Genomic DNA, 57,671 nt, shown 5'->3' on the forward strand with positions numbered 1-57,671 from the left:
GGGAATATCTTTTGCTTGAACGCTTTTTAAGGAATGAAATTGTGTTTATGGATTTTAATTTTCAAAAAGAAGGAGAAATATGTTAAAAAAGGTTTTTAGTATCCTAGCTTTAGCTTCTTTATCTCTAAACTTTGCATTAGCACAAGAAGATATTTTAGCTCTAGTTAGTAAAGGGAGAGTTACAAGTAATAGTGTAGGTGTTACCAAACTAAACATTGAAGAGAAAAAACAGGTGAAGGGGGGGATGTTTGCCAGTCCATATAGCTACTATTCTATAATAGATAATTCGGGTAATAGAATATTTGATTATGGCTACTATGAGTATGTTCTAACTCCTTATGAACAAAATAGAGGTATGATTGCTTTAAATGATAGAGAAAGCACTTACCAAAAAGTTCAAAACTATTTAGACTTTAAAAGGCTAACTGTCGTTGATCCAAGATATGAAAGAGCAATGATGTTTGTGCGAATTGACTATAAAGCAAGACAAATTATGACTGAAATTGTGGCTTATGATACACGATACAATACTCAAAGAAAGATTTATCAAGGGAGTCCTTTTGTAGAGCAGTTAAGCAAAGCTTCTCGTGAACTAATTATCGGGCATTTTTCTAAATTCAAATAAGGAGGATTTATGCTAAATACAATCTCAAATACTCCTAGCACTTCTTTTATCCAAAGAGGTGCTAAAGCCTCTTCTATACAAGAACAAGAAAACAAAGAGATTCAAGAAAAGAATAGGGAGATGATAAGACATTGGTTAAAAGAACCAAAAGATTATCTAAGTATAACTTCTGGGATAGACTTTTTTCGACATATAGAGACAATAAAGGCACGAGAAGCTACTGCTAGAATAAAAATAACTGCCATAGAAGAATATTCTCAAAAATTCACCAATGTAAGCGAAGAAAGCTACCAAAGTGCCAAAGCTTATATTTATAAACAAATGGAAGATATTGCTCTTGCTGTTTATGAAGAAGAGGGAAAATCGGATCTCTTTTCAATGCTAATGTGGGACGGGGGAAGTATGAAATTCATTGATATGGCAGGAGACATTAAGGAAAATGAGTTAGAGTCTAGTGCTAGAGAATTTGTTGCGTCATTAAAGACAACAAATAAAGAAAGGATTGTAGAAGCACAAGGGAAATTGGAAGACAATTTAGTAATGCTACGCGCTGCTCATATGATTGCTTTCGCTAGTGTATTACGATTCTTCACACTCGCAGATACTAAAATACCAGCAGAAAATTTTCAAAAGATTAAAGATTCTTTAGGGATAATGGAAAGTTATATGAGAGATAACTTTCTACCTAATGAACAAGGAATCATTAAAACCAAAAATGGTCTTATTATTGAAAGTAGTGAAGAAAAAGGAATAAGAACTTTAAAGATTACACTTCCCTTTGATAAAGTAGAGAATTTAATCTTAAACTATAAAGATAAAAATCATCAAACTCTTTTAGAAATGTTTGAATATAAAGAAAAACTCTCTAAAGATTCTTCTATAAATTCTAAAGATTCTTTAATACAAACTTTACTTAAAGAAAGCAAAGAAGAGAGAAAAGAATATTGATAAAGATAAATAAATTCTATAAATATCTAGGGAATATCTTTTGCTTGAATATTATGGATTTTTAAACCTAAGAATCCCCGCTGATGGGATTATTTTTCAACTCTTTGGCGAATTTTAAATTTAGGTATGAAGTTTGAAGGAAGCAGTAAATAAATAGAAGCCTGTATGGCATAAAAATTGGGATAAATACTTAAGCTTTGTAAAATCTTTTTGAACGCTTTTTTTCTGTCTCCTCCTTGATGATAAAGCAAAGCGGCAGTTGTGCAGAGTTTTGCTAGATGTTTAGGACAACAGGCTTTACGCTCTTTATAAAAAAGTAAAATATCTTGTTCGTAGTTTTTAACCATTTCTAGGGGTTGGTATTTTAGATTTTGCGTAAGGGATTCGGCGTGGATTCTGTAGAATTTCAAGGGACGATGTAGGTAATAGCAGAGGCTTCCTTTGTGTAATCTAAGCCATAAAAGTCCCATATTACCGCGCTTTAAATCTTCATTAAAACGTCTTGTGCCAAGTAGTTTGCGTTCAAAGAGTGTGATAAACTCCCCTTGTAATTGACCGCATAAAATCTCTTGAAAGCTTACCTCTCTTGTCTCATCAATGCCTTTGCCAGAGAGATAACCATCATCACTTCTTGTGCAATTTGCGATAATGATTCCATATTTTTTTTGGAATCGCAGATAAATCTCTACCATTTGCGAGATGGATTCTTTAAAGAGTAAATCATCATCATCTAAGAGCAAAACTAAATCTCCATTAGCGTAATCCAAGCCATTATTACGATTTCCAGCAGAACCCTTAGTATGTGCGTTGGAAATAACTTTTATGGAGGGATTATCTTTGGCATACTCACAAGCAAAGGCAAAAGTATTATCACTAGAGTTATCATCGCTAATGATAATCTCTAAATTAGGATAATCTTGCTCTAAGATGCTCTCAATAGCTTCTGTAAAAAAGTATTCCCGATTAAAAGTTGTGAGAACAACACTAACCTTGGGGAGAATCCCATAAGCACTTAAATCCATTTTCTTACTCCTTGTGCCTTATTAGCTTTGCAGTGATTTTTATCATTTGTATTCCCTATGCTTTATTTCTTGCAATTCTTCATCGGGTTGCCTCTTTTGTGGCATTATTAAAAGATGTTTATAAGGATTATCCCACCATCCTTAATCTTTTAGGGGAGAAATAGAAAAGACAAGCTAGGGGGTATTATAAGATAAAATCAATATGAGTTTTTTTAAGTTGTGTTAGAATCTTTTTTAAATAGTAGTAAATTTAAAATTTATGAGGATGTTATAATGAAAACTTTGGCAATTATTGGACTTGGGTATGTGGGACTGCCTTTGGCAGTAGAGTTTGGCAAAAAATATCCTGTGATAGGCTTTGATATTAATAAGGTTAGGATTGATGAGTTAAGCAAGGGATATGATAGAACCTTAGAGGTAGAAAAGGAATCTTTAATCTCTGCAAAAAAGCTTAAGTTTGTAAGCTCTTTAGAGGAGTTAAAAGCAGCACAAATTTATATTATCACCGTCCCTACGCCTATTGATAAGTTTAATAAACCTGATTTAATCCCTTTAAAAAAGGCTTCAGAATGTGTTGGAGCGGTGCTTAAAAAGGGGGATATTGTCATTTATGAAAGCACTGTTTATCCGGGTTGCACAGAGGAGGATTGTGTGCCTATCTTAGAGCAGAAAAGTGGATTGCGGTTTAATAAAGATTTTTTTTGCGGATATTCTCCTGAACGAATAAATCCGGGTGATAAAGAGCATCGTTTGCCAAATATTAAAAAAGTAACAAGTGGTTCTACACCTGAAGTTGCCGATGAAATTAATGCTTTATATGCAAGTATTATTACCGCTGGAACCCATAAAGTAACAAGCATTAAAGTAGCAGAAGCGGCTAAAGTGATAGAAAATTCTCAAAGGGATATTAACATTGCTTTTGTCAATGAACTAGCCTTAATTTTTGATAGATTAGGCATTGATACTCTAGAGGTTTTAGAGGCTGCTAATACAAAATGGAATTTTTTACCCTTTAAGCCCGGTCTTGTAGGGGGGCATTGTATCAGTATAGATCCTTATTATTTAACTTATAAGGCAGAATCTTTAGGCTATCATTCTCAAGTTATCCTTTCAGGTAGGCGCATAAATGACAATATGGGGATTGTCGTTGCTAATAAGCTTATTAAACTTATGATTAAGCAAGGGTATAAGATTATTGATTCTAAAGTAGCGATTTTAGGGATTACTTTTAAAGAAGATTGTCCAGATATTCGTAATTCGCGCGTTGTGGATATTATTAGGGAATTACAAGATTTTGGTTGTTGTGTTGATGTCTTTGACCCTCTTGCAGATAGGGCGGAAGTCAAAGAAGAGTATGCTTTAGCCCTAAAGCATCCTAAAGATTTTGTCTTACAAGACTATTTAGCTGTGGTAATAGCTGTAGCCCATAGTGCTTTTAAGGATTTGGATTTTAGTGCCAAAGGGAATAGGGTTGTTTATGATTTAAAAGGGGTTTTGCCAAAGGAGCAGGTTAGTGCGAGATTATAGTTAATTTAAAGCAAAAATGCTAAAATTCCTTTAATTTAGCTTTAAGGAATTTTTATGAGTGCTTTTGAAACGATTATTGGGCTTGAAGTGCATGTTCAGCTTAATACAAAAACAAAGATTTTTTGTTCTTGTCCGACAAGTTTTGGTGAAGAGCCAAACAAAAATGTTTGTCCTGTTTGCTTAGGATTGCCCGGTGCTTTGCCGGTGTTAAATAAAGAGGTTGTGAAAAAGGCTATTTCTTTTGGTAAAGCCATTAATGCTACTATCAATCAAAATTCTATTTTTGCTAGAAAAAACTATTTTTATCCCGACTTACCTAAGGCTTACCAGATTAGCCAATATGAGATTCCTATTGTTGGAGCAGGAAGTATTGAGATTGAAGTTAATGGAGAGAAAAAAGTTATTGGTGTAACTAGGGCGCATATGGAAGAAGATGCAGGAAAAAATATCCACGAATCTAATACCTCTAAAGTAGATTTAAATCGTGCTTGCACACCTTTGCTAGAGATTGTGAGTGAGCCTGATATGCGAAATAGTAATGAGGCAATAGCTTATCTTAAAAAATTGCATTCTATCGTGCGATTTTTAGGCATTAGTGATGCGAATATGCAAGAGGGGAGTTTTCGTTGTGATGCTAATGTTTCTATTCGCCCAAAGGGAGATTCTAAGCTTTATACGCGTGTGGAGATTAAAAATCTCAATTCTTTTAAATTTATCCAAAAAGCTATCGAATATGAAGTGGAGCGTCAAATAGAAGCGTGGGAGGATAAGAAATACGAAAGTGAAGTCGTGCAGGAGACACGACTTTTTGATACACTCAAGGGCATTACTAAATCTATGCGAGGCAAAGAAGAAGCTGCTGATTATCAGTATTTTCCCGATCCTGATTTATTGCCTGTATTTATTGATGAAGCCCTTATGCAAGAAGGCTTACAAATCCCAGAAATGCCCGATGAAAAAAGAGAAAGATATATAAGTGATTTTGGCATTAAACCTAGTGATGCTGCTGTGCTTACTAGTGAGTTAGAAATGGCATTATATTTTGAATCTATGGTGGAGTTTGGTGCAAGTGCAAAAGGTGCAGTTACTTGGCTTACTACGGAGCTTTTAGGGAGGTTAAAGGGAGAAAATACCTTGCAAAATTGTGGGATAGATGCTAAAACCCTTAGTGTTTTGGTTCAACGCATTGATGAGGGTAAGATTAGTGGTAAAAGTGCCAAAGAGATATTAGATAAATTAGTGGAAAATAAAGGTGGTGATGTCGATACTTTAATAGATTCTATGGGGTTAGCACAAGTCAATGATGATAGTGCTTTATATATTGCTATTGAATCTGTGCTTAGTGCAAATGCTGATAAGGTTGCAGAATACAAAAATGGTAAAGACAAGCTCTTTGGGTTTTTTGTCGGGCAGGTAATGAAAGCGGTTAAAGGGGCTAATCCCGCACGCGTGAATGAGCTTTTAAAAGAGAAATTAAGCTAATATCCATTAGAATGAAAAACATTGGCTTTTGGAGTTTTTAAGTATTGGTAATGAAATTTTAAGGATTATTTATGGAACTATTAACAAATTTAATCAATGTAGCAAGTAATTTTCTTTATACTTATTTTCTTGTTTTTGCATTATTATTTTGCGGTCTTTATTTTACGATTCGCACAGGGCTTATACAACTTCGCTTTTTGCCCTCTGCACTTTTTGTTTTGCTAGAGAAAAGTCATAAAGAACATATCTCTCCTTTTGGTGCATTGATGATTTCTACGGCTTCGCGTGTGGGTATTGGAAATATCGTGGGGGTTGCTGTGGCAATTAGTAGTGGTGGAGCTGGAGCCTTATTTTGGATGTGGGTAACAGCTATTTTAGGTGGGGCAAGTGCTTTTATTGAAAGCACACTCGCACAAGTTTATAAGCAAAAAGATGGGGAGAATGGTTATAAAGGTGGTCCTGCTTATTATATCCAAAGTGCTTTAGGTTCTAGGGCATTTGGAATCGTATTTGCGATTTCATTAATTCTGTGCTTTACCTATGGGTTTAATGGATTACAGGCTTATACTTTGACTTCTAGCTTTGAGATTTTTGTTGGGAGTGAGGCTTATCATAATGGACAAACAACTATCTTTATAGGGGTATTGTTGGCTCTTTTATGTGCAGTATTTTTCTTTGGGAGCAATAAAACATCTGCAAAAATTACTTCTATCCTTGTTCCGATTATGGCTTTTGGTTATTTAATCGTATCTTTGGTGATTGTTAGTATGAATCTAGGAGCAATTCCGGGTATTTTTGCAGAAGTGTTTGCTAAAGCCTTTGATTTTGGGGCGATTTTTGGAGGATTTGCAGGGAGTGCGATAGTAATAGGGATTAAACGCGGATTATATTCTAATGAAGCAGGTATGGGTAGCGCACCCAATGCAGCAGCTACGGCGCACACAAGCCATCCTGCCAAACAAGGAATGGTGCAAACGCTTTCGGTTTTTATTGATACTTTGATTATTTGTTCGGCAAGTGCCATTGTTGTATTGTGCAGTAGCGAAAACCTAAGTGGAATTTCTGGAATGCCCTTAGTGCAAAAGGTTATGCAAGGGCATTTGGGAGATATGGGGTTATATTTTGTAAGTATTGCTGTCGTGCTTTTTGCTTTTACTTCGCTGATTGGGAATTATTTTTATGCAGAAATAAACTTTAAGTTTATTACAAGTAATAAAATAGCGTTACAGGTTTTTAGGATAACTGCCGTAGCGATGGTTTTTATTGGAGCGCAACTTAGTCTTGGATTAGCTTGGGATTTAGCAGATGTGATTATGGGAATTATGGCTTTGGTAAATATAATAGCGATTTTGTTATTAGGAAATATTGCTATAAGAGTTTTAAAAGATTATGAAAAACAAAGAAAAGAGGGCAAGAATCCAGTCTTTAAACCAGAAGATGTAGGGATTAAAAATACACATTGTTGGTAGTGAGTTTTGGCAGGATTGGCTTTAAGGTTTAGATTCTTAAAACACCAAAAGTCAAATCCTCATTATTTAAGCTACTTGATTTAAGCTATTTGGTAGGGTTGAGATTTTAGGGCTTTAGCTAATGCTTCACAATGAAAAATACTTTAGAAAAGATAAAATGCTTATACTTTTAAGTTCGTATGAAGTTGGGATTTAAGTGATATGCGATTATGGCATAGGGCAAGGGAGACTAAAGAATAGGAAAGCTTTAGAGGTGTTTTAGAGGTTATATCTCTTTGTATGGGTTAAGAGCTATGGAATGAGTTTTAAAATAGTATGCTTTAAAAGGGTAGAATTCATAAGGGACTTAAATTCTAAAAATCCTAAAACCAAATTTATTTTTCTAAAGAGTAAAATAAACATTAAAAAGTTAAAATATGCTCTTTCAAGGAGTAATAAGTGGAAAGCATACTTTTGTTAAATACTCAACACAGAGATTTTTCCCTACAATTTGACAAGATTTTAAAACGCGCTAGATTAGATATTCAAGGAGTTGAAGGAATTGTAAAGGGCATTTTGGATTCTATAAGGATTGATGGAGATAAGGCTCTATTGGAGCATATTTTAAAATTTGATGATTGGAATCCTCAAAGCTTTGAGGATTTAAAAATCCCTGAAGATTCTATGCAACAAGCTTATGAAAAGCTTGATGATAAGCTTAGGGATGCTTTGCAAGAAGCCCATAGGCGCATTTTTGCCTTTCACCAAAAGCAAAAGCCCAAAACTTGGCTTGATTTTGAAGAAAATGGAACAATTTTAGGGCAGAAGATAACCCCTCTTGATAGGGTTGGATTATATATTCCCGGAGGGAAGGCTGCTTATCCTAGCTCACTTTTAATGAATGCTATACCTGCACTTGTTGCAGGAGTGAAAGAGATTGTTGTTTGCACACCTGCATTGCACAATGAAATAAATCCCTTGCTTTTAGCTGCTATGTATTTGTGTGGGATTAAAGAAGCTTATAAGGTTGGTGGAGCTAGTGCTGTGGGTATGATGGCGTATGGAATTGGGGATAGATTTAAAAAGGTTGATATGATAAGTGGTCCGGGTAATATTTATGTTGCTACGGCAAAAAAATGTGTCTTTGGTGAAGTCAATGTTGATATGATAGCTGGACCTAGCGAGATTGGCATTATTGCTGATTGTAGTGCTAGAGCGGATTATATTACTTGGGATTTGCTCTCACAAGCAGAACACGATGAAATGGCGAGTTCTATTTTAATTACTACAAGTGCAGAGTTAGCTTCTGAAGTTTCACAAAGAATTAATGAGTTTCTTCCTAAACTTCCGCGTAGAGAGATAATCGCAAAATCTATCTATAACAGAGGTGCTATCATTGTTACACAATCTTTAGAAGAATCCATACAATTAAGCAATGCTATTGCTCCTGAACATTTAGAATTGCTATTAAATAACCCTTTAGAGGTGCTTCCACAGATTAAGCACGCAGGAGCAATATTTATTGGAGAAAATACTCCTGAACCTATTGGTGATTATATCGCAGGACCTAATCATACATTACCTACAGGGGGTAGTGCCAAATTTTTCTCCCCCCTTTCAACAGAGCATTTTATGAAAAAGAGTTCAGTGATTGCTTTTTCTAAAATGGCTATTGATGAGTTAGGGGAAAAGTGTGGGATTCTAGCTCGAGCAGAAGGGCTAGATGCTCATAAAAATTCTGTTTTAATACGATTAAATAAAAAGGACTAATAATGGATATTTTTGAAGGAATACCACAAGATAAATGGATAGAAATTATTTTTAACGCTTCACAGGGTTTAGCTAGTGCAGAACTCATAAGGATTTTGGAGCGACTTGCTAGTATGGAGATTTTACTTGAAAAACGTTTAGGTGAATCTTGGGAAGAAGAATTAAATTATATCCTCTCCTCTGAAGAATCTTCAGAAGAGATTTATAGGCATACACAAAATTTAGCTATTGAGTCTATGGGAAATATTTTGACAAAAAATGAATAGAATCCTATTTTTGTTCAGTAGTTTTATTTCTCTGCTTTTTGCTCCGCCGCAGTGGAAGGCAGAGAAATTTTTAGAACTCCAAAAGGATGAATTTTATTTATTAAATTTGCAGGTTAATGAAGCGCAAAAGACTTTATATTTTCGTTGGACCTTGTTAAAAAACAATGGATTGGTAATGCATCTAAATTATGATTATTTTCCCCATCAATTTATACTTTATCAAGATTACAAAAGAAATTGTTATACTTTACCTTTGCTTAAAGCAGAACAGAAATACTATGCACCCGAACCATTTTTTATGTTGTGCTTTAAGGATTATCATAGGGGACAAAAGATTGCTACTTTGAAATATTATATTTATGAAGGTGGCAGGGATTTTAATATTATTGATGAAAGGATAGTGCCAAATGGAGGCTTTGGAGCAAATTAAAGAAAAAATACAGAGTTTTTTAGAGGCATTAGATTCTCCTCTTACTTTAGAATTGAGCAAACATTTACAAAGTGGGAAAATGCTAAGGAGTAAATTGGTATTAAATATTGCTGGAGTAAATGAAGAGAGTATTTTACTTTGTGCGGTGATTGAGATGATACAAAGTGCTTCTTTGTTGCACGATGATGTGATTGATAATGCACTTATGCGTCGCTCTAAGCCCTCTATTAATGCTATTGCAGGAGATAAAAATGCTATTATGCTAGGCGATGTGTTTTATTCCAAGGCATTTTGTGAATTAGTAGCTTTTAGCAAAGAATATCCCCAAATTCCACATATTATTTCAGATTCTGTTGTGAAACTATCTTTGGGGGAAATAGAAGATGTCTATCTCTCACAAGGCTTTAATGCAGATGAAAGAAAGTATCTAGCAATGATAGAAAAAAAGACAGCGGCATTGATTGAATCTACAGCCTTTGCAGCTGCATTACTTGCTAAAAAAAGCCTTAATGATGCAAAGAAATTTAGTCTTTATGGAAGAAATTTAGGTATGGCTTTTCAGATTATTGACGATATTTTAGATATTACTTCTACACAAGAAAAATTAGGAAAACCTATTTTGAGTGATTTTAAAGAGGGAAAAACAACTTTACCTTATATTTATCTTTATCATTCTTTACAAGAGGAAGGTAAAGAGCGTTTGAAAAAGGCTTTTAAGCAGGAAATTTCTAGGGATGAGATGATGTGGATTTTAGAAAATCTTAAAAAAAGTGGGGCTATTACACGGAGCTTTAGACTGGCTAAAAATTTAGGAGAAGCAGGAATTGAAAGCATAAGTGATCAATCTTGTAATAAACTTGTGTCTATTATGCAAGAGATGATAGATAGGGATTTTTAAGAGGAACAATGGAATATTATATTTTAAGTTATACGCATAAAAATACAGATATTAGCTTAAGAGAAAAGCTCGTTTTTGAAATAAGAAACCAACAAACTAAAGACTTTTTGTTTGCTTTAGTAGAAAACAAGTTTATCGAAGAGGCAGTTATTTTATCTACCTGTAACCGAGTAGAATTTATTTTAAGTGTCAATAACTGCCAAAAAACCGAAGAGTTTTTGTTGGCAAAATTAAGTGATTATTCAAAAGTTGCTTTAGAAGAGTTGAGACAATATGCGGATTCTTATGAAAATATTTCTGCTATTCATCATCTCTTTAGTGTTGCAAGTTCTTTAGATAGTTTAGTAGTAGGGGAGACACAGATTGCAGGACAGCTTAAAAATGCCTTTAGATTTTCTTATGATTTAGGCTGTTGTGGGTTGGCATTATCACGAGCCATACATTTTGCTTTTCGTTGTGCTGCTAGTGTGCGGAATTTTACAGATATTTCTAAAAATTCTGTTTCTGTCGCTTCCGCTGCTGTGGCACAAGCAAAGGTAATTTTAGAAGATTTAAGGGGCATACAAGCTTTAGTTATTGGGGTTGGAGAAATGAGCGCATTGTGCGTTAAACATCTTGTTAATAATGGTGCAGAAATTATTTTAATTAATCGTGAGATTAAAAATGCACATTCTCTTTATGAGGAGATAATAAACACCAATTCTCAAGCAAAGATTCGTGTAGAGAGCTTTAAAGAGTTGGGGAATCTTATTAACAAAGTCCCTTTATTATTTACCGCCACAGGAGCTCCTCATAGTATTATTACGCAAGATATGGTCGAGGATTTTTCACAAAAACGTTTTTGGTTTGACTTAGCAGTTCCTAGAGATATTGATGGTATTACCCAAGAGGGTATAAGGGTGTTTTCTGTGGATGACTTAGAAGATATTGTGAGAGAAAATCTTGCTTTAAGGGAAAAACAAGCAGAGACTGCCTATGGGATTATAGGAAGATTTACCCAACAATTTTTTGCTTGGTTGCAAAGCCTTAATATAGAACCATTGATTAAGGAGATAAGGCAACAAGCAAAAGAATCTGCGCAAAAGGAATTAGCTAAAGGAATCTCTAAAGGGTTTTTGCCCAAAGAGTATGAAAAAAATATTGAAAAAACCTTGCATAATGCCTTTAATACTTTTTTGCATAATTTTACTATTGGCTTAAAGAATATTGCTAATACCCCACAAGGTGATGGGATAATCGAAGCGGCTAGATTTCTTTTTAGTGGAGAGCAAAATCCTTTAATGGTTGAACAATATAAATGTGAATACACCCAAACTAAGCTTTTTGACACTATGGATCATAAAAAGGAGGAAGAATGAGATTTTCAAAATTTTTTGCCCCTACTTTAAAAGAAAAGCCCAAAGATGCTTTTTTAAAAAGCCACGAGTATCTAATAAGGGGGGGATTTATCCAGCAAATTGGGAGTGGAATTTATAATTTTCTGCCCTTAGGGGTTAGAGTGCTTGAAAAGATTAAAACAATTATTCAAGAAGAGATGAATAAGACAGGGGCTTTAGAGGTATCATTGGGGTTTGTAACTTCTGCTAATCTTTGGAAAAAAAGCGGTCGTTATAACCGATATGGAAAAGAATTATTGCGTTTTAAGGACAGGAAAGACAATGAATTTGTATTAGGTCCAACACACGAAGAAGTGATTACAGAACTTATAGGTTCTTATGTAAAAAGTTATAAGCAATTACCTTTGCATCTCTACCAAATCAATCTTAAATTTCGTGATGAGATTCGCCCAAGGTTTGGAGTGATAAGGGGGAGAGAATTCCTTATGAAAGATGGTTATAGCTTTCATAGCTCCAAAGAAGACTTAAGAAGAGAATTTAATGTGATGGAGGAAGCCTATACAAGAATTTTTACAAGATTAGGATTGGATTTTCGTGTTGTTGAAGCTGATAGCGGGGCTATTGGCGGGAGTGGAAGCAAAGAATTTATGGTTTTAGCACAAAGTGGTGAAGATACGATTTGTGTCTGTAATAAGTGCCAATATGCTGCTAATTTAGAAGCAGCAAGGCGGATTAAGAAAACTCCTCAAACTTTACCTCCACAAGCAGATTTTGCCAAATTTCATACGCCTAATACTACAACTATTGAATCTTTGTCGGATTTTTTTAAAGTGGATTCCTTTTGGACGATTAAAGCGGTTGTTAAAAAAGCTCTTTTTGAAGAAGGAGAGAGTGCTTTAGTGTTTTTCTTTATACGCGGTTGTGATACCTTAAATGTTACTAAGGCACTCAATGTTATCAAAGGTGCTAATGAGATTGTAGAGGCTAGTGAAGAAGAGATAAGAAATGTTGGTCTATGCCCGGGGTATATCGGAGCTTATGCGCTAAGGAATATCACTCAAAGCCCTCATATTTACTTTGATAATGAATTAGAAAATGCCAAGAATCTGATTATGGGTGCTAATGAAGAGGGATACCATTTTGTGGGAGTGGATTTATCCCTTTGTGAAGGAATAGAGTTTAGGGATTTAATAGAGGTTAAAGAGGGGGATTTATGCCCTAAATGTGGAGAAGATAAAAAAGGAGAGCTGTATTTAACGCAGGGGATTGAAGTTGGGCATATTTTTCAACTAGGCGATAAATATTCTAAGGCTCTTGAAGCCTTTTTTTTAGATGAAAATGGCAAGGTAAAACCTTTTTTAATGGGATGTTATGGAATTGGGGTATCAAGACTTTTAGGGGCTATTATTGAACAACATTATGATGATAGGGGTATGCGATGGAGTGAAGCCATTGCACCTTTTACTTTAGATATTATTGTTTCTAATGTGAAAGATTTGCAACAAATGGAATACGCTATGGATCTTTATGAGGCTTTAAAAGAGAGGGGCATAGAATGTATTTTTGATGATAGGGAGGAGCGATATGGGGCGAAAATAGTAGATTTTGAATTAATGGGGATTCCTTATGCTGTGATTGTTGGTAAAAGCTTAAATGAGGGCAATATTGAGTTTATCCAAAGAAAGAATCTAACAAAAGAAAAGCTTAGTGTAGGAGATACCATAGTAGAGAAGATTGTAGAAAAGGCAAGAAGCTAATGCCCCTAATTTTTATTTTATTGTATGTTTTTTTTGAAGTTTTATTAAGTTATGAAATTATTGGTTGGATAGGGGTATTTGGGTTTTTTTTAGAGATTATTATTACTGCTATTTTGGGATTTGGGCTTTTAATTAATTTTAGAATGTTTTTTAAAGAAACTTTAGGGAGGTTTTATTTAAGAGGAATCAGTCAAGGAATATTTTTTAGTTCCAATGTTTTTAGGGTTTTAGGAGCCATTTTATTAATTTTACCCGGTGCATTGAGTGATGTTTTGGGTATTTTAATGCAATTTAGCATTATCCTTATGTTGTTAAAGCCCTCCAGCAAGGCTAATGTTAAAGTTTCATCAGATTCCGAAATTATTGATGTAGAAGTGATTGAAAAAGATAATAAGGGTTAGAATGGATAGAGTTATTATTGGCACAAGAGGCAGTGTTTTAGCACTTTGGCAAGCAAATTACATTAAAGATCTTCTAAAGGATGCCTATCCAAACCTACAAGCAGAGCTAAAAATCGTAAAAACTAAAGGGGATAAAATCCTTGATGTTCCCCTAAATAAGATTGGAGGCAAGGGGCTTTTTACTAAAGAATTAGAAAGTCTTTTGCTAGAGAATACTATTGATATAGCTGTGCATAGTCTTAAAGATGTCCCTGTGGAGTTTATTAAGAATCTAGGTTTAGCGGCTATTACTAAACGCGAAGATGTTCGGGATAGTTTTTTAAGCTTTAAGTATGAATACTTAGAATCTCTACCTAAAGGTGCTAAAGTTGGCACGACTTCTTTAAGAAGAACTATGCAGCTAAAAAGATTGCGGAGTGATTTAGATTGCGTGAGTTTAAGAGGAAATGTGCAGACGCGTTTAAAGCGGTTAGAAGATGGAGAATTTGATGCAATTATTCTTGCACAAGCAGGAGTAAATCGTCTTGGAATAAAGGGAATAAAGTATATGTTGCCACTGGATTTTATGATTCCAGCAATGGGACAGGCTGCACTTGGCATTGAATGTAAAAAGGATAGTGAAATTTATCATAAGCTTGCTTTTTTAAACGATAAAAATTCCCTTTTTGAGACTAGTTGTGAGAGGGAATTTGTGAAGACTTTAGAGGGTGGATGCCAAGTCCCTATTGGAGTAAATGCTGTTTTAAAGCAAGATTGCATTGCCCTAAGGGCTATAATTGGATTACCAAATGGGGAAGAAGTTTTAGAAGATTATATAGAATCCAAAGTTAGTAGCTTGGAGGATTGTCAAAGTCTAGGGAGGGAGTTTGCCTTAAAATTTCTTGCTTTAGGGGCTAAAGATATTTTAATAAAGGCTCAAGATTGGGAGTTTTAACGCACTTGCCCACTTCCTCTTATTTTGTATTTATAGGTTGTGAGACTTTCTACGCCCATAGGTCCTCTTGCGTGGATTCTAGCTGTTGATATACCTACTTCTGCTCCATAGCCAAACTCTTCTCCATCACTAAATCGTGTGGAGGCATTAACATAGACACAAGCACTATCTATTTGGTTTAAAAACTCTTCTGCAAGGGTATAATCTTCGCATAAAATCGCATCACTATGTCCGCTTCCATAGGTTTGGATATGTAAAAGAGCCTCTTGAAAGCTTGGTATGACTTTAAGGTTTAAGATGTTGTCATTGTATTCAATATGATAGGCTTCAGGAGGGATTAGCTCACATTCTATATTTTTATCTTTTAAGATAGTATAAGATTCTTCGCAACCTTTAAGGAACGTTCCCTTACTTTTAAGCGCAAGTGCTACTTTTGGCAAGAAATCTTTAGCAAACTCCTTATCTATAAGCAGTGTTTCACAGGCATTGCAAGTGCTAGGACGAGAGGTTTTAGCATTTAGGATAATAGCAATAGATTCTTCAATTTTGCAGCTATGGTGTGCGTAAATATGGCAAACTCCTTTATCGTGCTTAATAACAGGGATTTTAGAATGTTCGCTGACAAAATTAATTAACCCTTCTCCACCTCTTGGAATCACTAAATCAACAAAATCTTTTGCGCAGAGCAATGCTTTTAAATCTTCTCTATTTTGCATACTTGGAAGTAAAATAATAGATTCTAAGGGGAGATGGTGTTGGTTTAAGATCTTATGAAAGATTTCTGTAATTTTCTCATTGGAGTTTTGAGCTTCTTTGCCTCCTTTTAGAATGCAGACATTTCCACTTTTGAAACATAATCCAGCCGTATCACTTGTAACATTGGGTCTTGATTCATAAATAATTGCAATAACTCCTAAGGGTGTGCTTACTTTTTGAATATCAAGCCCTTTAGAGTTGCTAAAACCGCTTAAGATTCTATGTAGAGGGTCTTGAAAATCCGCTATTTTTCTTAAAGATTGCGCCATACTTTTAATCTTTTTTTCATCTAGGCTTAGACGTTCCATCATTGCATTGCTTAGATTCATAGTTTGAGCATTTTTTAAATCTTTTGCATTGGCTTGTAGCAGATTTTGTATATTTGTCTCTAATCCTAATGCACAATCTCTTAGGAATTCTTGTCTTTGTTGGTGTGGAAGTTGAGCTAGGATATTTGTGGCTACTTTTGCTTTGTGGAGTGTTTGGCTAAGATTCATCAAAATTCCTTTTAAACATTTGTCTTGAAAGTTTTTTAGCTTTTACTTCTTCTTCCTCACGTTTTAAAGAGATGTAGGTAGAGTTTGTATAGTCTTCTAAAATCTTTTGACTATTGATTGGCTTCTCTCCGGTATTGGGTGAGAGTTTTTTATACTCACCATTGCTTTGGAGTTCGTGAGACTTCGCATTATCTTCACTTTGGATTTTAAGGATACCAAAGAGTTTATCGGCTAAATCTTGTTGGAAGATTGGCGTCATTAATTCTACCCTTCTCTCTAAATTTCTTGGCATCAAATCCGCACTTGCAAAGTAGATTTGCGGTTTTGCGTGTTTAAAGTAATAAATCCTTGCGTGTTCTAAGTATTTCCCTACAATAGAGATTACGCGGATATTTTCACTCACTCCTTTGATGTTTGGCTTCAAACAACAAATTCCACGAATGATTAAGTCTATTTTAACTCCAGCATTAGAGGCTTGATAAAGGGCTAAAATCACATCAGTATCGACAATAGAATTGGCTTTTAAGATAATTCTCCCCTCATTTCCTTTGTTGGTTTCATTGTTAATAAGCTCTAAAATCTTGGGTTTGATTTGCATAGGTGCTGCAAGGAGGGTTTCAAGCTTTGATTTGTGAGAAAAACCAGAGAGATTATGGAAGAATTTTGTAGCATCTTGAGTGAATTCTTTTTTAGAAGTCATATAGCTAATATCTGTATAAATTTTTGCTGTGCTTGGATTATAATTTCCTGTGCTTAAATGCACATATTCGCGCAATTCCCTACCGATACTTTTAATTACTAAGGCAATTTTTGCATGCACTTTTAATCCCGGCACTCCATAGATAACATGAGCTCCAGCGGATTCTAAGGCTTTTGCCCAATTAAGATTATTTTCTTCATCAAATCTTGCTTTAAGTTCTACAAGGGCTGTAACTTGTTTGCCATTTTCAGCAGCTTCAATGAGTGATTTTACGATGGGGGAGTTTTTACCAACACGATAAAGCGTCATACGAATTGAAAAAACATCAGGATCTTTTGCGGCACTTTGGATAAAATTTACAATAGGGTCAAAGCTTTCATAGGGTTGATATGAAAGAATATCTCGTGTATCAAGCACAGAAAAAATATTGGCTTTGGAATCTAGGGGTGGTAAGATTTTAGCACTATAATTTGGAAAAGTTAGATTAGCAAAGTTTTTATTTCCTACAATTTCCCATAGGATATTAGAATTCATTGGTAATTCGTATTCATAAATATCTTCAGCAGATACTCTAATGTATTGAGTGATAAAGCCTTTTAATTCTTCATCCACACTTTTGCTAATTTCAAGTCGGATAATTTCTCCCTTTCTGCGAGACTTTAATCCCTCTGTCATTAGCACCATAAAATCGTCCGCTTCCTCTTCTTCTATTTCCATATCTGCATTTCTTGTTACTCTAAAAGCACCCCAATTAAGGGCTTTAAAGCCCGGAAATAATTCACTAGTAAATTCTGCTACAACACTATCTGTATAGATATAAGTATCATCAAGATTGATAAAGCCCGGGAGCATTCTTGAGATTCTTGTCATACCAAATTTAATTTCATTAGGGTCATCAAGGCTTTGGAGTTTGAGTGCCAAAACATAGGTGAGATTATTAAGGTGAGGAAAAGGATGAGTGGCATCCACAGCAATTGGGACAACAATAGGATAAAGGTGATTTAAGAAATATTCTTGAAGCTTTTGTTTTTGTTCTTTATTAACTTCTTTATAGGTTTTAATAGATAAGCCAATGTTTTGAAGTTCTTTTTTGATTTCTGTATAACAAGATTCTACATACTCTTGTTCTTTTTGCAGATAGTTTCTAATTTCTTCTAATTGTTCTTTTGGCGTTAGTCTATCCGCTCCACTTTCGATAATCCCTTCACTATAAAGTCGTTTTAACCCAGCAACCCTTACCATATAAAACTCATCAAGGTTTGTTCTATAAATAGCAAGGAATTTTAGACGCTCTAATAAAGGATTGTTTTTATCTTGTGCTTCACTCAAAACGCGTGTATTAAATCTAAGCCAAGATAATTCACGATTAATAAAATTTTTTGCTTTATTGAGGGTATTTTGAGACATATTTGCCCCCTTATGTGATTTGGATAATTATATAGTAGTTAGCATTAAACTTTGTTAATTGTGGGTGAAATTCTAAAGCTTTAAGTTGTAATTTTGTATTATTTTCTTTATTTTTGCATTATGAGGAATATAATGAAAAAGCTAAGTTACAAAGATAGCGGTGTAGATATAGCAGAGGGAAATGCTTTAGTGGAGGGTTTAAAAAATCTCGTGCAATCTACTTTTAATGCAAATGTTTTAGGGGGGATTGGTTCTTTTAGCGGTGCTTATGCGTTGCCTAGCGGATACAAAGAACCTGTGATTTTGGCTGCTACTGATGGTGTTGGGACGAAATTGCGTTTGGCGATTGATTGGGGAATTTTAGAAAATGTTGGTATAGATTTAGTAGCAATGTGTGTGAATGATTTGATTTGTAATTTTGCTACCCCGCTTTTTTTCTTGGATTATTATGCAACAGGTAAGCTTAATAAAGCTAAAGCCCTAGAAGTTATTAATGGGATTACCAAAGGTTGTTTAGAAGCAGAATGTGCATTAATAGGAGGAGAGAGTGCAGAGATGCCCGGAATGTATCAAAAAGAGGATTTTGATTTAGCTGGATTTGCCGTTGGTATTGCAGAAAAAGAAAGGGTGCAGAGGGAAAACCCTATAAAAGTCGGTGATGTTTTAGTTGCACTCCCAAGTAGTGGAGTTCATTCTAATGGCTATTCCCTTATTCGGAAGATTATTGCAGAACATTCTATAAACTTAGAATCTAATTTTAATGGAAAGACTCTTATAGAAGAACTTTTAGAACCAACAAAAATTTATGTAAAAACCTTTAAAGCTGTTGAACACAAAATCAAAGCTTTAGCCCATATTACCGGAGGGGGATTGATAGAGAATATTCCTAGAATCTTGCCTTGCTGTGTTGATGCTATTATCGAAGAACAAAAGATACAAACACTCCCTATTTTTGAGTGGCTTACAAGATATGTAGAAGATGATGATAAATATCGCACCTTTAATATGGGGATTGGTATGGTTTTAGTTTGTGATCCTAAGGAAGCTGATACTCTTACTAAAATATGCAATGGGTATATTTTAGGCGAAATAAAACAAGGTAATAAAAGGGTAACATTTGCTTAATAAGAGTTTTTTAGATACAATGGTGCTTAATTTGTTAAAAGGGTTTAGTTTGAATGTTTGAAGGGATAAAACGTTTTTTTAAAATCTATCCTTTGCCTATTTTTGTATTGTTGTTAGCATTTGCTATTTATTATTCTATTTTTGAGATTATTAAAAGGCAAGATGGCAAAACACAGCCTCTTACTGAAGTAGAATCTATGCTATCCCAAGAAGAGGATTTGGAGGTTTTAGCGCATCAATTAGAAAAAGAGATTCCACCTTTACCTAACGATAATGAACCCGATCCTGTTGTAGAAATCCAAACCAACAATGAAATACCCAATGAAATAGAGGATCCTAAGAAATATATTACTTCAAAAGTAGATTCTCTTAATATTAGAGAGCAACCTAATACGACTTCTGCCATAATAGGCAAACTTACTCCACAGCTTAAAGCAATTATCTTAGAAGATAATGGCAAATGGGTATTAATTGGTGAAGCCATTACGCAAACTACATTAGGTTGGGTGTTAAAGGCTTATACAAAATCTTATTTTTCAGAGAGTTTTATTTCGCAAGTTCAACCTAGTGCTTCACAAAATACTGCTCAAACTAAAGTTATTTATTATAGCTCCAAAGTCCCTCGTTTGAATATTCGTCAAGAGCCTTCTATAGATTCTCCTATTGTGGGTAAGCTTACACCAGCAGATAATGTAGAGATTACCCAAGAAGTTAATGGATGGGTTAAGATTAAGGATAAAAATACGCTTAAGGGTTGGACGCTTCGTAGGTATTTAATAGCGCGATAATGCAATTTGTTGTTGTTGGGAATCCTATTCACCACTCCCTCTCCCCTCTTTTACACAATTACGCTTTTAGATTATTAGGCATTAATGCTTTCTATGGACGCTATTGTTTAAGCCAAGAAAAAGATTTTAGATTTTTGGAGACTTTAGGGTTAAAGGGTGCAAATATTACTATCCCTTTTAAAGAAATTGCTTTTAGGTCTTGTGATGAAACCTTTGGAATTGCTAAAAAAATAGAAGCTGTGAATACGATTATTTTTTGTAAAGGCAAGATTTTTGGATATAACACCGATGCAATGGGGTTTTATCAATGTATTGAATCTTTTAAATTTAAAAATGCGCTTATTTTAGGTGCGGGGGGTAGTTCTAAAGCATTAGCTTGTATTTTACAAGAGAAGAATATTGATACTACTATTTTAAATCGTTCTAGTGAGCGTTTAAAATCTTTTAGCGGGTTTGAAGCTTATACTTTTGATTCTTTTAAGCCTAAAAAAACTTATGATATTGTTATTAATGCCACCCCCTCTGGATTGATAGAAAATTCCCTTCCAATGCAAAGAGGGCAGCTTATAGAGATTTTAAAAGACGCACAATTAGCTTTTGATTTGATTTATGGGAGGGAAACTCCTTTTTTGGCATTAGCAAAATCTCTACAAATACCTATCCAAGATGGTAAGAATATGTTGATTAATCAAGCAATTTTAGCTTTTGAGATTTTTATGGAGTCTCAAGGGATAGTTTTTGATAAAAACCTTTTGAGTAATGCTATGAGAACTTCTTGGCTAATCTAAAAGTCTTTGAAAATATTGTTTTAACTCCATTGTGATACAATACAAATACAATAACACAAAGGAGATTGTTATGAATATGGTGATTACTTCTAGGCATTTTGAGCTTACAGATTCTATTAAAGAGTATATTATTCGCTTAGGTGAAGGGTTAAAAAAATATCATTTGGATATTTTAAATTTTCGTGTAGTGATTTCTTTTCAAGAAAAAAAGGGAAAAGAAAAGAAGAAAAAAGCTTTTTTGATTGATATGACTTTATCTATGGCAAAGACTAATACTATTGTTGTTAGCCAAAAAGATAAAGATTTGTATGTTGCTGCAGATTTAGCCTTTGCAAGAATGAATAAAATCTTGCGTCGCTATCACGATAAGATTCATCATAAATATGCAGTTCCTACGGAAGAATTAATGGCAGCGGATATTTTGCGTGATGAAGCTTTAGCTTCAAAGATGGAAGATGAGATTGTTCCAATGGATTTGTATTTGCATAAGCCTATGGGTATTGATGAAGCATTAGAGTGTTTAAAAAGTAGCTCCCAACAATTTTTTGTCTTTAATGATAAAGATTCTAAAATGCGAGTGATTTACAAAAGAATCGATGGGAAATACGGACTTTACTAAAAAGATTTATCTTGTAGGGGGGGCTGTTAGGGACCAACTCTTAGGATTACCTATAAAAGATAAAGATTATGTGGCGGTTGGTTATAGCCCAAAAGATTTTTTGCATTTACCCAAAGTTGGAAAAAACTTTCCTGTTTATTGGGTAGATAAGCACACGCAAATAGCTTTAGCAAGGAGAGAAAGCAAGGTTGCTAGAGGTTATAATGGCTTTTGCTATGAGATAGAACATATTACCCTTTATGAGGATTTAAAAAGACGCGATTTGACAATTAATGCTATGGCATTAGATGAAAGTAGTGGAGAGATTATTGATCCCTTTAAGGGAAGAGAAGATTTGGAGAATAAAGTCTTAAGACACACTTCTTTGGCTTTTTGTGAAGATCCTTTGCGTGTGATAAGGATTGCAAGATTTAGGGCAAAACTTGGAGAGTTATGGCAAATCCACCCTCATACTAAAACCTTAATTGCTACAATGAAAGAGAGTTTAGCGGAGCTAGAGCCTAATAGGGTTTATCAAGAAATAGCTCTGCTTTTAAATTATGAAAAATCTTATTTGTTTTTTCAAACCCTATTAGAACTTTGTGTATTAGATAGGGTTTTTCCCTTGATTTCTTCGCTTAAAGCTTTAAAACTAAGATTCTATGTTACAGAAATCTCTGCTTTTGATTATACGATGAAGGTTTTAGAGGCTTTAAAAGCAGAAGAGAGCTTATTGAAGTTAAGTGCGCTTTATTATTGTTTATTTGCAAATACTTTTTTGACGACACCCTCTTTAACTCTTAGACAAAGGGAGCAGTCTTTTGAGAAATGTTTAGATATGCAAATTCCAAAAATGCTTAAAAAATCAATGTTTCTTTTAATGAGTAATCACCAAAGGATAAAAAAAATACAGCATAGCCAAGATTTAGAGATTTTAAGCTTTTTAGAAAGCTTTAAGAGAAATAAGGGGCTTTTAAAGTCTCAGATAAGGTTTTTTTATGCGCAAGAGAGTGTTGCTTGTCTTTATTCTAAGGAGACTCTATGGTTACCTATTAAAAAGATATGGAAAATTTTTTATGCAATTTGTAATTATTCCCCCAAAGATTGGATAGATAATGCGATACCAAAGCCTAGCGGAAAAGAGATACAAGAACATATCTTGCAAGAAAAACTCAAGATTATTGCGGCTTTTAAGGCTAAAAAGTTTTTCTTTATTAGAAAAGGCTATAATGGCAAAAATAAAAGGAGGTAATTATGGAGTATAATCAAAAAGAGGATATAGATTTTATTTTTAGTGTAATGATGGAATTTTTAGATGAGGTTGCACCAAATACTAAAAGCTTTTTTATAGCTTTTAAAGAGGAGTCCCCTAATCTTTATAAGAAAGATTTATTGCAAAGTTTGCCATCAGAGGAGATTCCAAATCTCATTAAGGCTTTTACTTTATACCATTTGCTTCTTAATATTATTGATGAGAGGAATCATTTAAAAAGAAACCCAAAAGTAAATTTGCAAAAAACCATTCAAGAACTTAAAGCAGATGGTTATGATGAAGAGGATATTAAAGCTGTATTAAAAAGAATGAAATTTTATCCTGTCTTTACAGCTCATCCAACAGAATCTCTGCGCAGAACTTTTTTGGAAAGCTATCACCAAATGTGTGATGATTTGCATTTATGGATTGATTATGGCAACAAGGAAGCAAAAGAGCATTTGAAATACCGCTTAAGTTGTTTGTGGCATAGCCATATAGTCCGTAGAGAGAAGATAGAGGTTTTATTTGAATTAGACAATCTATTGTATTTTATGGAAAGCTCGATTTTACAAAGTGGAACAGAAGCTTTAGAGGAGGTGGAGGAAGTTTTAGGGGAGGATTTGAAAAAATCCCCTATTAGGCTTGGTAGTTGGATTGGAGGTGATAGGGATGGGAATCCTTATGTCAATAATGATGTTATGTTAGCGGTTATGAAGCAACAACATAAAACGATTATTGAACATTATTTAAAGGTTATTGATAAATTATGCAGAGAGCTATCCCACGCAAGAGAATATATTTGTCCTACTGAAGAGTTATTAGAGAGTTTAGAGAAAGAAAAAGAATGCCTTGATGATATGGCAAGAAAACTTTTTTTACAAGAACCTATAAGAGCGAAGCTTACTTGTATGAGGGTGAAACTACAAAATAGAATTATTGCTTTAAATCTACCACAAATAGCTTTAGAAGAGAGTGAGATTTATAGGTATCAAAACCCCAAAGAGTTTATAAAAGATATTGAAATGCTTATAGAATCTTTGGATAATCGTAGCAGAAAATATTTAAAGCGACTAAAAAATTTAGTGCTTTTGGCAGGCTTTCATTTAATGCAATTAGACTTTAGAGAGCATCGTGATGTTTTTTGGAGGGCTTTAGCAGAGATTTTTTCTATTTTGGGCTATACTCAAGAAGATTTATTGCTCCTATCTCCTAACAAACAAAGGGAGATTTTAGACTTTGCTCTCAATCAGCCATCGCCAGATCTTAATAAGTTCTATGATAAGTTTAGCGCACAAACCCAAGAGATATTATTGGTGTTTTGGAATTTTCAATGGGCAAAAACAAGGATTAGTGATAATATTATTCATTCGTGCATCATTTCAATGTGTAAAAGTGCTAATGATTTTTTATGTGTTTTTTGGTATGCAAAACAATCAGGGCTTTGGAGAGAGGGGAAAAAGACCAGAATTTCTATTTCGCCACTTTTTGAGACTATCTCTGATTTAGAAAATGCTCCTAAAATCTTAAGAGAGCTTTGTAGGAATACGCAATATCTTCAATACCTGCAATCAAGAAAAAATTATCAAGAAATTATGATTGGATATTCTGATTCAAGTAAAGATGGGGGGATTTTTGCTAGTAATTATTCTTTATATAAAGCCATCTCTAATCTTATGAGTTTAGGGGAGGAATTAAATATTAAATTCCGATTGTTTCACGGCAGAGGAGGGAGCGTTAGCCGTGGTGGAGGTGCATTAAGTGATGCTTTGATGGCATCACCTAATAATAGTGTGGCAGGATTTTTAAAGACAACGGAGCAAGGCGAAGTTATTAGCGTTAAATACCTTAATCCTAAAAAAGCAGCCTTTAATTTTTCTAGCATTTTAACGGCTTTGTTGAAAAAATCTGTTTATGATAGATTTGGTGGCATTCATTTAACCCCTAAAAAAGATTATGATTCCTTAATGCGAAAAATTAGTGAAGAATCCTTTAAAACGTATCGCGTATTAGTTTATCAAACAGAGGGCTTTATGGAATATTTTAAGAGTGCTACCCCCATAGAGTTTATTCAGCAACTAAATATTGGCTCTCGTCCTAGTAAGCGAAAAGATACGCAGAGAGTGGAAGATTTACGCGCTATTCCTTGGGTCTTTGCTTGGACGCAAAATAGAGCTATTATTCCAGCTTGGTATGGGCTTGGTAGCGGATTAGAAAAAGCTAATGAGATTTATGATAAGGAAATATTTCGGCAATGCTATCAGGAGGATTTATTTTTTAAAACCACTATTGATAATATTTCACAAGCATTTTTAAAAGTGGATTTAGAAATTGCAAAGTTTTATAATGAGTTTGTAGAAGAGCAAGAGATTAGAGATAGAATTTGGCAAATGATTACAAGAGAATATGCTTTAACTTTAGAATGGCTCTTGTTTATAAGGCAAGAAGAATCTTTATTAGCTAGTGAGAAGATGATTGAAGAATCTATTCTTTTACGGAAGCCTTTTTTGACAAGTCTTAGTTTTTTGCAGCTTTATCTCATTAAACAATATAAAAATGCACATTATCCCCAACAAAAACAGAGGATTATGGAGCAAATTGTAACAACTATTGTGGGTATAGCACAGGGTATTAGAAATACAGGTTGATAGAGTTAATGCCTTAATTTTAAATAGGTTAATAAAGTTGTGGAGGTTTTAAACTTTAAGAAAATATTTGTTATAATGAAAAAATTGTTAATATTGTTATTTTATGTTTTTGGAGTATAAAGCACAATGAGCTTAAAGGTGAATAGAATTGATAGTGCAAATGCAACCGCAGAGGTAATTATTTCTCAAGAGAAATTAGATAAAAAACTACAAGAGGTTATAAAATCTGCAGGAAAAAATCTTAAAATTGATGGTTTTAGAAAAGGACATGTTCCAGTTGCAGCGATTAAAGCTCGTTATGGAAAGCAACTTGAAGAAGATACACAAAAAGAGTGCATTCAAGACATCTTAAAAGAAATTTTAGAGATATTAAAAGTGGAACCTAGCTTGTTAGTAGGAGATCCAAAAATTACTAAATTTAACCCAACAAAAGAAGGATTAGAGCTTGAACTCAAGATCGGATTAACCCCTTCTATTCCTCTTGATAATTTAGAGGAATGTATCCCTCCTGTAAATATTCCAGAGGTTAGTGATAAAGACATTGAGGCAAAGATAGAGGAGATTGCTACTGCTAGAGCCCCTCTAATTAGTATTGAAGATGGTCGTAGGAAGTTAAAAGATGGAGAATATGCCAAAATAGATTTTGAAGGATTTATAGATGATAAACCTTTTGAGGGAGGAAAAGCGGAAAATTATCTTCTAAAAATCGGTAGTAAGTCTTTTATAGAGGGATTTGAAGAGCAGCTTATTGGTATGAAAAAGGAGGAAGAGAGAGCTATTGAAGTAACCTTTCCAGAGAATTATCAAGCTAAGAATCTAGCAGGTAAATTAGCAACCTTTAAGGTCAAGCTCCACGAAATACAAACGCAAGGAAAGATTGAAGTAGATGATAATTTCGCAAAGACTTTATTGCCTGAAGAAAAAGAAGCCAATGTAGAAATGTTAAAAGAAAAGGTTAAAGCGCAATTACAAGCCCAAAAGAAACACGAGATTTATAATAATGAACTAAAAGTGGCTCTAGTAGAAAATCTCAACAAAATGATTGTTTTTGATTTACCCCAAACCATTGTAGAGCAAGAGATGGATTTATTGCTCCGAAATGCTTTTGCTTCCTTGAGCAAAGAAGAGCAAGAAAAGTTGGTTAAAGATGAGCAAATGCTTAAAGCTAAGAGGGAAGAACAAAGAGAAAACGCACAAAAGAGTGTTAAAATTACTTTCATTATAGATGCGATTGCCAAGAGAGAGAACATAAATATACCTGATAATGAAGTTATTAATGCTGTTTATTATGAGGCTATGGCAATGAGACAAAACCCTCAAGAAATTTTAGAATATTATAAAAACAATAATCTTCTTCCGGCTGTAAAAATGGCTATGTTAGAAGATAGAGTTTTAATGAATCTATTGGATAAGAAGGCATAAATGAGTTATTATGTTCCTATTGTTATAGAAAAGACTGGTCGCGGGGAGCGAAGCTATGATATTTATTCGCGATTATTAAAAGATAGGATTGTTATGTTAAGTGGCGAAATAAATGATGGTTTAGCCTCTTCTATCGTTGCGCAGTTATTATTTTTAGAAGCAGAAGATCCCGAAAAAGATATTTATTTATATATTAATTCTCCAGGTGGTGTTATTACAAGTGGATTTAGTATTTATGACACAATGAATTATATTAAGCCTGATATTTGCACTATATGTATTGGTCAAGCAGCTAGTATGGGGGCTTTTTTGTTGAGTTGTGGAGAGAAGGGCAAGAGGTATTCTTTGCCTAATTCTCGGATTATGATTCATCAACCATTAGGCGGTGCTAGAGGGCAAGCTACGGATATCGAAATTCAAGCAAAAGAAATCTTGCGTTTAAAAGGAATTTTAAATGATATTTTAGCAGATAACACCAATCAACCTTTAGACAAAATCGCTAAGGATACTGATAGAGACTTTTTTATGAGTGCCACAGAAGCAAAAGATTATGGTTTAATTGATGCGGTATTGGTTAAAAGTTTGAAATAATAAAGGGTAAAGGGTAATTGTTATGAGCGAAGAGTTAGCAAAATTGAAAGAAGCACAGGATATTGATATGGATGAGAATCAAGAAATGAATGATTCTGAAGATGAAGCAGAGGATGTTTCTACCATAGACATTCAAGGATTTAGCAAAGAAGTCTTGGATGCTATGAGTTCTAATGATGTAGCTCCTTTACCAGAGAATTATAAAATTTATTTTGAAAAACTTTTAAAAGAAAAACCCAAAGAGTTTAGAGATGAACTTTTAGCTTCTTTTGGTTCAAGGGATGAAGATTTAATTGAAGTGCAGACCGAGCTTGAGCTAAAAGTCTCTGAAAGCTATAATACTATCACAAAACTTTTGCAGACTATTGTAGCGGTGCATAAAAACTTTAGCTTATTGTATCGTATTGTTCAAAACCACAAAAAAGAAATTGCTGCCGTTAATAATACAAATACTTTTCAGAATATCATTGTAGTCTTCGAACAAGAATTATTAGAATTGCACACAACTCTAAAAAAGCAGATGAATGAGATTAGAAACCTATATGAAGCCTGTGCGGATAATGTGCAAGATATTATTGCTTCTTCTATCTTAGATTCTAAATATAAAGTCTTCACTCGAAAATACATGGAATCTAAAGTTATTAAAATGCTTGATTCTGCTAAAGACGTCAAACATACGCATTCTTTTATTATTTTTAAAGTTTCAAAGAAGCTTGAAAAAATTACTGCGGATAAGAAAAAATTTACAGCCATTAATAAGACTATTGTAAAAATCCTGCGAAATTTTACTGACAAAAGCGATCCAATTGCTCATATTGGAGAAGGTATTTTTGCTGTGTTGTTACATTATAGTGATAAAGATGGTGCTAAACGTTTTGCTAATAAAATCTGTGATAATGTCAGTTCTACCAATATTTACTTTGATGGTAAAGAGGTGATTTTATCTGTTAATAGTGGAATCTTAGAGATTAACAAAAACACAAAAGCTCAAGAATTTATCGAAAATACCATTGAAGCTTTAAGAAAAGCCGCTAGTAGCGATTCTTCATTTGTTGTTTTTGGAGGATAAGTAATGTTGGAGGTCATCACTTATCCCAATCCTCTTTTGCGTCAAATTTCAAAGCCTATTGAAACTTTTGATGAGGATTTACACAACCTCTTAGATGGAATGTATGAAGTGATGCTTCAAAAGAATGGAGTTGGAATTTCGGCTATTCAAGTTGCAAAACCCATTAGAGCTTTACTTGTTTGTTTGCCTAATGAAGAAGGGAATCAGGTTAAAGAGGATTTAATAGAAGTCATTAATCCAGAAATCTTAGAAAAAAGTGGCGAAATATTTTTTAGCGAGGGTTGTTTAAGTGTTCCGGATTTTTATGCAGATGTTAAACGTTTTCAGAAGATAAAAGTTGTCTATCAAGATAGATTTGGGAATCCTAAAGAAATGGAAGCACAGGATTATTTAGCTGTTGTTCTTCAGCACGAAATTGATCATTTAAATGGCGTTTTATTTATTGATAAACTTTCTATTGTGAAGCGCAAAAAATTCGAGAAAGTTTTTAAGCAAAATAAGAATTGTAAGGCATGGGTTTAAATATCCTATATTGTGCGGCGTTAGAGGGATTAGAGGCTAAAGAAGTTGAAGCGGAGATAAGCTTTACTAAGGCTTTGCCTTCTTTTCAAATCACAGGTTTAGCAGGGAATGCTATACAAGAATCCAAACAGAGGGTGCAATCTTCGCTCTTAGCTAATGGTTTTAAATTCCCTCCTTTAAAGATTACCGTTAATCTTTCTCCTTCAGATTTACCAAAACAGGGGAGTTTTTATGATTTGTCCATAGCCCTTTTAATTGCTTTGTATGGACATTTCAATGAGCAAGAGGATAATGATGAGAAAACTTGGTTTGCTTTTGGAGAGCTTGGACTAGATGGGAGAGTAAAAGATACTCCAGCTATCTATCCTCTTCTTTTTTCTTTACTTAGCAAACATAAAAACCAACAATCTTTTTTTCTGCTTCCAAAAAGTGCAGAAGGATTTTATTCTAAAATCCCTCATTTAAAGGCTTATTACATTGATACATTGCAAGAAGGGATTGAGATTTTAAAAAACCCTCCCCCCTTAAGTCCAAGTTATGAAGAATTACCTTTTTTATCAGAAGAGATTTTGGGAGAGAAGTATTATTTTAGCACGGATTTTCCTCTGGACTTTAAGGACATTATAGGTCAAGAGAGGGCAAAAAGGGCTGCTATGATAGCAGCTTGTGGATTCCATAATATACTTTTTGAAGGAAGTGCTGGGAGTGGTAAAAGTATGATAGCCTCTCGAATCCCTTATATTTTACCTCCTCTTAAGGGGCAAGAAATTTTAAAAATGGCTTCACATACACTTCAAATTTCTCCTTTTAGGGCATTTAGGAATCCTCATAATAGCGCAACAAAAGCAGCAATATTAGGAAGCGCAGTAGCACAAAATGTAAAACCCGGTGAAATTACTTTAGCGCATTTGGGAGTATTATTTTTTGATGAATTGCCACATTTTCCTAAAACAATTTTAGAATCTTTGCGCGAACCCTTACAGAATCATTATTTTACCATTTCGCGACTTCACGCAAAAATTACTTGCCCTACGGATTTTTTGTTTGTAGGGGCTATGAATCCTTGCCCTTGCGGGAATCTTTTGAGCATTTCTAAAGAATGTCGTTGTAACCAAAAAGAGATTAATGCCTATAAAAATAAAATTTCTGAACCTTTTTGGGATAGATTGGATATGTTTGTGCAAATGCAAGAAGGATTGCAAGAGAAGAGCATTATGACTTCTAAAGAAATGCAAAAGCAGGTTTTAGAGGCTTTTAAATTCCAAAAACAAAGAGGACAAGATTGTTTCAATGCAAGATTGGAGGGGGAGGAGTTAGCAGAGTTTTGTTGTTTGGGAGATGAAGTCAAAAATGTTTTGGAGTTAGCCATTGAACGTTTTGGCATTTCTTTGCGCCAAAAACATAAAATTCTTTGTGTAGCAAGAAGTATTGCGGATTTAGCACAATCTAAACATATAACCAAAGAGCATTTGCTGGAATCTTTGAGTTTTCGTAAAGTATAGTGTTACTAAAAGTTATAAATAAGTATTTTATTAAAAATATTTGATAGATTTAGGGTAATAAAAATGCTTTTTGTTACAATTAAGAGATAAATTTAATTAAGGAGTAGAAAATGAAATTATTGGTGGCATTCTTTTTAATGGCTTCGTTTTTATTTGGAGGAGTAGATTTAAACACTGCAAGTAAAGAAGAGTTAATGAAAATTAATGGTATAGGTGAGGCAAAGGCTCAAGCTATCATTGATTATAGGGAAAAGCAACCTTTTCAATCTGTGGATGAATTAGAAAAAGTTAAGGGCTTTGGTAAAAAAAATGCAGAGAAAATACGCAACCAAGTAAGTGTTGAAAATAATACCGAAAATAGCGTTGGAAACTAAAGGGTAATAACTTCAAAAATAGCTTAAGTTTAATTAGAATATAATCCATTCCAATATTTTTTTAAAAAGGTATCAAATGGCACTTAAAGTTTATTATGATAAAGATTGCGATTTAGGATTAATTCAAAGGAAGAAAGTTGCTATTATAGGATTTGGGAGTCAAGGGCATGCACACGCAGAGAATTTGAGGGATTCGGGTGTTGAAGTTGCCATTGGGCTTTATAAAGGAGGTAAAAGTTGGGCAAAAGCAGAAGCTAAAAATTTCAAAGTATTGGAGGTTAGTGAGGCTACAAAATGGGCAGATTTGATTATGATACTAATCCCTGATGAACTCCAAGCAGATGTTTTTAAAACCGATATTAAACCATATTTGGTTGAAGGTAAGATTATTGCTTTTGGACATGGATTTAATATCCACTTTGGGCAAATTAAAGCTCCCAAAGGCGTAGGGGTTATTATGGTTGCGCCAAAGGCTCCCGGTCATACGGTTAGATCGGAATTTATAAAAGGTGGCGGGATTCCTGATTTGATTGCCATAGAGCAAGATACTGATAGAAATGATGCAAAAGCTATTGCCTTAAGTTATGCAAGTGCCATTGGTGGCGGAAGAAGCGGGATTATCGAAACTACCTTCAAAGATGAAACCGAAACTGATCTCTTTGGAGAACAAGCTGTCTTGTGTGGAGGTGTTTCTAGCCTCATTAAGGCAGGATTTGAAACATTAGTAGAAGCAGGATACCCTGAAGAGATGGCATATTTTGAATGCTTGCACGAGTTAAAATTAATAGTGGATTTGATTTATCAAGGTGGTTTAGCCGATATGCGTTATTCTATTTCAAACACTGCTGAATATGGAGATATGGTAAGTGGTCCTAAAGTTATTAATGAAGCATCTAAAAAGGCTATGAAAGAAATTTTAAAAGATATTCAACAAGGGAATTTTGCTAAAGACTTTATTTTAGAGCGCAAAGCTGGATATGCTAGGATGAATGCAGAGAGGAAGAATCTTGCTAATCATCCTATTGAAAAGGTTGGGCAAAGTTTAAGGAATATGATGCCTTGGATAGCCTCTGGTAAGCTTATCGATAAAGAAAAAAATTAATATCGTTTTTGTAGGTTTGGGTTATTATTCTAACCCTAGTTTCTTAGAATGATTAAAGGTATATTTTGGGCGGAATAGTTATTACGATTACTTCGGGAAAAGGTGGAGTTGGAAAATCAACTACAACAGCGAATTTGGCAGTTGGATTAGCACTTTTAGGTAAAAAGGTAGTTGCGGTTGATTTTGATATTGGATTGCGCAATCTTGATATGATTTTAGGCTTAGAAAATCGTATTGTTTATGATATTGTCAATGTTATGGAGGGGGAATGTAATCTCTCTCAAGCACTTATTAATGATAAGAAGACAAAGAATCTTTATTTTCTTCCAGCCTCTCAAAGTAAAGATAAAAATATCTTAGAGAAAGAAAAAGTAGTTTGCCTTATTGAAAAGCTAAAAAATGAGTTTGATTATATTTTGCTAGATTCTCCTGCTGGTATTGAAGGAGGATTCGAACATGCTATGTTTTTAGCCGATGAGGCATTAGTTATTTCTACGCCTGAAGTTTCTAGTGTTAGGGATGCTGATAGAGTGATTGGCATTATTGATGCTAAGAGCAAAAAAGCAGCCTCTGGAGAGGAAGTTAAAAAATCTGTTATTATCAATCGTCTGAAACCAGAAATGGTAGAAAAGGGTGAAATGTTAAGCATAGCAGATGTTTTAAATATTTTGGCTTTGCCCTTAATTGGGGTTGTTCCAGAAGATGATAAAATCATCTCTTCCACAAATTTAGGAGAGCCGATTATTTATTCTAACAATCTAACAGCACAGGCTTATAAAAATATAGCAAGAAGAATTTTAGGTGAAGAAGTGCCTTATTTGGAATTAAAACCTAAAAAAGGGTTTCTTGGAAGGCTTTTTTCATGAGTTTTATGAAATTTTTTGGGAATAAGAAAACTTCTGCACAAGAAGCGAAGGACAGATTGACTTTGATTTTAGCTCACGAACGTGCTGTAAATATTCCTTATATAGATGCGATGAAACAAGAAATTTTAGAGGTTATTAAAAAATATACAAAAGCCCAAAAGATTGATATTAAAACAGATTCTAATCAAAACTTTACTACTTTAGAAGTTGAAATTCTTTTTGATAAATAAAAAAAGCAAGTTTGTTATTCTTGTTTTGGTATTCTTGGCATTAATAGGTATCTTGGGCTTTTTATTTAAGAATTATCAGGAATCCTCTACCCCCATTTCTACAAAAACCTCACAAGATGATATTGCTAATTCTTTGATAAAAAATCTTAGAGAAACAAACGAATACCTGCTATACCAAAATGTAGAATTCTTGAAGAAAAATTCAGACCTATTAGAGACTAATCAATATTTGGAGGATAATTTTTCTAAGCAAGAAGATTCTTTGCAACATACACCTAAAATCACAAATCCTTTAAAAGAGGAATCTCAAAAAAACCTTGCAGAAGTGTCTTCAAATCATAAAAATTTAATCGGTAATTGTAAGCGTATAAGACCTCAACTTGCTATTATTATTGATGATATAGCTTTTATCCGACAATACCATAAGGTTATGCAGTTGCCTTTTAAAGTTACGCCTTCTATTTTTCCTAAGGGTAAGGCTTCCCCTAATACTCCAAATATAGCAAAAACTGCACCTTTTTATATGGTGCATTTGCCACTTGAAGCATTAAGTTTTTACCAAAAGGGACACGATTTACTGCTTAACACAGATTCCAAAGAAACTATACAGAAAAAAATCAAAACTCTCAAAGAGGACTTTCCTGATTTGACTTATATTAATAACCATACGGGTAGTAAATTTACCCAAAATGAAACCCTAATGAAGTTTCTTTTAGAGGCATTAGAGCAAGAAGGTATTACTTTTGTGGATTCAAGAACCATAGCAGGGAGTGTAACAAGAAAATATTACCAATATCACCCTAAACCATCTTTTAATGCCTGTCAAAATACACCCTTTTTAGAAAGAGATGTTTTTTTGGATAATGAGCTTGATATTCAAAAGATTACTGCAAATTTGATGAAAGCCATTAAAATTGCGAAAACTAAAGGATACGCCATTGCTATTGGGCATCCTCATAAAGAGACTTTATTAGCACTTCAAAATGCTTCTGGCTATTTAAAAGAGAGTGGCGTTGATTTAGTTTATGTGAATGAATTAATTGTGCCATAAAATAATAAAAATTTATAGTTAATTTATGTTAGAATTAGGTTAGAAAATGACAGGAATATTTTAATGATAAGTCTAAAAGAAACTCATCAATTAACAGGTAGTATTCTCACAATAGAGCAAGCAGGTGATTGCACATTTTGTGTTGATAATACCTTTTTTATCACCCAAATTAATGAAAACTTAAAGATTGAAAAGACTCTTTGTTTTGCCAAAGATGCACAATCTTTTCATCGTTATTCTCACGCTTGTGGAATCTCTATGAATCGTTATTTTTGTATCCCTATTAATGAAAATCATAAAGCCTTTATTTTGGAGTATGAGGATGGAAAAATAAAGCATATAGCAACACTTAGTGATCACGATGGAGATATAGAGACTTGCAGATTTTCTAATAATGGAGAGCTTTTTGCCACAGGCGGACAAGATGGTAGAGTCTTTATTTATGACGCTAAGAGCTTTTTGCCTATTACCTCACTTATGGCGCGTTCAGATTACATTTCTGTAATTTCTTTTTCTCACAACAACGAATTTATGGCTATTAGCGGATACGATAAATTTACCGTAATCTTTGATGTTTTGTGTCATAAAGTTGCTTTTAATTTCCAAACAACTGATGTTGTAGAGGCTTCTTGCTTTTTTGAGAAAAGTGAGCAGTTATTATTAGTGTGTCGTAATGGAGATAGCATTATTTTTAGCCTTAAAGAAGGAAAAATCCTCTCATCAAAGACTCCTTTTGCATTTTGGCCCACCAGCATTGCTATTGATGAAGAGGAAAATTATGCACTAGTTGGGACGCGTTCTGATAGCTTGTATGTGCTTTCTTTAAAAGACAATAGCAAAGTTATAGAGATTAAAAATGAACACGCTGGTATCTCTTCTTTGAAATTTTCTAATGGGTTTTTATATATTGGTTGTATTGATGGAGGGTTATTGATTATTGATTACAACGAAGGAAAGGAGGAGTTGAAAGAAAGTATTGATAGGAAAGATTATAAAGCCGCTAGGGAAGTTATTGATAAAAATATTTTTTTAAGTATTCACCCTTTAATGAAAACCTTTGATGATGTTTGGCCTAATATATTAGAACAAGCTGTTCATCTACTCAATCAAGATAGAGTGGATTCTGCTGTCGAGCTTGTGGAGCCTTTTGTGGTAGATGAAAGCAAAAAAAGCGAATTTGATTTTTATCTAGCCCAAAAAGATGGAGTGAAAGATTTTTTAGAATGTATTGATAGCAAAAATTATAAAAGAGCTTATGAAATGTTGCAAAAAGCGAAGTTTTTGGTTAAAACCAAGGCTTATGAAAAGCTTGAAAATATTTGGAATAAAGCTTTTTTTGAAGCAAAAAAACTTCTTATTGAAAATGTGCAATTAAATGAAAGGTTGGTAAAACAGCATTTGCAACCCTTTGAATCTACTCCCAAAAAAGAGCTGATAGCTCAACTTTTGCATAACGCTGATGCTTTTGTTAAGGCAGATAATCATATTAAAAATCGTAATTTTAAAGAGTATTTTTCGCTAACTTTTAAGTTTTCTTTTCTAAGAGAAACCGATTTATATAAAAAGGTATTATTATTGGGTGAGAGAATGCTTGATAATGCCGTTGAACTAGAAAAGAAACTTCAGTATGATGAAGCTAAAAAGATTGCGGAAACTTTATTGGTGTTTCCTAATTTAAAACGTTTTGCTCAAGAAAAAATTGTTTTAATCCAGCAAAAAGAGAGTTTTTTACTAGCCATTGAAAAAAAAGAGATTAAAAAAGTTTATTCTATGGTTAATGATAATGAGCAATTGCGTTCTATGGTGCAATTTAAAGAATTTACTAAAATTTTCTTAGAGGTTTATGAAGCTGCTAGAGTTTATGCTTATGAGGGTAACGCAAAACAAGCAATGATAACTTTAGGGGAGTATATGGAGATTCCTTATTGGATAGATAAGATTGCTTCTTTAATGAAAATTGCGTATTTGCAGCAAATTGATAATGCTGTCTATGAAGCAGATGTGAATTGGGAGATTACTATAAGACGTTATTATGATCGTTTTGGTAAAAGTATTGAACTTATTAAACTCTTAGAGGGTAAGCCTATGGAAGAGTTTTTAGATAAATTTGAAGAAGATGGCAATAGCGATGGTTACCGCTATTACCAGTTTGTAGAAGATATTGTTATTTATATTATTCAAAAAGAACAAGATTATTGAAAGAATTATTTGAGATTCCTTTAGAGCTTCAGCATTTAAATCTCCAAAAACTCTACTATGTAGGTAATTTATCTTTACTTAATAAGCGCAAAGTTACAATACTTGGGTCAAGAAATCCAAATCTCTATGCGCAACATTTTACACAAGAGATTGCTAAAAAAATTTCCCAATATGGGATGGTTGTCGTAAGTGGTGGAGCATTAGGTATAGATATTATCGCACATTCTTTTTCTCTGCCTCTCACGATTATGATTGCTCCAAGTTCTTTAGACATTATTTATCCTAAGACAAATTTCCAAATGATTCAAAGAATGTATGAACAATCTCTTGTTTTAAGCCAATTTGCACCTTCTTATCAGCCTAAAACTTATTCTTTTTTAGAACGTAATAAACTTGTGGTGAGTTTGGGGGAATGTATAATACTGCCACAGGCAAATTTAAAAAGTGGCTCGATGCAAAGTGCTGAATATGCACTTTCTTTAAAGAAGAAAATTTATGTTATTCCTCACCGCTTAGGTGAGAGTGAGGGAACAGAATATCTTGCTAAAGAGGGTTTAGCGGAGGTTATTTGGAATGTGAATGAGTTTTTAGAAAGTCTCTTTGGAGAATGTATCCAAGCCCAACCTATTGATGAGATTTTAGAGTTTTGTAGGCATAATCCATTTTTTGAAGAAGCCTTACTAAAATTTGGCGATAGAATTTTTGAATACGAATTAGAGGGTAAAATAAGAAGAAATAATGGTAGGGTTGAAGTTGTATGAAAAATATTTTAGCTGTTGATGTGGGACTTAAACGCATAGGTTTAGCGAGGTATGTGCAGAATATCCCCTTACCCATTGCCCCTATTTTAAGAAAGAATCGCAATCAAGCCGCAAAAGCCTTACAAGACTTCGTAATAAGCAATAAGATTGATATTCTTGTAGTGGGGATTCCTAAAGAAAGTAATTCTGATATGGAGATTAGAATTAAGCATTTTATAGGTTTGCTAAGTCTTCCAGAGGAAGTCGAAGTTTGTTTTATAGATGAATCTTTTAGTTCAAAAGAAGCACTAGAGAGAGCAAGAGGAAGCAAAGGTTTAAAAAGGAGAGATGGCAAGCTAGATAGTCTTGCCGCTTTAATGATTTTAGAATCTTATTTAATAGGTAAGGAATAGATTTAAAGGTTTATCATTGAGGGCTAGATTAATCTGCACACCTTGCTTATCTATCAGTAAATTTGCCATTTCTTCTTCGTTGGAGTAAGACTTGGGTAGAGAAATACCAATGGAGATATTATGCTCTGCCAAAAGTGCCTTGGAGCGTCCAGCTATAATATTGGCAAATTCTGAAATAACATCTAAAAGCTCTTCATCGCTTTGGGATTCTTCTCCAAATAGCATTGTAGAAGCTTCTTTGACAATTTCCTTGCTAAAACACAAGGCAAGAGTTCCACTTATATCCCCTTCAAAGCTAATAGTTGCACCCATAATATCTTTTTCACCGGTTTGTGTATAGTTCTTTACTTTATAATCAAGTCGTTTGACCTCTCCACCTGTGAGAGAAGAAAGTGTTTCAAGGCTTGCATTAATAAAAATAGGAAGTTGTGCCATTAATTGTTTGGTTAGATTCTTTTTGTTTTGTTCCGCTATTTGATGTTGTTTGGCTAATTCTTGGATTCTTGAGTCTTTTTTGCATTCCTCCATAGAATCAAAGAAAAATATTTGCGCACGTTTATAAGAATCAAGCTTATCCTTATCGGCAAGACAAAAATTTAATCCGCAAACTGCAATATGGGCATCAAATTTTTTACCATTAAGGGCTAAGGACATAATGAAGTCTAAGACGGCAACATCAAAATTCTGTGTTTCACTTGCATCAAAAATGAAAACTTTATAACCCTCTTTAAGTCTTGCATTGTGTCGTTGGATATTAAAAGATAAGGAAATGTTTTTATCTACTTTTTTATAGAGTGTATAAGTTACTATCCCATTGTTGATAGCAATAGGGATAAAGTTGGCTGCAACATCAAAATAAATATCATAAAGATAAAAAGCTTTATCTGAAAATTGTTTTTTCTTTTCTGAAAATTCTTGTGGCGTGTTGATGGAGAGAACATCATAACCTTTACCCTTTAATTCTTGAGAAATTAAGGTTTGAACCATCCCATCTGTGTCATAGTAGAGGATGGTTTGGTTTAATGGTGGCATTTTTAGTCCCAATAATAAGTCTGCCATTGCTTTTGTTTTAAAAAGTGGCAGACTTTTATTGGGTAACAGAGATTTTAATTTGGCATATTGTTTGGAATTATAACCGATAAAGGCTACCGCAATGCTAATTTTGTTGTGCATAGCAAGTAATGCTTTTGCTATCAACATAACAGAACTTTCATCAAAAGATTCAATATTTTCAAAAGAAAAATAAATGGCTTTTAACGAAAGACTACGAATGGTGGCACTGCTAGAAACCAAGACATCGCAAATCTGCTTGGCTTGTTTCATCTCTAATTCTATATCAGGGATATAGATGGCAACATTATTTTCTATTATTGGCTTCATAATTAAATCTTAATCCTAGTTTTTAGAGTTTAATGATAAATTTCTGCTTCAACTCTTCTGTTTTGTTGCCTACCTTCTCTAGTCTCATTAGTAGCAATTGGATTATCTTCTCCGTGTCCTTTTGCTTCTAATCTTGTAGCAGAAACACCTTGTTCTATAATTTTATTTTTGATTGCTTTGGCTCTTTTTTCTGAAAGATTTTGGTTATATTCTTCGCTACCAAGGCTATCGGTATATCCATTAATAATGGCTTTTTTGCTGGGATTTTCTTTCATATAATTGGCAAAATCCATAATTTCTCGATTATATCGAGGAGAAATTTCTAAAGAATCAAAAGGAAATTGCACAGAAAAGGTATGTATGTGTGATAAAACAGGTGTTTGTATGACTGGTTCTACCAATACCTCCTCTTCTTTAATAATTATTTCTTCTTGTTGGGCAAAAGTTCCAAATGGAATACTAAATCCCAACATTGCTACAACATCACTTCTACCATCAAAGTTTATCAGGTGTCTAAGCTCTGTTTTGAGGTGTAAATATTCAAAAGTTTCCCACCTTAGCCCTATTCCATATTGTCCAAAAGGAGCACTATCTAGACTTTGTTTTGTGCTAGCCACATCTTCATAACCGATACCGCCTAGGATATAAGGAGAGGTATTTTGCCAAGACTCAAATTCTTTAACGACATTTAAATAGTAGCGATTGATAGAAGTTTTGTCGTGTGTGGCACTATGTCTATATTTTGCATCTTTAATATTATCATAACCAACCTCTAAGAGTGCCGTTGGTGCTACTCTTCCAGCAAATTTAATACCATAGGTAAGGTCAATACCATTTTTATATCTTGGATTATCAACATGCGTATCTCCTCCAATTTGTGGGGTGATTTCTAGTAGATTATTTGCCGCAAAGAGCGAACCACACAATACTAATGATAATGGAACTGCTTTGTTTAACATAATGTTACTCCTTGATTGAATTTATAGAACTAATGCTAAAAATTACAATGCTTTTGATTTCTGGGAATTGTAGCATAAAAATTTTAGTAATTAAACATTTTTTGGATACAATTTGCTTAGTCTTTAATGGAAGTCTTGCGTTTTGGGATAACTTATATGAAAGATTATGCTGGTATTATTCAAAGGTTAATAAATTTTTTAAAAGAGGAATCCAAGAACAAGGGATTTCAATCTGTAGTATTTGGGTTGAGTGGGGGAATTGATTCTGCAGTAGTGGCTATCTTATGCCAAAAAGCATTTTCTCAACACTCTCATGCGCTTTTGATGCCCTCTATGCAATCTTCTAAACAAAGTGTTGAAGATGCTCTAATGTTGTGTGAGAAGTTTCGTCTGCCTTATACGATTTTGCCTTTAGAAAAAATGCAAGAAGGATTCTTGCAAACTTTAACAGGATTGGGTGATAATCCTTTAAGAATGGGGAATTTATGCGCTAGATTGCGTATGATTTGTCTTTATGATTATGCCTTTACTCATCATTCATTGGTGATTGGAACGAGTAATAAGAGTGAGCGAATGTTAGGATATGGGACGATTTTTGGCGATTTGGCTTGTGGAATAAATCCTATTGGGAATCTCTATAAAACAGAGATTTATGAAATTGCAAGGATTTTAGAGATACCACAGAGGATTTTAGATAAAACTCCAAGTGCGGATTTGTATGATGGACAGAGTGATGAGAAGGAGCTTGGCTTTTCTTATGCAGTCTTGGATAAAATTATGATGTTTTTAGAGAATGGTTACTCTCAAGAAGAGATTCTTCGCAAAAATTTACCAAAAGAGGCTTTAGAGTTAGTTTTAAGGAGAATGCAGACAATGGAATTTAAACGCAAGATGCCAGAGTTAGCCCTATTATAAGGACAAAGATGAAAAAGATTCCTTATTTCATTCCTGATATTACTGAAGTTGAAAAGAGCACTATTGCGAAAGTTCTTGAGAATCCTAGTGATGATATTGTCTGTGAGTTTGAAGAAGAATTTAAAAAATATATCAATGTAAAATATGCTATTTCTGCTGTTAGCGGCTCTGCAGCTTTTCATCTCTGTCTTTTTGCTATGGATATAAAACGGGGCGATAAGATTATTTGTTCAGTGAATTGTCATCCTATGTTTCCAGAAATGATAAGGCATTTTGATGCTGAACCTATTTTTGTGGATATACAAGAAGATACTTTTGAAATATCTTTTGATAAAGCCCAAGCCATTATCCAAAACAATATAAGTAAAAAATTACGCGCTATTGTCATAAGCCATATTGCAGGTCAAGTTTGTGAAATGGAGTGTTTTTATCAATTAGCCCAAAAGTATAATATTAAGGTAATAGAAGATGCCACAATGGCACTAGGGCTAACACATAAGGGAATAAAAATAGGGAATCATAAAAGTTATGCGACAATTTTTAGCATAGTTTTAGATTCTTTTAATCCGGTGGCACAAGCGGGAGTTTTGACAACAGAAGATGAGAAATTGGCTAATGCGGCTATTTTATTGCGCTATCACGGGATTGTGAGTGAGCGGGTTACTAGTATGCGCCCCCAATATCTTTATGATGTAATAGGAATTGGGAATAAATACAATATTAGTTATCTTGATACAGCTCTTTGTATGGGTCAGTTGCGAAGGATAGGTTTTATTATAAAAAAACGGCAAGAAATTGCTAAACATTATATACAAAGTCTTAAAAATGCTCCACATCTCTCTATGCCGGTGGTTAAAAGAGAACATATTTTCTTTCATTTTATTATCAAGATTGACAAAAATCGCGATCATTTTGCCAAAGAATTGAAAGATTGCGGAATCGAGACGGCTTTACATTTTGTGCCTTTACATTTATTAACTTATTATAAAAGTAAATATGGACTAAGAATAAGTGATTTTCCTATTTCTTTAAAAAACTATCAACAAATTTTGAGTTTGCCTATTTATAGTGCTATGAGCGAAGAAGATGTTGATTATGTCTGTAAGCAAGTCTTGAGACTTGCAAATGGTCGTGTATGAGAGGCATTGAACATTATTTTTATGCACCAAGTTTTTGGCAAAAGGCATTGGCAATAATACTTTTACCTATTAGTGCATTGTATTGTGGTATCGCAACTCTTAAAAGAGGGTTTGCAAAGTATGAAGATTTTGGAATCCCTATTATTAGTGTAGGAAATCTTGTGATAGGCGGGAGTGGCAAGAGTCCTTTTATCCTTGAAGTTGCTAAAGAATACTCTAAGGTTTGTATTATTTTGCGAGGATATGGGCGCAAAAGTAAGGGGTTGAAAGTCGTTAGCGTCAATGGAGAGATACTTGAAGATTCTAACAATGCAGGAGATGAAGCCATTATGATTGCAAAAGCTTTAAAAAATGCTTCAGTCATAGTTTGCGAAAATAGAAAAAAAGCCATTTTAGAGGCTAAAAAAATGGGGGTAGATATTATTTTTTTAGACGATGGATTCCGATTTAATTTTAAAAAATTAAATATTGTGCTACAACCAAAGTTAGAGCCTTATTTTAACTTTTGTATTCCAAGTGGGGGATACAGAGAAAGAAAGGCTGCTTATAAGAAAGCGGATATTTTGATAAAAGAAGGGGTGGATTATAAAAGGGAGGTCAAGCTTGTAAATCCTACGAAAAAAATGTTGCTTTTAACCGCCATTGCTAATCCTTCAAGATTAGATGAATATCTACCAGATGTTGTGGGTAAGATTGTGTTAAAAGATCATTCTTATTTTGATAAAGCAAAGATTTTAGAAGAATATACAAGGCTTGAAGCTACTTCTTTACTAGTAACCCAAAAAGATATTCCAAAGCTAGAATCCTTTGGACTACCGCTTTCTGTTTTGCAGTTAGAAATGATAATAAGTCCAGAGGTTAAGCAAAGCATTAGGGGATATATTGCAAACACTTTATCTTAAGAGAATTTTGGCAATATCTTTATATTTTCTTGATAAAAGTATTTTATAATTTTGCCCATAAAGACAGAGGGAGAACTTCCAAAGTCTTGAGTAAAAACAAGGAGTTTAAAATGAAACTTACAAAAATACTTGGAGCTTTAAGTTTGGCAACATTACTTTCAAGCGCACTAATAGCCGATGATGATTTTGATGTATATGGGCAAATTTCAGCTGTGGATTCTGTGAATAAAACAATTACTCTAAGTGCCCCTGGAGGACAATTAGTGATTAAAGTTTTACCCTTTACAAAAATTAAAGGTGATGATTGTGGTCCTTTTGGAAATGATGTTTATGGGACTTTTAAAGATTTAACAATAGGAAAATCCATAAAGGCTGAAATTATATCTTATGGTGCCTATCCCGCAGTGCAAGATTTAGCGGCACAATCTCCTAATACGCAATACAACGCTAAAGAGATTGAATGGAAATGCTACCCTAAAGCTTACTAAGGTAGAGGATTGTAGAGTGATTTATACATCACCCCTATCCCCCTCATCCTCCCCTAAAGAGCATTAATGAATACCTCTTTAAAAGATTTAGACTTATCTTATATCTGGCATCCTTGCACACAAATGTATGATCATAAAGAAAATATCCCCTTAATTCCCATTAAAAGAGCCGAAGGTATGTTTTTATATGATTTTGAAGATAAGGCATATTTGGATTGTATTTCAAGTTGGTGGGTGAATCTTTTTGGGCATTGTAATCCTTATATTAATCAAAAACTAAAAGAACAAGTAGAGAGTTTAGAACATATTATTTTTGCAGGTTTTACCCATAAGCCTATTATCGATTTATCTAGGCGTCTAATAGAATCTCTGGATTCTAAGTTTTCTAAATGTTTTTATGCAGACAATGGCTCTAGTGCAGTTGAAATAGCTTTAAAAATGGCATTTCACGCCAATGTCTTAAAAAAAGAAAAAAAGACAAAATTTCTATGTTTGCAAAATGCTTATCACGGAGAAACCATAGGTGCTTTAAGCGTTGGAGATTTAGGAATTTACAAGGAAGTCTATGAGCCTATTTTGTTGCAGAGTTTGAGGGTTAAAGCTCCTTGTGGAAAGGATTATGAAGAATCTTTAGAAGACTTAGAGCGATTACTAAAATCCTATCAAGGAGAAATTGTCGCTTTTATTTTAGAACCACTTATACAATGTGCGGGAAATATGAATATGTATGATAAAGATTTTGTAAAAGAAGCAACTAAGCTCGTCCAGAGTTATGGAATCTATGTTATTTTTGATGAAATTGCCGTAGGTTTTGGAAGAAGTGGTAGTATGTTTGCCTACCAACAATGCGGAGTTGTGCCGGATTTTTTATGCTTGAGTAAAGGCATTACGGGTGGGTATTTACCCTTATCGGTTGTTGTTACACATCAAGAAATTTATGATCTTTTTTATGCACCTTATGAGCAAAATAAAGCTTTTTTGCATTCGCATTCTTATACGGGTAATGCTCTAGCGTGTGCTTGTGCTAACGCAGTTTTAGATATTTTTGAACAAAACAATACCCTAGAGGCTAATAAGATTTTATCCAAGTTTATTTGGGAGCAAATGCAGGTTTTAAGAGCTTTTGCGTGTGTGAAGAATTTACGATATTGCGGAATGGTATTTGCCTTTGATTTAGTCGGGTTTGAGGGTTTGAGGAAAGGCTTGGAGGTTTTCAACATTGGCTTAAAGAAAGGTTTGCTCTTGCGCCCTTTGGGTAATACGATTTATTTAATGCCTCCTTATGTTATTACACAAGAACAAGTGGTTTATATTATAAAGTCCCTCCAAGAGATTCTAAGGGACTTTTAATCCAGAATCTTTTGTGCGATAATGCTTCCTAGCTCTTGGGTGTTGCAAATCTTTTTTGCTCCAAACCTTGCAATATCTTTGGTGCGATAACCTTCTTTGAGGGTGGATTGTATAGCATTATCAATACAATCTGCTGCTTGTGTTTGTTGGAGCGAATAACGGAGCATCATACTGGCACTAGCAATGGTTGCAATAGGGTTTGCAATGCCTAAACCCGCAATATCTGGCGCAGAACCGTGTATAGGCTCATAAATAGCAGCTTTTTCCCCAATAGAAGCAGAAGGTAGAAGCCCAATAGAACCACTTATCATACTAGCTTCATCACTTAAAATATCGCCAAATAAGTTTTCTGTCAAAATAACATCAAATGCTTTAGGTTCTCGGATTAATTGCATTGCCGCATTATCAACATACATATGGCTTAGATGCACTTCTGGGTATTCTTTGGCAACTTCATTGACAACCTCACGCCATAGTTGTGAAACATCTAAAACATTTGCTTTATCCACAGAGCAAAGCTTTTTATTGCGTTTTTGTGCAGCTTCAAAGGCAATATGGGCTATCCTTTTAATCTCATCGACACTATAAACCATTGTATTGTAGGCTCTGTTTTTTTCTCTGCCTTTAGGTGTGCCAAAATAGATTCCTCCAATTAATTCACGCACCACTAAAATATCTACTCCTTTGACAATTTCTTCTTTTAGCGGACTAGATTGCAAGAGTTCATCATAAACTTTAGTTGGACGAAAATTGGCAAAAACTTCTAGGGATTTTCTAAGTCGTAATAATCCAGTCTCTGGACGCAATTCTCGTGGTAGATTGTCCCATTTTTCTCCCCCAATAGCACCAAAGAGTATAGCATCTGCTTTTAAACAACCCTCAATGGTTTCATCAGGAAGAGGATTTTTGGTTAAATCATAAGCGATTCCTCCCATTAGGTAATTTTCAAAAGTAAGGGTAAAGTTGAATTTTTTTGTAACTGCCTCTAAGACTTTGATAGCTTCATTAATGATTTCAGGACCAATTCCATCGCCTTTAATAACTGCTATTTTATAATTTTTCATTCTATTTCCCTTTTTGATTTTTTGCATAGGGGATAAGTCCTCCACTCTTTAGAAGTTCTAACATAAAAGGTGGGATAGGCGTAAAAGTATATTGTGTTTTTTGGGTAAGGTTTTTGATGATCCCCTCTTGTAAATTAATTTCTAAGTTATCCCCTTCATTGATAGAATCAACTTCTTTAATCTCTAAAATGGGCAGACCTGTATTAAAGGCATTGCGATAGAAAATCCTTGCATAGCTTTTGGCGATGACTGCGCTAATACCTGCAGCCTTTATGGCTACAGGAGCGTGTTCTCTACTAGAGCCACAGCCAAAATTTTCTCCCCCTACAATAATATCCCCTTTATGGATTTCTTTAATAAAATCTGCCCTTGCATCTTCCATAAGATGAGAGGCTAGAATCGATTCATCACTCGTATTTAAATATCTTGCCGCAATAATAATATCCGTATCGATGTTATCGCCAAATTTCCAGACTTTTCCTTGCATATTTTCTCCTTATTTCTTTATAAATCATAAGTCCCCCTATCCCAAAACTAATCCTTACTATAAAGGAATTTTTATAAGATGGTGAAACTTTTAGAAAACATATCCTTTGGGGGCTTTATCTTTAAGAATGCAAAATATATTTTATTTAGTTAAGTCTCCTAAAATTAACTTTTGCATCCTTTACTAAAATTTGTTTGTTTCTTGTGATAGGATTGCCATAAAATCCCTTGTTGGATTGCGCCATATTATAGCACTATTTTGGAAGTTTTCATCTTGACAAATCGTTATATATTTAAATATAATTCGTTAATAACCTCAAAAATTAGGGATTTTATTTAATTGACTATGGAAATTCAAGGCAGAATTTGGATTAAAGAAAAAGGAAAAAATTTCTTAGGATATGGCAAAATCGAATTGCTAGAGCGGATAGCAAAAAGTGGTTCTATTTCAAAAGCCGCCAAAGAAATGAGAATGAGTTATAAAGCGGCTTGGGATTGCGTTGATGCGATGAATAAACTCTCTAAAGAGCCTTTAGTTGTTACCATTAAAGGTGGTAAAAATGGTGGTGGTGCGCAAATTACCCAAAAAGGGCAGGAGATGATTGAAGTTTTCCACCAAATAAGAGAGAATCACGAGCGCGTATTACGACTTTTTGAAGGGGATTTGCATTCTTGGGAGGTTTTTTTAGAGGGTAAGGGTAAAATTTTAGATGCCTTAAAGGGGGTTACAATGCGAACAAGTGCTAGAAATCAGATTTATGGTGAGATTGTTGCTATTAAAGAGGATGCTGTTAATGCAGAGGTTGTTTTGAAGTTAAAAGAAGGTGTAATGCTAACTAGCTCCATAACCTTGCATTCTTTAAAGCAGCTTGGTTTAGAGGTTGGGATGCAATGTTGTGCGCTTATTAAGGCTAATTGGATGGTAGTTTTTAAAGAAGAGCCTAAGCAATCATCTTTGCAAAATCTATTAGGAGGAATAATAGAGTCTATACAAGAGGGAGATACTAACTCCGAAATAGAAATTAATAGTAATGGTGTGCCATTATATGCCATTATCACAAAGGAGCTAAAAGATGATTTATGTTTGAAAAATGGAGAAAAAGTTTGGTTTGGATTTAAAGCTAATAATGTGATTTTGGGAATTTAGAATAAAAGGAAAGAAAATGTTGAGGTTTTTTAGAAAAATAGTTTTGGTGGGGGTATTAATTGTTGGCACTAGTGCTTTTGCAGAAGAGATTAGAGTGTTAGGTGCGGCTTCTTTGAAATATGTTTTAGAATCCATTAAAGAAGATTTCTTAAAAAATAGAAAGGGGGATAAAATCGATATTTCTTATTTTTCAAGTGGTAAGGCTTATGCGCAAATTAAAAACGGAGCCTCTGTGCATTTATTTGTTTCTGCTGATGTTAGCTATCCTGCAAAACTTTATGAAGACAAATTAGCCTCACAAAAAGAAGAGATTTATGCTAAGGGTAAGCTAGTATTATGGAGTAATGATAAGGATTTTAAAATTACTAAATTTGAAGATATTTTAAATCCAAAAATTACGCATATTGCTATTCCTAATCCAAAACTAGCCCCTTATGGTAGAGCAAGTATAGAGGCTTTAGAAGCGACAAAAATGCTTACTAATGTGGAAGAGAAGTTTGTAATTGGGGAGAGTATAGGGAGTGCTACTACTTATGTGGAATCTAAAAATGCGGAGGTGGGTTTTAGTGCTTTATCAATGTTTGGTGCTAATGGTGTTAAAACCAATACGATGAGTCTTGTTGTTATTGATGAGAAGTTTTATAAACCCATTAATCAAGCTCTTATTATCCCTAAATTTGGAGAGAATTCTAAACTTGCCTTAGAGTTTAAAAATTATATCTTAAGCAAAGAGGCTAAAAAGAGATTCTTAGAGTTTGGATATAGTGTTGAATAAAATTCGCGGTATATTAAGAGATTTTGTTTCGCAAGGAGGAATTTCTCGATTAGAAGTGGAATGCGGAGAATTTGTCTTTTTTGTCTTGCTCTTAGAAGATTCTATTTCTTTACGAAACTATTTGCATAAAGGCATTTGCATAGGGTTTAAAGAAAGTAATGTAGTGGTAGCTAGTAGAATAGAGGGAGTTAGTAATGCCTTTGAAGCAAAAATTCTCTCTTTTGAAAGTGATAACCTTTTTATGCGTTTGTTACTAGAATGCAAAGCTGCAGAAAATGGTCAGATTAGCGTATTGGCTTCTTATGAGTGTGCGAAGAATCTTACAAAGAGTAAAAAAGTATTTTGGCATATTTTAGAGAGTGAAATTATGGTGTTGGAAAGATTTGATGGAGTTTGATGGTTTTTTATCAACGATGTTTCTGACTTTTAAAGTTGCCACGATTACGACATTTTTGTTGCTAATTGTTGCTATCCCTTTGGCGTATTTTTTAGCATTTTCTCAAACCAAAATAACGGCTATTTTAGAAGCCATAGTCTCTATGCCTTTAGTGCTTCCTCCAAGTGTATTGGGGTTTTATTTATTACTTGCCTTTAGCCCACAGAATGCCTTTGGTAGTTTTTTATTAGAGTATTTTAATCTCAAATTAGTTTTTAGCTTTGAAGGATTGATTTTAGCCTCCGTGATTTTTAGCTTACCTTTTATGGTTAATCCCATTCAAGCAGGTTTTGCAAGTTTGCCAAAATCTCTTTTTGAGGCAGCATTGACTTTAGGAAAAAGTCGCTTAAGCATACTTTTAAAGGTTTTATTGCCTAATATTTCGCATTCTATTTGGATGGGGGTAGTAATAGCCTTTGCTCATACTATTGGAGAGTTTGGCGTAGTAATGATGATAGGGGGGAATATACAAGGTGAAACTCGTGTTGCTAGTATTGCCATTTATGATGAGGTAGAATCGCTTAATTATGCTTTAGCTCATCAATACGCTCTAACCCTTTTTGTTATTACTTTTTGTATTTTACTCTTCACTTTTTATCTAAAGAAAAGCAAATCTTTATGGTAACCATAAGAATCCAAAAAAAACTTCATAGCACAGAAGGGGATTTATCTTTAGAATTAGATTGCCAATTAGAAGAAAACCAGCTCATTACGCTTTTTGGAAAAAGTGGTGCAGGTAAAACGACAATTTTAAGAATCCTAGCAGGTCTTGTTAAGCCTGATTGTGGGTTTATTGAAGTGGGTGGAAAGGTGTGGTTTGATTCTAAAATCAATATCCCGCCACAAAGAAGAGAAATAGGCTTTGTTTTTCAAGATTATGCCCTCTTTCCTAATATGAGTGTCGAAGAGAATCTTTACTTTGCTTTGCCAAAGGGAGAGGATAAGAGGATTGTTGATACTCTCTTAGAAATGGTAGAATTGAGTGCTTTAAGGAAAGTAAAGCCTAATGTTTTAAGTGGAGGGCAGCAGCAACGCGTAGCTTTAGCTAGAGCTTTAGTAAGGAAGCCCAAAATTTTACTTTTAGATGAGCCATTTTCTGCATTGGATTTGGGAACTGCACAGAAGTTACAAGCAGAACTTTTAGAGATTCATCGACATTTTGGACTAAGCACTTTTTTGGTTAGTCATAACTTTAGCGAAGTATTTTTTCTCTCTAATTATATTTTGCATTTAAGTAAGGGAAGGGTTGATAAAGAGGGTCCTCCTCAATGGGTGTTTTTAAACCAAATTCCTAGTGGTAAGTTTTTACAAAATGGAGTAGTATTAGAGATAACTAAAAATGGCTTAGTCTTTATTGTCTCTGTGTTGGCGGGGAATAATATTGTAAAGATTACAGCATCTGCTGAAGAGATTAAGGGGTTAAAAATTGGGGATTTAGTAATGTTAAGCTCTAAGGCGTGGAATCCTGTATTGGTGAAATTAGAATAAGAACGAAAAATTATGTTATAAAATAGCAATGTTTAAGAAAGATAGGTAAAAAGCAAATAGACATTGCCAAAAGATACATTGCGTTGTAAGAACATTGAAAAAATGGCAAACTAAAGTATTGTATAATAAAAGCAAAAGTTTAAAGGATAGCAATGCAACATTGGAATGAAGGTTACTTTTCAGATTTTTCCTACACTAAGGGTTATTACAGAGTTATTAATCCATTATTAATGAATTTTCATTTAGCTTTGGCGGGTGTTAAGAGTAATACAATAAATGATGAGGGAGAGGATATATCCCCCCCCCCAGAGTTTAATTACTTGGAACTTGGTTTTGGTATGGGAATTAGTGTTAATATTCACGCTGCTACGACTAGGGGGAATTATACTGCCATAGATTTTAATCCCCAACATATGGCTTATGCAAACACCTATGCTAAGTCTGATAATATTACTTTATACAATGATAGTTTTAAGGAGTTTTTAGCAAGATTAGAGCAAGAAAAAATAACTTTTGATTATATTTGCTTTCACGGGATTTTTTCTTGGATATCTAAAGAGAATCGAGATATTCTTTTAGAGATTGTTTATAAGTTTCTAAAAGTTGGTGGAGTTGTTTATAATAGCTACAATTGCTATCCCCAGCAAATTTTTGCTTTACCTATTAAAGAAATTTTGTTCTTACACCATCAATTAAATCATAGCACTAACATTAATGCCAATGATCAAGTTTTAAAAAGTATGGATTTTATTGCTGAATTTACAAAAACCAATCCGTTGTTTATGAAAAATTCTGATGTTGCTAGTTTTATCACAAGAATCCAAAATATGAAAGATTCAGGTATTTCTTATCTCGCACACGAATATTTAAATGCAGATTGGAAATGTTTTTATTTTTATGAAATTGCCAAAATGATGGAGAATATTAAATGTTCTTTTGCAGTCAATACAGAGCCTTTGGATCATTTGGATAGTTGTAATTTAAATGAGGATGCAAGGAATTTTCTAAGCAATATAGCCGATCCTATTTTTAAAGAACAGCTTAAAGATTACTATGTTAGTCGTAATTTTAGAGGTGATATTTTTGTCAAGGGAATACAAAGGTTTGCTCATAATGCTTCTATGCAGAGGATTTTAAATACAGAATTTGTTTTAATCTCGCCTATCACTGCTTTTAAATATCAGATGGAAGTGGTGCTTGGAACTTTGACTTTGGATAAGGATTTGTATAAAAAGGCTTTAGAATATCTCCAATCCCAATCTTATAGACCAAAGTCTGGCTCGGAGATTATGTCAGAGTGCAAGATAGATTTTTCAAGTTTGGCGACATTAATAATTGTTTTAATCAAGCAAGAAATGCTTTTTCCCACACAAAAAATAGATAAAACGATAAAAGATAGGGCAAAAACCTATAATGAGATTTTATTTAACCAACAACTTGAAGATGAAACCAATGTTTATGTAGCTGCCCCACTTATTGGATCTTGCATTGCAGTAAGTTCTATAGAACAATTAGTTATGAAAACTTATTTAGATAGTGTTAAAGATAAAGAAAATCTTGCCTTAAAAACCTTTGAGTTGTTTAAAAAGTATGGCAAGAAAGTCGTAGAAGAGGGTGTTGTTGTCCAAGAAGATTCGGAAAATATTAAAAGGATTGAGGTTATAGTTAAAGGCTTTATGGAGAAACTCCCTCTTTATAAAGTCTTGGGGATTTTGGATTAATGGTTTCATCTTTAGCAAAACGCATTATACCTTGTTTGGATATTAAAGAAGGGCGCGTAGTTAAGGGGGTGAATTTCTTAGGATTGCAGGATGCAGGAGATCCTATAGAGGTAGCTAAGCGTTACAATGATGAGGGGGCTGATGAGATTGTTTTTTTAGATATTACCGCTACTAGTGATAATCGTGATGTTACGCTTGAAATGGTAAAGTCTGTGGCTAAAGAAATATTTATTCCTTTGAGCGTTGGCGGGGGAATCCGAAGTTTGCAAGATATGTATAATCTTTTGAATGTGGGTTGTGATAAAGTAAGTCTAAATTCTTCTGCCCTTGCTAATCCTGATTTAATTACGCAAGGAGCAAAGAGATTTGGCTCTCAATGTATAATCGTGGCTATTGATGTGAAAAGAAATGCAAATAATCCCAAAAAATTGGAAGTTTATACACACGGGGGAGTAAAAAATACAGGGATTGATTTATTGCAATGGGTAAAAGAGGCTTATAATCGTGGTGCTGGAGAGATTTTGCTAACAAGTATGGATTGCGATGGCACAAAGAGTGGTTATGATTTAAAGACTTTAGAGGAGGTTTCTAATCTTGTGGATATACCGCTTATTGCAAGTGGTGGTGCAGGGAGTAAGGAGCATATCTTGGAAGCCTTTAGAAGCGGTGCAGATGCTGCTTTAGCGGCTTCTATTTTTCATTATCAAGAAATAGTGATTATGGAGTTAAAGGAATTTTTAAGGAATGAAGGAATACCTGTGCGGTTTCCTTCTATGGTTCATCTTTAGTTTGGTTTGTGTTGCATTAATGCAAGCATATCTTTAATGGCTTGTTCTAATCCGCTAAAAATAGCTCTAGCAATAATACTTTGCCCGATATTTAATTCAAAAATTTCTGGAATCTTTAGGATTGGCGTTAAATTGGTATAGTTTAACCCGTGTCCTGCGGCGACCTCTAATCCTAACCATTTAGCTTCTTTTGCGGAGTTTTGTAGATTTTGAATAGATTTTTCATAAAGCTCTTTTAGGGATGCTCTTGGAAGTTCTAAACTTTTAAGACTATGTTGGGTTCTGGAGAGGTTTGAGAAAAGCATTAAGTGTAAATTGGCATAGCTTCCTGTATGTAGCTCTACAATCTCTGCTCCCACTTCTTTGGCTGCACAAATTTGCTCAATATCAGCATCAATAAAAAGTGAGACTTCAGTATTAATGGAATGAAAAGCTTGTAGGATTTCTTGAATTTTTTGATAGTTTGCTTGAATATCTAATCCCCCCTCTGTCGTTATTTCTTCTCTATTTTCTGGGACTAGAGTTACTCTTTGGGGTTTAAGGTTTAAGAGAAGTTCTATAATTTGGGGATTAATAGAGCATTCCACATTAATGGGTAAAAAAGAGGATTGAATGATATTTTGAATATCTAAATCGTGAATATGTCGTCTATCTTCGCGTAAATGCATAGTAATTTGATGCGCTCCTGCTCTTTTAGCAATAAAAATAGCTTCTAAAGGGTCAGGGTCGTTAATAGCTCTTGCCTCACGCAAAGTTGCTATATGATCGATATTCACTCCAAGTAGCATATTGTTCCTTTTGGGTAGATTTGTGTAAGATTCTAGCTAAAATTACTTTAAAAGGATTTTGTTATGGTGATGGTTTTTGATTGTGAGACTATTCCAGATGTGGAACTGATTAAAAAATCTTTTCAAAAGGAATTTCAAAGTAGGAATATAGTCTTGCAAGATGATTTAGCAGTTAGTAAGGAAGCTCAAAAAATACAAAAAGAAATTAGTGGTAGTGAGTTTTTGCCTCTTTGTTATCACCAAGTTATCTCTATTGCAGCAGTTTTTTGTGATGAATATGGCAACTTTAAGAAAGTGGGAAACTTTTCAAGTATTGGGAATACTAAAGAGGAATTAGAAAAATCGCTTATTAAGGGGTTTTTGGATTATTTAAATAAACATCAGCCTAAACTTGTAAGCTTCAATGGTAGGGGATTTGATATGCCAATGTTGTTGCTTAGAGCAATGAAGTATAAACTATCTGCTAATGCTTATTTTGAAATCGAAAATATTCAATTTAATAAAAGTAAATGGGAGAATTATCGCCAAAGGTATAGTGAGCGATTCCATACAGATTTATTAGATGTATTGGGGAATTATGGCGCTGCTAGAGGATTAAAGCTTGATGTTTTAGCTAATCTTGTAGGATTTCCGGGTAAGTTTGATGTTTGTGGAGATATGGTGCTTGATTTGTATTATAAAAAAGAATATGAAGTAATTAATACTTATTGCCAAAGTGATGTTTTAAATACCTATGGGTTATATCTTAATTATGAGCTTTTATCGGGGAATCTAAGTTTGCAAGAATATCAAAATATTTTAATGCATTGGAGAGATACTCTTCCACAAGATAAAGCGTATTATCGGGTATTTTTTGATACAATCACGCAACAAATTAATAACCTATAAGGAAGAGAATGCTATCCAAAGAGATTTTTTATTTTAATGAAATACGTTATGAGATTAGAGCCTATTTGTGTTTTTTGTTTCAACGCAATATCAAAAATCATCTCCCTTATATTGAGCTTAATAAAATCATTGATGGGTTGCATAAAATTGAAAAAGAAGTTGGTATTTTTGAGCTACTTTATATTTTGGATTCTGCTGGGAATTTAGCTATTGATGGGATTACAAGTAATGCAAGTTTGAAATGTAAAAAAGGAGAGAATCACAACGATAGAGCTTATTTTTATCGCGCTGTTAAAGAAAAGAAATGTATTTTAACAGACCCTTACCCCTCTGTGGCAAGTGGGACATTAGTTGTAACAGCAGCTTATCCTTTGTATAATGATAGGGGTGAATTAATGTATGTTGTTTGTATAGATTTGCCCTTAGAGAGGATTCCTAATTTAGTTAGTCCAACTTTTATTTTTGGTATTTCTTCAAATTTTAGGAAAATTGTTTATTTTGTAATGTCTTTTGCGCTTTTTGCTATTTGTGTTTTATTGCTTGTTAAAGGCAGTATTAGTATGTGGGATGCTTTAGGGCATTTTAATAATTTGGATATTAAAGATGTTTTTGAGGCTACGATTTTAATCACACTTTCTTTAGCGATTTTTGATTTAGTGAGTGCTATTTTTGAAGAAGAAGTCTTAGGAAGGCATAAGTCTCAAGATTCTAAAGTCGTCCATCAAACGATGATTAGGTTTTTGGGTTCTATTATTATTGCTTTGGCTATTGAAGCTTTAATGCTTGTCTTTAAGATGACAATCACAGAGCCTGATAAATTAATTTATGCAGTTTATTTAATTGCAGGTGTTACTTCGTTGTTGATTGGTTTATCCCTTTATGTTAAATTTACAGCAGCAGTTCGTAAAGGTTGATTTAGAGCTTTATGTTAGGGATTATTGATTATAAAATTGGGAATTTAGCTAGTGTGCAAAATGCTTTTAAAAAACTCAATCAAGAGGCAGTTATTATAGAAGATCCCAAAAAAGTTAAAATGTGTAGGTTACTTGTATTACCCGGTGTTGGTGCATTTGGGGATGCTATGGAGCATTTAAGAAAGAGTGGTATGCAAGAGGCTATTTTAGAGTATGTAAAAAGTGGGAAATATTTATTGGGGATTTGTTTAGGAATGCAGCTTTTATTCCAAAGGAGTGAGGAGTTTGGAGAACATTTGGGGCTTGGTTTATTAGAAGGAGAAGTGCTTAGGATAGCAGGATTGCAAAAAAAGGAAAAAATACCACATATGGGTTGGAATCTCATTAGAATATATCAGCATAGCCCTCTTTTTGAAGGTATATCTACAGATTTTTATTTATATTTTGTGCATAGTTTTTGTGTTAGGAATCTTAGTAATGCCATAGGTGTTAGCCATTATGGTGTGGAGTTTGCCTCTATTGTGCAAAAAGATAATATTTTTGGGATTCAACCCCATCCAGAAAAATCACATAATGTGGGTTTAAAAATCTTACAAAATTTCATACATTTAAAGGACTAAAATGCAAATTATCCCGGCAATTGATTTAAAAGATGGCTATGCTGTAAGGTTAAAACAAGGGGATATGCAAAGTGCGAAAATTTATGATAAAAATCCTCTGAATCTTTGCGCTACTTTTGCAGATTTGGGTGCAGAATATCTCCATATTGTAGATTTAGATGGTGCAATTGCTGGGAAGCCTAAAAATAGAGTTATTATTGAACAAATCTGTAAGAATTCTCAATTAAAAATTGAAGTAGGTGGTGGAATCCGCAATGAAGAAACAATTAAGAGTTATTTAGATATAGGGGTTTCTCGCCTGATTTTAGGTTCTATTGCTTTGCAAAAGGTAGATTTTGCTTTGGCAATGGCGGAGAAATATCCGATTGTTATAGGAATTGACGCCAAAGATGGGAAAGTTGCAATTAATGGGTGGGGAGATACTCAAAGTGTGTTAGCAGAAGAATTTGCCAAAGAATTCTTAGGCAGTAAGATTGAAGCTATCGTCTGCACGGATATTTCACGCGATGGAATGCTTGGAGGAATTAACATAAATTTTACTCAAGCTATTGCTAGAGCAAGTGGAGTTTTTACTATTGCTAGTGGAGGCTTATCAAGTATGGAAGATTTGCAGATATTAGAAGAAAATGAAATTAAAGCAGTGATTGTAGGCAAGGCATTTTATGAAAGAAAAATTGATTTACAAAAAGCCTTTGAAAAATTTAGAGTTTCATAAAAATTTGTTATAGTAAGCGAAAATTTATGTTATTATTACATCTACGATAAGCAAACAATTTAATTGGAATATTAAGGAGTTTATTTTGAAAATGGTTGTTGTTGATGATAGTTCAACTATGAGACGAATTATAAAAAATACTTTGGCGCGACTGGGGTATAACGATATTTTAGAAGGTGAAAATGGCGTTGAAGGTTGGGAAAAAATGGATAAAAACGCTGATGTTAAAGTGTTGATTACCGATTGGAATATGCCAGAAATGAATGGTTTGGATTTGGTTAAAAAAGTTCGTGCGGATGAACGTTTTAAAGATATACCTATTATTATGGTTACAACAGAAGGTGGTAAAGCCGAAGTTATTACTGCGCTCAAGGCTGGAGTCAATAATTATATTGTTAAGCCTTTCACTCCCCAAGTTTTAAAAGAGAAATTAGAAGCTGTTTTAGGTGTAAATGATTAGAAATGGTTCCCTGTTATAATTCTCTTATTGTCAAAGCAGATAATTTTTTATGGCTTTTAAAAGACAAAGCATTAGAGATTACCAACGAAGCCATAGAAGAGATAGATAATGGCTTTATTATAAGAACATTTAGTGATGTTCGAGACATTCGGTTTCAACTTCAATATTTTACAAAAAATTTAGAAAGCATTATGGGTCAAAAAATTTCTTTAGAATTTAAAGAAACACAAGAAAAGAATCAAGATTGGATTGAAAAATATCATCGTTCTGTCTCCCCTTTTGAATATGGGAAGTTTTATATTCACCCAACTTGGTATGCTAATAAAGAAGGAAAAATTAATATTATTATTGATCCTGCTCTTGCATTTGGTAGTGGTCATCACGGAAGCACCTTTGGATGTATCAAAGCACTTAATAGTTTAGCATTGGAGAATAAAAAGATTCTTGATGTGGGTTGCGGAAGCGGAATATTATCTATTCTAGCAAAGAAATGTGGGGCAGAGGTATGGAGCTGTGATACCGATGAGGTAGCAGTTCAATCCACTCAAGCTAATATGATAAAAAACAATGTAACAATCGATCATATATGGCAAGGCTCTTTAGGGGAGATAAAGGATAAAGAAGGATATTTTGACATCGTAATAGCTAATATTTTAGCAGATGTGCTTATCGCATTGCCCTTAGATAAGTTTGTAAAAAAAGATGGGATTTTGATATTATCTGGTATTTTAGAGAAGTATGAATCTAAAGTCCTTGATAAGTT

General features: G+C 33.9%; 58 protein-coding genes (1 of these 58 only partly in view). 50 read left to right on the forward strand and 8 right to left on the reverse strand.

Features of this window, described 5'->3' with window-relative positions:
• Nucleotides 1-79 precede the first annotated feature (79 nt).
• The gene (locus C6H18_RS02885; RefSeq protein ID WP_104721605.1) at nucleotides 80-625 is read left to right on the forward strand and encodes a hypothetical protein; all 546 of its coding nucleotides are present in this window, start codon (nucleotides 80-82) and stop codon (nucleotides 623-625) included.
• A 9-nt stretch (nucleotides 626-634) separates the two neighbouring features.
• Nucleotides 635-1,573: a hypothetical protein gene (locus tag C6H18_RS02890; protein WP_104721606.1), complete on the forward strand. Its 939-nt coding sequence runs from the start codon at nucleotides 635-637 to the stop codon at nucleotides 1,571-1,573.
• Between the two features lie 89 nt (nucleotides 1,574-1,662).
• Here the strand turns inward: C6H18_RS02890 and C6H18_RS02895 are convergent, their stop codons facing one another.
• Entirely contained in the window at nucleotides 1,663-2,595 is a 933-nt protein-coding gene (locus C6H18_RS02895) for a glycosyltransferase family 2 protein (protein WP_104721607.1), read from the reverse strand.
• A 273-nt stretch (nucleotides 2,596-2,868) separates the two neighbouring features.
• On the opposite strand from C6H18_RS02895, the gene C6H18_RS02900 reads away from it, so the two are divergent.
• The 11 genes from C6H18_RS02900 (at nucleotide 2,869) to hemC (ending at nucleotide 14,845) form a co-directional block, all read left to right on the forward strand.
• Nucleotides 2,869-4,122 (forward strand): nucleotide sugar dehydrogenase, encoded by a 1,254-nt coding sequence (locus tag C6H18_RS02900; protein WP_104721608.1) that lies wholly within the window; start codon nucleotides 2,869-2,871, stop codon nucleotides 4,120-4,122.
• 54 nt (nucleotides 4,123-4,176) lie between these two features.
• Nucleotides 4,177-5,604, forward strand: coding sequence for an Asp-tRNA(Asn)/Glu-tRNA(Gln) amidotransferase subunit GatB (gene gatB / locus C6H18_RS02905; protein ID WP_104721609.1), 1,428 nt, complete (start codon nucleotides 4,177-4,179; stop codon nucleotides 5,602-5,604).
• Nucleotides 5,605-5,675: 71 nt separating this feature from the next.
• A complete protein-coding gene (locus tag C6H18_RS02910) occupies nucleotides 5,676-7,073 on the forward strand; it encodes an alanine/glycine:cation symporter family protein (RefSeq protein WP_104721610.1) in 1,398 nt (465 codons plus the stop codon).
• A 447-nt stretch (nucleotides 7,074-7,520) separates the two neighbouring features.
• The gene (hisD, locus tag C6H18_RS02915) at nucleotides 7,521-8,822 is read left to right on the forward strand and encodes a histidinol dehydrogenase (protein WP_104721712.1); all 1,302 of its coding nucleotides are present in this window, start codon (nucleotides 7,521-7,523) and stop codon (nucleotides 8,820-8,822) included.
• A 2-nt stretch (nucleotides 8,823-8,824) separates the two neighbouring features.
• On the forward strand, nucleotides 8,825-9,088 hold the full coding sequence (locus tag C6H18_RS02920; protein WP_104721611.1) for a DUF2018 family protein: 264 nt from the start codon (nucleotides 8,825-8,827) through the stop codon (nucleotides 9,086-9,088).
• Between the two features lie 10 nt (nucleotides 9,089-9,098).
• Complete coding sequence (locus C6H18_RS02925) at nucleotides 9,099-9,518, forward strand: hypothetical protein (RefSeq protein WP_233704040.1); 420 nt, start codon at nucleotides 9,099-9,101, stop codon at nucleotides 9,516-9,518.
• A complete protein-coding gene (locus C6H18_RS02930; protein WP_104721613.1) occupies nucleotides 9,496-10,416 on the forward strand; it encodes a polyprenyl synthetase family protein in 921 nt (306 codons plus the stop codon). Before C6H18_RS02925 ends, C6H18_RS02930 begins: the two co-directional genes overlap by 23 nt.
• Nucleotides 10,417-10,424: 8 nt before the next feature.
• Nucleotides 10,425-11,774, forward strand: a complete 1,350-nt coding sequence (gene hemA, locus C6H18_RS02935; RefSeq protein WP_104721614.1) for a glutamyl-tRNA reductase — start codon at nucleotides 10,425-10,427, stop codon at nucleotides 11,772-11,774.
• Nucleotides 11,771-13,510, forward strand: a complete 1,740-nt coding sequence (locus C6H18_RS02940; protein ID WP_104721615.1) for a proline--tRNA ligase — start codon at nucleotides 11,771-11,773, stop codon at nucleotides 13,508-13,510. Before hemA ends, C6H18_RS02940 begins: the two co-directional genes overlap by 4 nt.
• The gene (locus C6H18_RS02945; protein WP_104721616.1) at nucleotides 13,510-13,911 is read left to right on the forward strand and encodes an FxsA family protein; all 402 of its coding nucleotides are present in this window, start codon (nucleotides 13,510-13,512) and stop codon (nucleotides 13,909-13,911) included. Before C6H18_RS02940 ends, C6H18_RS02945 begins: the two co-directional genes overlap by 1 nt.
• Nucleotide 13,912: 1 nt before the next feature.
• A complete protein-coding gene (gene hemC / locus C6H18_RS02950) occupies nucleotides 13,913-14,845 on the forward strand; it encodes a hydroxymethylbilane synthase (RefSeq protein ID WP_104721617.1) in 933 nt (310 codons plus the stop codon).
• Here the strand turns inward: hemC and C6H18_RS02955 are convergent.
• Nucleotides 14,842-16,098, reverse strand: coding sequence for a glutamate-5-semialdehyde dehydrogenase (locus C6H18_RS02955; protein WP_104721618.1), 1,257 nt, complete (start codon nucleotides 16,096-16,098; stop codon nucleotides 14,842-14,844). The genes hemC and C6H18_RS02955 overlap by 4 nt on opposite strands.
• The gene (locus C6H18_RS02960; RefSeq protein WP_104721619.1) at nucleotides 16,088-18,205 is read right to left on the reverse strand and encodes an RNA degradosome polyphosphate kinase; all 2,118 of its coding nucleotides are present in this window, start codon (nucleotides 18,203-18,205) and stop codon (nucleotides 16,088-16,090) included. Before C6H18_RS02960 ends, C6H18_RS02955 begins: the two co-directional genes overlap by 11 nt.
• A 132-nt stretch (nucleotides 18,206-18,337) precedes the next feature.
• On the opposite strand from C6H18_RS02960, the gene purM reads away from it, so the two are divergent.
• The 19 genes from purM to ruvX all read left to right on the forward strand — a co-directional run bounded on the left by purM (nucleotide 18,338) and on the right by ruvX (nucleotide 37,485).
• The gene (gene purM / locus C6H18_RS02965) at nucleotides 18,338-19,330 is read left to right on the forward strand and encodes a phosphoribosylformylglycinamidine cyclo-ligase (protein ID WP_104721620.1); all 993 of its coding nucleotides are present in this window, start codon (nucleotides 18,338-18,340) and stop codon (nucleotides 19,328-19,330) included.
• A gap of 53 nt (nucleotides 19,331-19,383) precedes the next feature.
• Complete coding sequence (locus C6H18_RS02970; RefSeq protein ID WP_104721621.1) at nucleotides 19,384-20,118, forward strand: SH3 domain-containing protein; 735 nt, start codon at nucleotides 19,384-19,386, stop codon at nucleotides 20,116-20,118.
• Nucleotides 20,118-20,906, forward strand: a complete 789-nt coding sequence (locus tag C6H18_RS02975) for a shikimate dehydrogenase (protein WP_104721622.1) — start codon at nucleotides 20,118-20,120, stop codon at nucleotides 20,904-20,906. The genes C6H18_RS02970 and C6H18_RS02975 overlap by 1 nt, the downstream gene beginning before the upstream one ends.
• 70 nt (nucleotides 20,907-20,976) lie before the next feature.
• Entirely contained in the window at nucleotides 20,977-21,525 is a 549-nt protein-coding gene (gene hpf, locus C6H18_RS02980; RefSeq protein WP_104721623.1) for a ribosome hibernation-promoting factor, HPF/YfiA family, read from the forward strand.
• A complete protein-coding gene (locus C6H18_RS02985) occupies nucleotides 21,503-22,756 on the forward strand; it encodes a polynucleotide adenylyltransferase (RefSeq protein ID WP_104721624.1) in 1,254 nt (417 codons plus the stop codon). The genes hpf and C6H18_RS02985 overlap by 23 nt, the downstream gene beginning before the upstream one ends.
• Before the next feature lie 2 nt (nucleotides 22,757-22,758).
• Nucleotides 22,759-25,404 carry a phosphoenolpyruvate carboxylase gene (locus C6H18_RS02990; protein WP_104721625.1) on the forward strand — a complete coding sequence of 882 codons (2,646 nt, stop codon included), beginning with the start codon at nucleotides 22,759-22,761 and terminating at the stop codon, nucleotides 25,402-25,404.
• A 126-nt stretch (nucleotides 25,405-25,530) separates the two neighbouring features.
• Nucleotides 25,531-26,826, forward strand: coding sequence for a trigger factor (gene tig, locus C6H18_RS02995; RefSeq protein ID WP_104721626.1), 1,296 nt, complete (start codon nucleotides 25,531-25,533; stop codon nucleotides 26,824-26,826).
• Nucleotides 26,827-27,417: an ATP-dependent Clp endopeptidase proteolytic subunit ClpP gene (gene clpP / locus C6H18_RS03000; RefSeq protein WP_104721627.1), complete on the forward strand. Its 591-nt coding sequence runs from the start codon at nucleotides 26,827-26,829 to the stop codon at nucleotides 27,415-27,417.
• Nucleotides 27,418-27,439: 22 nt separating this feature from the next.
• The gene (locus tag C6H18_RS03005; protein ID WP_104721628.1) at nucleotides 27,440-28,486 is read left to right on the forward strand and encodes a GGDEF domain-containing protein; all 1,047 of its coding nucleotides are present in this window, start codon (nucleotides 27,440-27,442) and stop codon (nucleotides 28,484-28,486) included.
• 3 nt (nucleotides 28,487-28,489) lie between these two features.
• The gene (gene def / locus C6H18_RS03010) at nucleotides 28,490-29,008 is read left to right on the forward strand and encodes a peptide deformylase (RefSeq protein WP_104721629.1); all 519 of its coding nucleotides are present in this window, start codon (nucleotides 28,490-28,492) and stop codon (nucleotides 29,006-29,008) included.
• Nucleotides 28,999-30,510, forward strand: a complete 1,512-nt coding sequence (locus C6H18_RS03015; protein WP_104721630.1) for a YifB family Mg chelatase-like AAA ATPase — start codon at nucleotides 28,999-29,001, stop codon at nucleotides 30,508-30,510. The genes def and C6H18_RS03015 overlap by 10 nt, the downstream gene beginning before the upstream one ends.
• Nucleotides 30,511-30,620: 110 nt before the next feature.
• On the forward strand, nucleotides 30,621-30,884 hold the full coding sequence (locus C6H18_RS03020; RefSeq protein WP_104721631.1) for a ComEA family DNA-binding protein: 264 nt from the start codon (nucleotides 30,621-30,623) through the stop codon (nucleotides 30,882-30,884).
• 76 nt (nucleotides 30,885-30,960) lie between these two features.
• Entirely contained in the window at nucleotides 30,961-31,986 is a 1,026-nt protein-coding gene (ilvC, locus tag C6H18_RS03025; protein ID WP_104721632.1) for a ketol-acid reductoisomerase, read from the forward strand.
• 65 nt (nucleotides 31,987-32,051) lie between these two features.
• Nucleotides 32,052-32,852: a septum site-determining protein MinD gene (gene minD, locus C6H18_RS03030; protein ID WP_104721633.1), complete on the forward strand. Its 801-nt coding sequence runs from the start codon at nucleotides 32,052-32,054 to the stop codon at nucleotides 32,850-32,852.
• The gene (minE, locus tag C6H18_RS03035) at nucleotides 32,849-33,082 is read left to right on the forward strand and encodes a cell division topological specificity factor MinE (RefSeq protein ID WP_104721634.1); all 234 of its coding nucleotides are present in this window, start codon (nucleotides 32,849-32,851) and stop codon (nucleotides 33,080-33,082) included. The genes minD and minE overlap by 4 nt, the downstream gene beginning before the upstream one ends.
• Complete coding sequence (locus tag C6H18_RS03040; RefSeq protein WP_104721635.1) at nucleotides 33,072-34,133, forward strand: divergent polysaccharide deacetylase family protein; 1,062 nt, start codon at nucleotides 33,072-33,074, stop codon at nucleotides 34,131-34,133. The genes minE and C6H18_RS03040 overlap by 11 nt, the downstream gene beginning before the upstream one ends.
• A 63-nt stretch (nucleotides 34,134-34,196) precedes the next feature.
• Complete coding sequence (locus C6H18_RS03045) at nucleotides 34,197-36,332, forward strand: WD40 repeat domain-containing protein (RefSeq protein WP_104721636.1); 2,136 nt, start codon at nucleotides 34,197-34,199, stop codon at nucleotides 36,330-36,332.
• Nucleotides 36,329-37,093 carry a DNA-processing protein DprA gene (locus tag C6H18_RS03050; RefSeq protein ID WP_104721637.1) on the forward strand — a complete coding sequence of 255 codons (765 nt, stop codon included), beginning with the start codon at nucleotides 36,329-36,331 and terminating at the stop codon, nucleotides 37,091-37,093. The genes C6H18_RS03045 and C6H18_RS03050 overlap by 4 nt, the downstream gene beginning before the upstream one ends.
• Nucleotides 37,090-37,485: a Holliday junction resolvase RuvX gene (gene ruvX / locus C6H18_RS03055; protein WP_104721638.1), complete on the forward strand. Its 396-nt coding sequence runs from the start codon at nucleotides 37,090-37,092 to the stop codon at nucleotides 37,483-37,485. The genes C6H18_RS03050 and ruvX overlap by 4 nt, the downstream gene beginning before the upstream one ends.
• Here ruvX and C6H18_RS03060 read toward each other — a convergent pair.
• Entirely contained in the window at nucleotides 37,468-38,865 is a 1,398-nt protein-coding gene (locus tag C6H18_RS03060; protein WP_104721639.1) for a chemotaxis protein CheX, read from the reverse strand. The genes ruvX and C6H18_RS03060 overlap by 18 nt on opposite strands.
• A gap of 29 nt (nucleotides 38,866-38,894) precedes the next feature.
• The gene (locus C6H18_RS03065) at nucleotides 38,895-39,824 is read right to left on the reverse strand and encodes an OmpA family protein (RefSeq protein ID WP_104721640.1); all 930 of its coding nucleotides are present in this window, start codon (nucleotides 39,822-39,824) and stop codon (nucleotides 38,895-38,897) included.
• Nucleotides 39,825-39,980: 156 nt separating this feature from the next.
• On the opposite strand from C6H18_RS03065, the gene C6H18_RS03070 reads away from it, so the two are divergent.
• The 5 genes from C6H18_RS03070 (at nucleotide 39,981) to C6H18_RS03090 (ending at nucleotide 44,618) form a co-directional block, all read left to right on the forward strand.
• Nucleotides 39,981-40,739, forward strand: coding sequence for an NAD+ synthase (locus C6H18_RS03070; RefSeq protein WP_104721641.1), 759 nt, complete (start codon nucleotides 39,981-39,983; stop codon nucleotides 40,737-40,739).
• An 8-nt stretch (nucleotides 40,740-40,747) separates the two neighbouring features.
• Nucleotides 40,748-41,878, forward strand: coding sequence for a DegT/DnrJ/EryC1/StrS family aminotransferase (locus C6H18_RS03075; RefSeq protein WP_104721642.1), 1,131 nt, complete (start codon nucleotides 40,748-40,750; stop codon nucleotides 41,876-41,878).
• Nucleotides 41,875-42,780: a tetraacyldisaccharide 4'-kinase gene (locus C6H18_RS03080; protein ID WP_104721643.1), complete on the forward strand. Its 906-nt coding sequence runs from the start codon at nucleotides 41,875-41,877 to the stop codon at nucleotides 42,778-42,780. The genes C6H18_RS03075 and C6H18_RS03080 overlap by 4 nt, the downstream gene beginning before the upstream one ends.
• 110 nt (nucleotides 42,781-42,890) lie before the next feature.
• Entirely contained in the window at nucleotides 42,891-43,268 is a 378-nt protein-coding gene (locus tag C6H18_RS03085; protein ID WP_233704041.1) for a hypothetical protein, read from the forward strand.
• Nucleotides 43,269-43,334: 66 nt separating this feature from the next.
• The gene (locus C6H18_RS03090; RefSeq protein ID WP_104721644.1) at nucleotides 43,335-44,618 is read left to right on the forward strand and encodes an adenosylmethionine--8-amino-7-oxononanoate transaminase; all 1,284 of its coding nucleotides are present in this window, start codon (nucleotides 43,335-43,337) and stop codon (nucleotides 44,616-44,618) included.
• On the opposite strand, the gene leuB is transcribed toward C6H18_RS03090, so the two are convergent.
• Nucleotides 44,615-45,682, reverse strand: coding sequence for a 3-isopropylmalate dehydrogenase (gene leuB / locus C6H18_RS03095; protein ID WP_199770109.1), 1,068 nt, complete (start codon nucleotides 45,680-45,682; stop codon nucleotides 44,615-44,617). The two genes, C6H18_RS03090 and leuB, sit on opposite strands and share 4 nt — an antisense overlap.
• A gap of 1 nt (nucleotide 45,683) precedes the next feature.
• Nucleotides 45,684-46,169 carry a 3-isopropylmalate dehydratase small subunit gene (locus tag C6H18_RS03100; protein WP_104721646.1) on the reverse strand — a complete coding sequence of 162 codons (486 nt, stop codon included), beginning with the start codon at nucleotides 46,167-46,169 and terminating at the stop codon, nucleotides 45,684-45,686.
• A gap of 345 nt (nucleotides 46,170-46,514) precedes the next feature.
• On the opposite strand from C6H18_RS03100, the gene C6H18_RS03105 reads away from it, so the two are divergent.
• From C6H18_RS03105 to hisF, 7 genes are all read left to right on the forward strand, one after another.
• Complete coding sequence (locus C6H18_RS03105) at nucleotides 46,515-47,315, forward strand: TOBE domain-containing protein (protein WP_104721647.1); 801 nt, start codon at nucleotides 46,515-46,517, stop codon at nucleotides 47,313-47,315.
• 16 nt (nucleotides 47,316-47,331) lie between these two features.
• Nucleotides 47,332-48,090 carry a molybdate ABC transporter substrate-binding protein gene (gene modA / locus C6H18_RS03110; protein WP_104721648.1) on the forward strand — a complete coding sequence of 253 codons (759 nt, stop codon included), beginning with the start codon at nucleotides 47,332-47,334 and terminating at the stop codon, nucleotides 48,088-48,090.
• Complete coding sequence (locus C6H18_RS03115) at nucleotides 48,083-48,487, forward strand: molybdate ABC transporter (RefSeq protein ID WP_104721649.1); 405 nt, start codon at nucleotides 48,083-48,085, stop codon at nucleotides 48,485-48,487. Before modA ends, C6H18_RS03115 begins: the two co-directional genes overlap by 8 nt.
• On the forward strand, nucleotides 48,477-49,151 hold the full coding sequence (gene modB / locus C6H18_RS03120; protein ID WP_104721650.1) for a molybdate ABC transporter permease subunit: 675 nt from the start codon (nucleotides 48,477-48,479) through the stop codon (nucleotides 49,149-49,151). The genes C6H18_RS03115 and modB overlap by 11 nt, the downstream gene beginning before the upstream one ends.
• On the forward strand, nucleotides 49,145-50,014 hold the full coding sequence (locus C6H18_RS03125; protein WP_104721651.1) for a sulfate/molybdate ABC transporter ATP-binding protein: 870 nt from the start codon (nucleotides 49,145-49,147) through the stop codon (nucleotides 50,012-50,014). The genes modB and C6H18_RS03125 overlap by 7 nt, the downstream gene beginning before the upstream one ends.
• A gap of 152 nt (nucleotides 50,015-50,166) precedes the next feature.
• Entirely contained in the window at nucleotides 50,167-51,735 is a 1,569-nt protein-coding gene (locus tag C6H18_RS03130; protein WP_104721652.1) for a class I SAM-dependent methyltransferase, read from the forward strand.
• Nucleotides 51,735-52,523, forward strand: a complete 789-nt coding sequence (gene hisF, locus C6H18_RS03135; protein WP_104721653.1) for an imidazole glycerol phosphate synthase subunit HisF — start codon at nucleotides 51,735-51,737, stop codon at nucleotides 52,521-52,523. Before C6H18_RS03130 ends, hisF begins: the two co-directional genes overlap by 1 nt.
• Here hisF and C6H18_RS03140 read toward each other — a convergent pair.
• A complete protein-coding gene (locus C6H18_RS03140; RefSeq protein WP_104721654.1) occupies nucleotides 52,520-53,311 on the reverse strand; it encodes a pyridoxine 5'-phosphate synthase in 792 nt (263 codons plus the stop codon). The two genes, hisF and C6H18_RS03140, sit on opposite strands and share 4 nt — an antisense overlap.
• Nucleotides 53,312-53,374: 63 nt before the next feature.
• Here C6H18_RS03140 and C6H18_RS03145 point away from each other — a divergent pair, with 63 nt between their 5' ends.
• From C6H18_RS03145 to C6H18_RS03170, 6 genes are all read left to right on the forward strand, one after another.
• Nucleotides 53,375-54,199, forward strand: a complete 825-nt coding sequence (locus C6H18_RS03145) for a 3'-5' exonuclease (protein WP_104721655.1) — start codon at nucleotides 53,375-53,377, stop codon at nucleotides 54,197-54,199.
• An 8-nt stretch (nucleotides 54,200-54,207) separates the two neighbouring features.
• Nucleotides 54,208-55,113: a PDC sensor domain-containing protein gene (locus tag C6H18_RS03150; RefSeq protein WP_104721656.1), complete on the forward strand. Its 906-nt coding sequence runs from the start codon at nucleotides 54,208-54,210 to the stop codon at nucleotides 55,111-55,113.
• 11 nt (nucleotides 55,114-55,124) lie between these two features.
• On the forward strand, nucleotides 55,125-55,733 hold the full coding sequence (gene hisH / locus C6H18_RS03155) for an imidazole glycerol phosphate synthase subunit HisH (protein WP_104721657.1): 609 nt from the start codon (nucleotides 55,125-55,127) through the stop codon (nucleotides 55,731-55,733).
• A 1-nt stretch (nucleotide 55,734) separates the two neighbouring features.
• Nucleotides 55,735-56,448 (forward strand): 1-(5-phosphoribosyl)-5-[(5-phosphoribosylamino)methylideneamino]imidazole-4-carboxamide isomerase, encoded by a 714-nt coding sequence (gene hisA, locus C6H18_RS03160; RefSeq protein ID WP_104721658.1) that lies wholly within the window; start codon nucleotides 55,735-55,737, stop codon nucleotides 56,446-56,448.
• Between the two features lie 85 nt (nucleotides 56,449-56,533).
• The gene (locus C6H18_RS03165) at nucleotides 56,534-56,908 is read left to right on the forward strand and encodes a chemotaxis response regulator CheY (RefSeq protein WP_104721659.1); all 375 of its coding nucleotides are present in this window, start codon (nucleotides 56,534-56,536) and stop codon (nucleotides 56,906-56,908) included.
• 2 nt (nucleotides 56,909-56,910) lie between these two features.
• Nucleotides 56,911-57,671: the 5' portion of a 50S ribosomal protein L11 methyltransferase gene (locus C6H18_RS03170; protein WP_104721660.1), read on the forward strand. Its footprint extends 70 nt past the window's final position; the window shows 761 of its 831 coding nt (coding positions 1-761); the start codon lies at nucleotides 56,911-56,913; its stop codon lies off the right edge, out of view.

It is taken from the genome of Helicobacter mesocricetorum, from assembly GCF_900198605.1.
GTDB classification, from domain to species: domain Bacteria; phylum Campylobacterota; class Campylobacteria; order Campylobacterales; family Helicobacteraceae; genus Helicobacter_D; species Helicobacter_D mesocricetorum.

Excerpts from the sequence above, each read along its gene's own strand:
- C6H18_RS03085 (WP_233704041.1), top strand. The coding sequence starts at position 42,891 with ATGAAACTTACAAAAATACTTGGAGCTTTAAGTTTGGCAACATTACTT.
- C6H18_RS03105 (WP_104721647.1), top strand. The coding sequence starts at position 46,515 with ATGGAAATTCAAGGCAGAATTTGGATTAAAGAAAAAGGAAAAAATTTC.
- C6H18_RS03045 (WP_104721636.1), top strand. The coding sequence starts at position 34,197 with ATGATAAGTCTAAAAGAAACTCATCAATTAACAGGTAGTATTCTCACA.
- hpf (WP_104721623.1), top strand. The coding sequence starts at position 20,977 with ATGAATATGGTGATTACTTCTAGGCATTTTGAGCTTACAGATTCTATT.
- C6H18_RS02960 (WP_104721619.1), bottom strand. The coding sequence starts at position 18,205 with ATGTCTCAAAATACCCTCAATAAAGCAAAAAATTTTATTAATCGTGAA.
- C6H18_RS03065 (WP_104721640.1), bottom strand. The coding sequence starts at position 39,824 with ATGTTAAACAAAGCAGTTCCATTATCATTAGTATTGTGTGGTTCGCTC.
- C6H18_RS02895 (WP_104721607.1), bottom strand. The coding sequence starts at position 2,595 with ATGGATTTAAGTGCTTATGGGATTCTCCCCAAGGTTAGTGTTGTTCTC.
- C6H18_RS03140 (WP_104721654.1), bottom strand. The coding sequence starts at position 53,311 with ATGCTACTTGGAGTGAATATCGATCATATAGCAACTTTGCGTGAGGCA.
- C6H18_RS03130 (WP_104721652.1), top strand. The coding sequence starts at position 50,167 with ATGCAACATTGGAATGAAGGTTACTTTTCAGATTTTTCCTACACTAAG.
- C6H18_RS02920 (WP_104721611.1), top strand. The coding sequence starts at position 8,825 with ATGGATATTTTTGAAGGAATACCACAAGATAAATGGATAGAAATTATT.
- C6H18_RS03015 (WP_104721630.1), top strand. The coding sequence starts at position 28,999 with ATGGGTTTAAATATCCTATATTGTGCGGCGTTAGAGGGATTAGAGGCT.
- C6H18_RS02975 (WP_104721622.1), top strand. The coding sequence starts at position 20,118 with ATGCAATTTGTTGTTGTTGGGAATCCTATTCACCACTCCCTCTCCCCT.
- hemC (WP_104721617.1), top strand. The coding sequence starts at position 13,913 with ATGGATAGAGTTATTATTGGCACAAGAGGCAGTGTTTTAGCACTTTGG.
- hisF (WP_104721653.1), top strand. The coding sequence starts at position 51,735 with ATGGTTTCATCTTTAGCAAAACGCATTATACCTTGTTTGGATATTAAA.
- ilvC (WP_104721632.1), top strand. The coding sequence starts at position 30,961 with ATGGCACTTAAAGTTTATTATGATAAAGATTGCGATTTAGGATTAATT.
- C6H18_RS02955 (WP_104721618.1), bottom strand. The coding sequence starts at position 16,098 with ATGAATCTTAGCCAAACACTCCACAAAGCAAAAGTAGCCACAAATATC.
- hemA (WP_104721614.1), top strand. The coding sequence starts at position 10,425 with ATGGAATATTATATTTTAAGTTATACGCATAAAAATACAGATATTAGC.
- C6H18_RS02910 (WP_104721610.1), top strand. The coding sequence starts at position 5,676 with ATGGAACTATTAACAAATTTAATCAATGTAGCAAGTAATTTTCTTTAT.
- C6H18_RS03145 (WP_104721655.1), top strand. The coding sequence starts at position 53,375 with ATGGTGATGGTTTTTGATTGTGAGACTATTCCAGATGTGGAACTGATT.
- ruvX (WP_104721638.1), top strand. The coding sequence starts at position 37,090 with ATGAAAAATATTTTAGCTGTTGATGTGGGACTTAAACGCATAGGTTTA.
- C6H18_RS02945 (WP_104721616.1), top strand. The coding sequence starts at position 13,510 with ATGCCCCTAATTTTTATTTTATTGTATGTTTTTTTTGAAGTTTTATTA.
- clpP (WP_104721627.1), top strand. The coding sequence starts at position 26,827 with ATGAGTTATTATGTTCCTATTGTTATAGAAAAGACTGGTCGCGGGGAG.
- C6H18_RS03020 (WP_104721631.1), top strand. The coding sequence starts at position 30,621 with ATGAAATTATTGGTGGCATTCTTTTTAATGGCTTCGTTTTTATTTGGA.
- hisA (WP_104721658.1), top strand. The coding sequence starts at position 55,735 with ATGCAAATTATCCCGGCAATTGATTTAAAAGATGGCTATGCTGTAAGG.
- minE (WP_104721634.1), top strand. The coding sequence starts at position 32,849 with ATGAGTTTTATGAAATTTTTTGGGAATAAGAAAACTTCTGCACAAGAA.
- C6H18_RS02985 (WP_104721624.1), top strand. The coding sequence starts at position 21,503 with ATGGGAAATACGGACTTTACTAAAAAGATTTATCTTGTAGGGGGGGCT.
- C6H18_RS03005 (WP_104721628.1), top strand. The coding sequence starts at position 27,440 with ATGAGCGAAGAGTTAGCAAAATTGAAAGAAGCACAGGATATTGATATG.
- C6H18_RS03075 (WP_104721642.1), top strand. The coding sequence starts at position 40,748 with ATGAAAAAGATTCCTTATTTCATTCCTGATATTACTGAAGTTGAAAAG.
- C6H18_RS03100 (WP_104721646.1), bottom strand. The coding sequence starts at position 46,169 with ATGCAAGGAAAAGTCTGGAAATTTGGCGATAACATCGATACGGATATT.
- C6H18_RS03150 (WP_104721656.1), top strand. The coding sequence starts at position 54,208 with ATGCTATCCAAAGAGATTTTTTATTTTAATGAAATACGTTATGAGATT.
- C6H18_RS03080 (WP_104721643.1), top strand. The coding sequence starts at position 41,875 with ATGAGAGGCATTGAACATTATTTTTATGCACCAAGTTTTTGGCAAAAG.
- C6H18_RS02930 (WP_104721613.1), top strand. The coding sequence starts at position 9,496 with ATGGAGGCTTTGGAGCAAATTAAAGAAAAAATACAGAGTTTTTTAGAG.
- C6H18_RS02890 (WP_104721606.1), top strand. The coding sequence starts at position 635 with ATGCTAAATACAATCTCAAATACTCCTAGCACTTCTTTTATCCAAAGA.
- purM (WP_104721620.1), top strand. The coding sequence starts at position 18,338 with ATGAAAAAGCTAAGTTACAAAGATAGCGGTGTAGATATAGCAGAGGGA.
- gatB (WP_104721609.1), top strand. The coding sequence starts at position 4,177 with ATGAGTGCTTTTGAAACGATTATTGGGCTTGAAGTGCATGTTCAGCTT.
- tig (WP_104721626.1), top strand. The coding sequence starts at position 25,531 with ATGAGCTTAAAGGTGAATAGAATTGATAGTGCAAATGCAACCGCAGAG.
- C6H18_RS02885 (WP_104721605.1), top strand. The coding sequence starts at position 80 with ATGTTAAAAAAGGTTTTTAGTATCCTAGCTTTAGCTTCTTTATCTCTA.
- C6H18_RS02990 (WP_104721625.1), top strand. The coding sequence starts at position 22,759 with ATGGAGTATAATCAAAAAGAGGATATAGATTTTATTTTTAGTGTAATG.
- C6H18_RS02970 (WP_104721621.1), top strand. The coding sequence starts at position 19,384 with ATGTTTGAAGGGATAAAACGTTTTTTTAAAATCTATCCTTTGCCTATT.
- C6H18_RS03125 (WP_104721651.1), top strand. The coding sequence starts at position 49,145 with ATGGTAACCATAAGAATCCAAAAAAAACTTCATAGCACAGAAGGGGAT.
- hisH (WP_104721657.1), top strand. The coding sequence starts at position 55,125 with ATGTTAGGGATTATTGATTATAAAATTGGGAATTTAGCTAGTGTGCAA.
- modB (WP_104721650.1), top strand. The coding sequence starts at position 48,477 with ATGGAGTTTGATGGTTTTTTATCAACGATGTTTCTGACTTTTAAAGTT.
- def (WP_104721629.1), top strand. The coding sequence starts at position 28,490 with ATGTTGGAGGTCATCACTTATCCCAATCCTCTTTTGCGTCAAATTTCA.
- C6H18_RS03060 (WP_104721639.1), bottom strand. The coding sequence starts at position 38,865 with ATGAAGCCAATAATAGAAAATAATGTTGCCATCTATATCCCTGATATA.
- modA (WP_104721648.1), top strand. The coding sequence starts at position 47,332 with ATGTTGAGGTTTTTTAGAAAAATAGTTTTGGTGGGGGTATTAATTGTT.
- leuB (WP_199770109.1), bottom strand. The coding sequence starts at position 45,682 with ATGAAAAATTATAAAATAGCAGTTATTAAAGGCGATGGAATTGGTCCT.
- C6H18_RS02900 (WP_104721608.1), top strand. The coding sequence starts at position 2,869 with ATGAAAACTTTGGCAATTATTGGACTTGGGTATGTGGGACTGCCTTTG.
- C6H18_RS03090 (WP_104721644.1), top strand. The coding sequence starts at position 43,335 with ATGAATACCTCTTTAAAAGATTTAGACTTATCTTATATCTGGCATCCT.
- C6H18_RS03070 (WP_104721641.1), top strand. The coding sequence starts at position 39,981 with ATGAAAGATTATGCTGGTATTATTCAAAGGTTAATAAATTTTTTAAAA.
- C6H18_RS02940 (WP_104721615.1), top strand. The coding sequence starts at position 11,771 with ATGAGATTTTCAAAATTTTTTGCCCCTACTTTAAAAGAAAAGCCCAAA.